Here is a 57,671-nt window from a genome sequence, read left to right on the forward strand (position 1 = left end):
AGGTGCGCGGCCGGCGGATCATGGGAGACTCCCCCTCATGAGCGGCAAGGCGGACCCCCGGCCGGCGGGGGAAGGGACCACCTCGAGGACGCGGCTGGACCGGGGGCGCGGCGCGCTCGGACCCGCGTTGGAGCTCGTGCACACCGGACGTGCCCCCACCCGGGCCGTCCTCACCGCCGAACTCGGCGTGACCCGGGCCACGGCCGGAGCGGTCGCCGCCGAACTGGAGGCACTCGGCCTGATCCGGGTCGACGCCCGGCCCGGCGCGGCGGCCGGTTCGCAGGGCCGTCCCTCGCACCGGCTCGCGGTCGCCGAGGAGGGTCCCGTCGCCCTCGCCGCCCAGGTCCACGCGGACGGGTTCCGCGCCGCCCTGGTGGGCCTCGGCGGCCGGCTCGTCGCCACCGCGCCCGGCTGCGAGGTCGTCGACGCCGATCCGGCGAAGGTGCTCGGTTCCGTCGTCGAGGCGGGCGCCGACCTGCTGCGGCAGACCGGGCGGCGCTGCGTCGGGGCGGGACTCGCCGTGCCGTCCGCCGTCGCGGAGCCGGAGGGCCTGGCCCTGAACCCGCTCCACCTGGCCTGGCCGGCCGGCGCCCCGGTTCGGCGGATCTTCGCCGAGCAGGTGCGCGCCGCCGGCATCGACGGACCCGCCTTCGCGGCGAACGACGTCAACCTCGCCGCCCTCGCCGAACACCGGCACGGCGCCGGACGCGGCGCCCGCGACCTGCTCTGCGTCGCCACCGGCCACCGGGGCGTCGGTGGCGCGCTGGTCCTCGACGGCCGCCTGCACAGCGGCAGTTCGGGTCTCGCCCTGGAGGTCGGCCACCTCACCGTCCATCCCGAGGGCCGCCCCTGCCACTGCGGCAGCCGCGGCTGCCTGGACGTGGAGACCGACCCGCTCGCCTTCCTCACCGCGGCCGGACGCGAGCCCGGCCCAGAGGTGTCCCTGCTCCAGCAGTCCAACGACCTGATCCGCGGCCGGTACGAGGACCCGGCCGTCCGCACCGCCACCGAGGCCCTCATCGACCGCCTCGGCCAGGGCCTGGCCGGCCTGGTGAACATCCTCAACCCGGACCGGATCATCCTCGGCGGACTGCACCGCACCCTCCTGGACGCCGACCCGGAGCGGCTGCGTGCCGTCGTCGCCGACCGCAGCCTGTGGGGGCAGAGCGGCAGCGTGCCGATCCTGCCCTGCACCCTGGACCACAACAGCCTGGTCGGCGCGGCCGAGTTGGCGTGGCAGCCGGTGCTGGACGACCCGCTGGGGGCGCTGGCCTAGGCACCGGCCGGGGCCCGGGTCCGGCGGGGCAGGGGCCGCCTCAGGGGGTGGGCCGGTCGCCGCCGCCCGGGATGTGGCCGAGGTCGACCACGCAGAACCGGTTGCCGTCCGGATCGGCGAGGACGACGAAGTCGGGGTCGGACGGGTAGCGGTCCCAGTCGACGGCCTCGGCGCCGAGCCCGATCAGCCGACGCACCTCGGCCTGCTGCTCCTGCGCCGAGTCCGTGAACAGGTCCAGGTGCAGACGGGGACACGGTTCGACCGGGGAGTCGCTGCGCATCACGGCAAGGGCCCGGCCGCCGTCGGCGTGCTCGAGCGTCCGCCAGGTCTCGCTCGCCCGCTCCTCACTGGCGACCAGGCCGAGGGCTGACGTCCAGAACGCCACCGCGCGCGGCACGTCCGTGACACCGATGACAGGGAACCCGAGTCTCAACATGGGCCGAGCCTACGGCTCTTCCCGACGGCGCCGCCCTCCGGGTCACCGGCCGAGACGGGTCAGCGCGGTCAGCACGGGAGCCGCTCCGTCCTCGCCGGCGAGACGGTCGGCGATGCGGCCCGTACGGGCCCGGTACGACGGGTCGCCGACGGCGCGGCGCAGCGCGTCGGCGAGGACGGGCGCGGTCAGCCGCCGGTGCGAGAGGCAGGTGGGCGCGCTGCCCAACGCGACGAGCCGGGAGGCCCAGAAGTACTGGTCGAGCTGACCGGGCAGCGGTACGGCCGGCACGCCCGCCCTGAGCCCGGCCGCGGTGGTGCCGGCGCCCGCGTGGTGGACCACGGCGGCGGTGCGGGGCAGGAGCCAGTCGTGCGGCACCTCGGAGACGGTGAGGATGTCCTCGCCCTCGACGTGCAGCCCGCTCCAGCCCGACTGCACGATGCCGCGCAGCCCCGCCATCCGCAGAGCCTCGGCGACCAGGGCGCTCAGCCCCTTCGCGTCGGTGCCCGCGAGGCTGCCGAAACCGATGAGGACCGGCGCGGGGCCCGCGTCCAGGAAGTCGGCGATCCGGCTGTCGGGACGCCAGCCGCTCGGACTCGGTGGCCACCAGTAGCCGCAGACGCGCAGTTCCGCGGGCCAGTCCCGTGGTCGCGGCACCACCACGGGACTGAAACCGTGGTAGATGACGTCGCTGCGCGGGGCACGGCCGGTCACGCCCCGGCGGCGCGGCGGCAGGTCCAGTTGCCGGCGCAGCCCGGCCACGGCCGGCGCGAACGCATGGCTGGTGAGCGAGCGCAGGGCGTGCGAGGCCAGCAGGTTGCCCCGCGCCCCGAGCGAGCGGCAGCCGCCCAGCGCGAGCGGCGCGAACGCCCCGGTGGGTGCCGTCGGCTGCAGGTAGGCGCCCAGGCAGGGCACTCGCATGGCCTCCGCGACGGGCCGGCACAGGGGGTCGGCGAGGGCCGAGGCGAGCAGGACGTCCGTACCCTGCCGCACCGCTTCCAGCACACCGTCCGTCAGGCGGGGCAGAAACGACTGGAAGTACCGCAGTGCGCGGCCCAGCTTCACCGGTGCGGTCGCGGCGCGTGCCAGCCGGCTGCCGGCGGGGGACTGCAGCTCGTGCCGGGGATCGGCCGCGAGCGGGTGGTGGTGGAGCCCGTGCGCCGTCACGGCTCCGGCGAACCGCAGATGGGTGGCCAGGGTCACCTCGTGACCGGCCTCCCTCAGCCGCAGCCCCAGCCCGAGGAACGGAGCGACGTCTCCCCAGGTGCCCACCGTGACGATCAGAACGCGCATGCAACGGAGTATGTCCACGCGAGGTGCTTCCTCGGTGGCGCCGCGTCGACACGAACGCCCGGGTCCTCCCCACTGACGGCCCCGCCCCGGCGCGGACAGGTCCACCCGTCCCGGCCGCGTACCGGAAGAGGGGGATGTCGACCGGCCCCCACCGGCCGGGACGAGGACGCGGGGAGCAGGCGCGGCCCGCCGTCCTGCTCCCCGCGCGGTACGCGCACTGCCGCCGGCCGTACGACGACCCGGACCCCCCGACGGGGCGACGCTCGGAAGCGACACAGGACATCGCCACCGAGGAGCTGGACGACATGCAGACCCTGGCACACTTCGCCGACGGCGGGCCCGGCCCGTGGATCCTTCTCTTCCCGCTGATCTGGGCACTGGTCATCGGCGGCGGCATCACCCTGCTGCGCCGCACGGTGTGGCGCGGACGCCGCGGCCCCTGGCGCCCGCCGGCCGTCGAGGACGACTCGCCCATCGCCGTACTCGGCCACCGCTTCGCCTCCGGCGAGATCGACGAGGACGAGTACTGGCGCCGGCTGTCCGTGCTCGACGAGCAGTTCGGCCGGACCGGCAAGAGGGGTGCGGCATGACCACGACGACCGTCACCCGGGCCGCCGCCCGGGTCGTCGACGCCGTGAAGGTGTACGGCGGTGGCGACACCGCCGTACGCGCCCTGGACGGGGTCAGCGTCGACTTCGAGGCCGGCCGCTTCACCGCCATCATGGGGCCGTCGGGCTCGGGCAAGTCGACGCTGATGCACTGCGCCGCCGGCCTCGACACCCTCACCTCGGGCGCCGCCCACATCGGCGACACCGACCTCAGCACCCTCGACGACCGCCGGCTGACCCTGCTGCGCCGCGACCGCGTCGGCTTCGTCTTCCAGGCGTTCAACCTGGTCCCGACGCTCACCGTCGCCGAGAACATCACCCTGCCCCTCGACCTCGCCGGGCGGCGCGGCGACGCCGAGTGGGTCGACGCGCTGATCGACGTCGTCGGACTGCGCGACCGCCTCCACCACCGGCCCGCCGAACTCTCCGGCGGCCAGCAGCAGCGCGTCGCCGTGGCCCGCGCCTTCGCCGGACGGCCGGACGTGGTCTTTGCCGACGAGCCCACCGGCAACCTCGACTCCCGCTCCGGCGGCGAGGTGCTGGGCCTCCTCGGCCGCACCGTGCGGCAGACGGGCCGCACCGTCGTCATGGTCACCCACGATCCCGTCGCCGCCGCGCACGCGGACCAGGTCGTCTTCCTCGCCGACGGACGGCTCGTGGACCGCATGGAGTCCCCGACCGCCGACACGGTCCTGGACCGGATGAAAGCCTTCGAGGTGCCGTCATGAACACCTCCGTCCGCCTGAGCGTCTCCTCCCTCAGGGCCCACAAACGGCGCTTCGCCGGAACGTTCCTCGCCGTCTTCCTCGGGGTCGCCTTCCTCACCGGCACCCTGGTCATGGGGGACACGCTCCGCGCCAGCTTCGACACCCTGTTCGGCAACGCCACCAGCGGCACGGACGCCGTCGTGCGCAGCGCCGACGCCATCACCACCCCCGGCGAGAGCCAGGGCGTACGGCAGCCGGTCGGCACCGACCTGGTGCGGAGGGTCGAGAAGGTGCCCGGCGTCGCCGCCGCCGCGCCCAGCATCCAGGGCGCCGGCCAGCTCGTCGGCGCGAACGGCGACCCGGTCGGCGGCCAGGGCCCGCCCACCCTCGCCGGCAACTGGATCACCGACCCCGAGCTCAACCCGTACCGTCTGGCCGAGGGCCGTGCACCGCGGGCGTCCGGCGAGGTCGTCGTCAACCGGGGCGCCGCCGAGAAGGGCGGCCTGGAGATCGGCGACACGACCGTCCTGCGCACCCCCGACCCCGTCCCGGTCACCGTCGTCGGCCTGGCGACCTTCGGCGGCGAGGACGGCATGGCCCAGGTGACCTTCACCGGAATGACCCGCGCCGACGCGGAGAAGTACCTCACGGCGCGGCCGGGCGAGGCCGCGAGCATCCAGGTGCGGGCCGGTCCCGGGGTCGGGCAGCAGGAGCTGGTCGACCGGCTGGCTCCCGTCCTGCCGAAGGGCGTCGAGGCCATCACCGGGCAGGAGGCCGCCCAGGAGAACACCGACATGATCTCCAGCCAGTTCCTGACCGTCTTCACGACCTTCCTGCTCGTCTTCTCCGGGATCGCCCTGCTGGTCGCGACCTTCTCCATCCACAACACCTTCGCCATCGTCGTCGCCCAGCGCACCCGTGAGAACGCGCTGTTGCGCGCCCTCGGAGCCTCCCGGCGCCAGGTCACCACCGCCACCCTCGCCGAGGCGGCCGTCGTCGCCGTGACCGCGTCCGCGGCCGGACTCGCCGGCGGCATCGGCATCGCGGCCGGACTGCAGGCACTGTTCCCGGCGATCGGCTTCCCGTTCCCCGACGGCGCCCTCGTGATCAGCGTCCTGTCGATGCTGCTCCCGCTCGCCGTCGGCGTCGTCGTCTGCCTCGGCTCGGCCCTCCTGCCGGCCGCCCGGGCCGGCCGCACCGCGCCCCTGGCCGCGCTGCGCGAGACCGCCGTCGACACCTCGGGCGCCTCCCGGACACGAGCGGTCACCGGAGCGGTGCTGATCGCGCTCGCCCTCGCGGTGACGCTGAGCGGCGTCCTGCTCTCCCCGTCCGTCTGGCTCGCAGGAGCCGGCGCCGTCCTGGCCCTCGCCGCGTTCGTGGTCCTCGGCCCGGTCGCCTCCTCCACCGCCGTCCGCGTCCTCGGCGCCCCGCTCGACCGGATGCGCGGTGTCACCGGCGCCCTCGCCCGGCGCAACGCCCTGCGCAGCCCCAAGCGCACGGCGGCCACCGCGGGGGCGCTGATGATCGGCGTGGCCGTCGTGTCGCTGTTCACGGTGTTCGGCGCCTCGCTCAAGGCGACCATGGACCAGACCGTGTCACGGTCCTTCGCGGGCGACGTCGCCGTCAGCGCACCGTCGTTCGGCGCGGGCGGCAGCGGCCTCAGCCCGAAGCTGGCCGGTGAGGTGCAGCGGCTGCCCGAGGTGGACACCGCCGTCGGGCTCGGCCGGGGAGTGGCGGAAGTCGACGGCGAGGGACGGGCGTTGACCGTCACCGACCCCGTCGCACTGGAGCGCACCTTCGACCTCGGCACGGTCCGCGGCTCGCTCGCCACCCTCGGCTCCGACGGCATCGCCGTCACCGAGAGCGAGGCGGACGAGCAGGGCCTGGCCACCGGTGACACGGCACGGCTCACCTTCACCGACGGCCGGAGCGAGAACTTCACCGTCCGCGCGGTCTACGGGCAGTCCGAACTCGCCGGTGACTACGTCATCACCCGCGCCGCCTGGGCGCCGCACCGCACCCAGGACTCCGACACCCTGGTCGCCGTCTCCTTCGCGGACGGCGTGAGCACGGACGCGGGCAGGGCGGCGGTCGATAAGGTCGCCGACCGCTACGGCAACCCGGAGGTGCAGACCCGGGAGGAGTACGCGCAGTCCTCCGCCGGTGGCATCGACATGATGCTCACCCTCGTCTACGCGCTGCTCGCCCTCGCGGTCCTCATCGCGCTGCTCGGCATCGCGAACACACTGACGCTGGCGGTCCACGAGCGCACCCGCGAGCTCGGCCTGCTCCGCGCCGTCGGGCAGACCCGCGCCCAGCTGCGGGCCATGGTCCGCTGGGAGTCGGTCCTGGTCGCCGCCTTCGGCACGGTCGGCGGCCTCGTCCTCGGCGCCTTCCTCGGCTGGGTGCTCGTGGAGGCCTCCGACGGTGCCTCGGACAGCGCGTTCGCCTTCGCCGTGCCGCCCGTGCAGCTCGCCGTGGTGGCCCTGGTCGGTCTCGCGGCCGGTGCCCTGGCCGGACTGCGCCCGGCCCGTCGTGCGGCCCGCCTGGACGTGCTGCGGGCCATCGCCACGGAGTAGCTCCGCACCGCGGCGCGCGCCGGGCGGGTGATGTCCCGCCCGGCGCCGCGCCGAGACCGCCGCCGCCCGCACGTACGAGCCGGGTTGCGCCCGCACCACGGGACCGCACCGGCCGCACGGAACCTGACCCATGATCAGGAGCCGTTGCGAGCAAAGGCGTTGGCCGACGTCTGGCCGTGCGGGCCCGTGTACCGGACGCCTGCCGGGACGGCGCCGCACGGCCCCCGGCAGCGAAGGGTCACCGCCCGGTCAGCCGACAACGGCCGACCGGGCGGGAGCGGGTTGCGGTCCGCCCAGTTCGACGGCGTGCTCGGCCTCGGCGAACGCGGCGACGGGCACCTCGTCCATGAGGCGGCGCGGCGGACGCGCGGCGACGGGGGCCACGGCGGCCGTGGGGAGCGAGAACCAGACGACCTTGCCGGACTCGCCGTCCGGCCGGGCGCCCCAGCTCTCGCTCATCGCGGCCACCATCGCGAGCCCTCGCCCGCAGGTGGCGAGGGGCTCGGCGTCGTCCACCACCGGCAGTCGCGGATCGTGGTCGCGCACCGAGACCGTGAGCCGGTCCAGGAGCAGTTCTATCTCCACGGTGCACGTCTTGTCGGGCGCGGCATGCAGGTGGACGTTGGTCAGCAGCTCCGTCACGCCGAGCGCCGCCCGGTCGATCAGGGAGTCCATATGCCAGTAGCGCAATTGCGCAGATACGATTCTGCGGACCTGGCCGATCCGCGACGGCAGGGCTTGGAGCTCCACCGTGCAGTGTCTGCTTGGGTGACTGATCACGGCTGCGACTCCCCGACAAAGAGGTCCGGAAGAACACGGAGTTCGGATCCAGCAGGGCGCACGCGGCACATCGCCGCCTGCTGTCATGGCCGGCGGGCTGGTTCGCAGCGTTATCGCCGGTAAACCCAGAGTGACGTGAGACCAGAGTGACGCAAGGGGTGAGGCACCGCAAGTCACGCACATCTCAGCCGTTGCGCCCCGCCGCCCTGCGCACGGCCTCGATGAAACGGCCCGCGGCGGGCGGGCCCGGCTCACCGGGAGCGGGGTCGCGGTCGCCGAGGGTCAGCAGGTACCGCTTGCCGTCCAGGTCGGCGAGCGCCCGGCCCTCCGGGGCGAACCAGGGCCGGGAGGCGCGCACGGCCTGCACCGGCGCGCTGTCTATCTCGCTGCCGTAGCTGGTGAGCAACTCCAGCCTGCCGCCGCTGATCCGGACCTGCCCGGCCCGGGTGAGCGAACGCAGCCGCTTGCCGATCCGCACCCCCGTGGCCGTGAACTCCGGCTCCGCCATGCCGTCGCCCCCTCGCGCGCGTCGGTCTGCCGGACCATGGCACCGTGAGGGGCCCGGTACCGGCTCGTGTCGTCCTCCAGTGTGCGCCCGTGACGGGACCCCGGTCCCGCCGGGTGCAGTCTGCCCGCACCCGGGCGCCGAGCACCAGTGCGCGCCGTTCCTTTCCGGGGTCGCCCGGAGCACTCGCGCGAATGCGCCCCCACCCGGGAGCACCCCTTGCCCCAGCCTGTCTTTGGGGCCCTCAAAGGTGTGTTTATGCAGGTGAGAAGCGTGTGGAAGGTGCTTATGATCGGTGTGCACCGGCCGCGCGAGGCGCCGTCGGAGCGCAGCGTAAGGAGCCCCGTCGTGAGCACCCCCCAGCAGTCCCGGACCGGCGCCACCCTCGACGTCGACCACAGCGACGCCGACTACCGCGCCTGGCTGAAAGAAGCCGTGCGCAAGGTCCAGGCCGACGCCAACCGGTCGGCCGACACCCACCTCCTCCTGTTCCCGCTGCCGGAGCGGTGGGGCATCGACCTCTACCTGAAGGACGAGTCGACCCACCCCACCGGCAGCCTCAAGCACCGGCTCGCCCGCTCGCTCTTCCTCTACGGCCTGTGCAACGGCTGGATCAGGCCGGGCCGGCCCGTGATCGAGGCGTCCAGCGGCTCGACGGCCGTCTCCGAGGCGTACTTCGCCTCGCTGATCGGCGTGCCCTTCATCGCGGTCATGCCGCGCACGACCAGTGCCGAGAAGATCCGCCTGATCGAGTTCCAGGGCGGGCAGTGCCACTTCGTGGACGACTCCCGCAGGATGTACGAGGAGTCCGCCCGCCTCGCGGCCGAGACCGGCGGCCACTACATGGACCAGTTCACCTACGCGGAACGGGCCACCGACTGGCGCGGCAACAACAACATCGCCGAGTCGATCTTCCGTCAGCTGCGGCGCGAGCGGTTCCCCGAGCCGGCGTGGATCGTCGCGACGGCCGGCACCGGAGGCACCTCGGCGACCCTCGCCCGCTATGTGCACTACATGCAGTACGACACCCGCGTCTGCGTCGCCGATCCGGAGAACTCCTGCTTCTTCGACGGCTGGACCACCGGCGACCCGGACGTCACCTGCGACTGCGGCTCCCGCATCGAGGGCATCGGCCGGCCCCGCATGGAACCGAGCTTCGTGCCCGGGGCGATCGACCGCATGATGAAGGTGCCCGACGCCGCGAGCGTCGCCGCCGTACGGGCCCTGGAGCGGGCCATCGGCCGCAAGGCCGGCGGGTCGACGGGCACCGGGCTGTGGAGCGCGCTGAAGATCGTCGCCGAGATGGTGGCCGAGGGACGCCACGGCAGCGTGGTGACGCTGCTGTGCGACCCGGGCGACCGGTACCTCGACAAGTACTACTCGGACGCGTGGCTCGCCGAACAGGGCCTGGACATCAGTCCGTACGCCGCGGCGATCGAGTCCCTGCTGCACACCGGCACCTGGCCGGAGTGACCGGTCACCGGCCCTGCCGCCCGGCCAGGCGCCGGTCCAGCGAGGCGACCGCATCCCGGAAGGCCCGCCCGAGCGCCGGGCGGCCCAGGTGCAGGGCGAAGCGGAAGGGCGCCGTGCCGTCGGCGGCGAACGTCCACCGCACGCGCGTCCCGGTGCCGGCCGGAGCCAGCCGCCACTCCTCGGCCATCGCCCGGGCCCCCGGCGCGTTGGTGACGTCCACGCGATAGGCGTACACCTCGGGGCGCTCCGCCGCGAGCACCGCCTCCACGAAGCGTGTACCGCCCTTGAGCCGGACCTCGCGCCCCGCTCCGTCGCCGATGGGCCGGGCGGACGTCACCGCGGAGAACCACGCGGTCCAGCCCGGCACGTCCTCGGCGAGCGCGCGGAAGACCGGCTCGGGGGCGGCGGAGATCTCCGCCGAGAAGACCAGCCGTACGGGGGCCGACTCGACGAAGTCGAGCCCCACCGGACGCAGACGGCGAGCCATGGACGACGACCCCCTGGTGACGAGCCGCGGAAGCGGACGATCGGCGACGTGGCGTCACCCTAGCGGCGGCCGCGGCCGTTGTCAGCGCCGCCTCGGACCGCACCGGGGGTCCGCCGGGCACGCTCACCGGCGCCGGGCAGGGGCACCCACGCGCCGCTCCATGGTGCTCACCGATCCGGAAGCGCTCAGTCGCCGCTGTCCGGCTCGCCCGCCACGACCAGCCGCAGATGCTCCGCGATCTCCGCACGCGCGTCCGCCGGCAGACCGCCGTCGGTCACCAGCGTGTCGACCTGTTCCAGCGTCGCGAACGAACTCAGGCCCACCACACCCCACTTGGTGTGATCGGCGACCACCACGACCCGCCGCGCCGACTGCACCAGCCGCCGGTTGGTCTCCGCCTCCGCGAGATTCGGCGTCGACAGTCCGGCCTCGGCCGATATCCCGTGCACACCGAGGAACAGCAGATCGAAGTGGAGCGCCGCGATGGCCTGGTCGGCGACGGGCCCCACCAGCGAGTCGGAGGGCGTGCGCACCCCGCCGGTCAGCACCACCGTGGCCGTGGCCTGCCGCGAGCCCGAGGTGCGCTGCGCCACGTGGAACACGTCGGCCACCCGCACCGAGTTCGTCACCACGGTGAGATCCGGCACGTCCACCAGCCGGTGCGCCAGCGCGTAGGTCGTCGTACCGCCCGACAGTGCGATCGCGGCGCCCGGCGCGACCAGCTCGGCCGCGGCCCGCGCGATGTCCTCCTTGGCGGTCGGCTCCAGACCCGACTTGGCCTCGAACCCCGGCTCGTGCGTGCTCGCCTCGACCACCGGCACCGCGCCGCCGTGCACCTTCTCCAGCACTCCCTGCCGGGCCAGCGCGTCGAGGTCGCGGCGGACCGTCATGTCCGACACGCCGAGCTTCCGGGTCAGTTCATTGACCCGGACGCCGCCGCGGCGGCGCACCTCGTCCAGGATCAGGGCGCGCCGCTGCTCCGCGAGGAGGTTCGAATTCTCACTCACGTACGCCTCGGTCCTTTCGCCGCAAAACCGTCCGACACGCCCCGTCACCCGTTCCCACGAGGACTTCTCCCCGTTCCAGTGGCGGGCGTCCCATCCTCGCACGCCCCACGACTGGCCGCGCCACCGGCTGCGGAAGCGCACGCGCCACTCCCGCCCCGCCGGTCACACGGTTCGGGGAGATTCGGTGCCGGGGGGTGTGCGACGCCCGCGAAGTGGAGATCCTTGTGCCCGCACGGACACGGCCGACGGCGCGTCACGGGGGTGTGCGGACAGTGGAACAGGCGCAGGAACGGGCCGGAAACGGTGACGGGAGCGACCCCGCCGCCCCCGGCCCTCAGCCCCGGGAGACCGGCACCGCCCTGGAACTCCTGGTGCACGGCGTGGGCGGTACGACACCCGCGCAGATGCTGGACGACCCGCGCACCGTACGGATCACCGGCGACCACGTCGCGGCCGTCTTCCGCCGCACCGAGGACGCCGACGCAGAGTCCCGGCCCGAGGACTACCGGGGCCGGCCGGTGCCCGAGGCCTACGTCTGGTGCAACCTCACCTCGGGCAACGGCACCCGTGCCCTGTGGCTGCTGCTCCTGCCGTTCATGGTGGTCAACCTCGCCCACTGGATGCGGCCCGCCGCCCACGGCCGCATCCGGACGGTCCGGCTCTACGGCTTACTGGTGCGGCTCGCGGGACTGACCCTGACGGTGCTGCTCGTCGCCGCGGCCTGCGAGGTCGCCATCGACCTCGTCGCCTGGCAGTGCGCGGGCACGAGCGCCTGCGCCCGGAGGCACTCCTGGCTGGGCTTCCTGTCGCCGGCGGGGCCGGACGCCGGCTGGTGGAGCCCGCCCGGCCGCAGACTCGCCCTCGCCGCCGCCGTGCCCGTCGCGCTCACCGGCCTCCTGTGGTACCTGTCCCTGCGCACCTGGCGTGCGTACGAGTCCCGGCAGCCGATGGACCGCACCGACGGCCCCGAGGACGCCCCGGGCCGCACCGCCCTGAACCGCCCCGGCTTCTGGTACGGGCGGCGCCTGGTGGCCCGGCTGCGGGCCGCGCACACCGCCGCCGGCCTGCTGACGGTCGCCGCGGCCGTCGGCGTCCCGGCGGCCCGCTTCGACCGGGCGCCCGGCGGTCCGGCGCTGCTCGACGTGCTCGGCCGGCTGCTGGAGGGCGCACTGGTCGCCTGTGCGGTCGCGGCGGTGGGCGTGACCTGCCGCCGGGGCCGCAGCGAGAACCGCCTGGACCGGGAACTCGACCGGCACGTCGTACGCCGTCTGCCGCTCGCCGCACTCGTCCTGCTCGCCCTCGCCCTGGTGTACGGCGGCTGGGCCCGCCCGGGGTGGACGTCGGCCGGCCGGCTGCCCGGCGACATGACCTTCGGCGCCATCGCCCTGGTGCAGGGACTGCTGGTGATCGTGCTCGGCGTGGTCGCCCACGTGCTGCACCGCGCCCTCCCCGACCCGCGTGCCGCGATCCGCGGCCTCGGCGGTCCCGCCGTCGCCATGCTGGCCTGCGCGCTGGGGGGCGTGATGTCCGGCGGGGTCGCGCAGCGGGTGTCGGACTGGCTGGACGGCACCGGGACGTCCATCGACGGGCCGCCCGTCCTGCTGACCTGGCAGGCGTCGGTCATCCCACCGCTGCTCCTGATCGTGCTGCTGCTGTGCGCCGCCCTCGCCCGGCGCACCTGGCACCTCGCCCGGGCGGAGCGGGACGCCGTGGAGGGCGACCACCCCCGAGAGGCAGGGGACCCGGTCCGCACCCGGCGCATCGCGACCGCCCGCGCCATGGCCGGCCTCACCGACCGGGGCCCCTCGTCGTCGCCGTCACCTCCGTGGCCACCCTGCTGCTGGGGGCGGCAGCCCTGGCGGGAGCCCTGACGACCGACCAGGCACCGGCCGACGCCGCGCGCGGGACGCACGCCGTCGTGCACGGAGCCGCGCAGACCGCCGAGGCGCTCGGCTCCTGGCTCATCGGCCTCGGCTTCCTCCTCTTCGTCACCTGGGGCAGGCGCGCCTACAAGGACGCCTCCGCCCGGCGCACCATCGGCATCCTGTGGGACGTCGGCACCTTCTGGCCGCGCGCCGCCCACCCCTTCGCACCGCCCTGCTACGCCGAGCGCGCGGTGCCCGACCTGACCTGGCGCATGGCGACCTGGACCCGCGCCACCGGCGGGCGGCTGGTCATCTCCGGGCACTCGCAGGGCAGCGTCCTCGCCGCCGCCGCGGCCTGGCAACTGGCGCCCTCGGCCCGCAAGCGGGTCGCCCTGCTGACCTACGGCTCCCCGCTGGAGCGCCTCTACGGCCGCTGGTTCCCCGCCCACTTCGGACCCGACGCGCTCGGCTCCCTGCACCGGGACGTCGACTGCTGGCGCAACCTCTACCGGCGCACCGACCCCATCGGCGGTCCGATGCGGCTGCCCGGCGACTGCGGCCCGGCCGTGGACCGCGAGCCCCTCGAGGATCCGCTCTCCTACGGCCGCACCGACCTGCACCCGCTGCCCGAGCCGATCCTGGGCCACTCCGACTACCAGGCCGACCCGGTCTTCGCCGAGGAACGGCGACGACTGCTGGCCCGGCTGAGCCCGGAGGTGCCGGCCCCGCGCCGCACCGGCCGGGCGGCCCCCGCCCCGGGAGCGGACGGCGGGCCCGGCGGCTGCTAGGGCCTGTCGTTCGGATCAGCCGCAGACGCGGGGCCTGGCACGCGCATCTGCCGCGTTGTCGTCGGTTGCCGACGCTCCGCGTCGACGCCCTCCTCCGCCTTGCAGCTGCACGCACCAGGCCCCGCTCACCGGCGCTGACAAGAACCGCCGCTGTCCTGCGACCTGATCCAAACGACAGGCCCTAGGCCGCGCGCCCCGGCAGCTCCTACCGGGGCAGGTCCGGCAGGTCCTCCTCGTAGAGCAGGCTCAGGTCGTCCGTGGTCGGGTCCGCCAGCTGGGCGACGCGGCCCGCGTGCCGCTCCACCATCGCCTCGAAGGTCTGGCGCGCGGTACGGCCGTTGCCGAAGGCCGGACCCTTGGGGATCGCCGCGAAGTACCGCGTCAGCGCCTCGGGCGCACCCGGCGCCAGCCGGTACTCGTGCTCCTCGGCCTGCTGCTCCACGATCCTCAGGAGCTCCTCGGGCCCGTAGTCGCCGAAGGTGATGGTCCGCGAGAAACGGGACGCCACACCCGGGTTGACCGACAGGAACCGCTCCATCTCCGCCGTGTAGCCGGCGACGATCACCACGACCGCGTCCCGCTGGTCCTCCATCAGCTTCACCAGCGTGTCGATGGCCTCCTTGCCGAAGTCCCGGCCCGCGTCCTCGGGGGACAGCGCGTACGCCTCGTCGATGAACAGCACACCGCCGCGCGCCCGCTGGAAGGCCTCCTGGGTGCGGATCGCGGTGGAGCCGATGTGCTCACCGACCAGGTCGACGCGGGACACCTCGACGAGGTGCCCCTTCTCCAGCACGCCGAGGGAGGCGAGGATCTCTCCGTACAGCCGGGCGACCGTCGTCTTGCCGGTGCCGGGGGAGCCGGTGAAGACCAGGTGCCGTTTGACGGACGCGGCCTTCAGCCCCGCCTGCTGCCGGCGCCGGCCCACCTCGATCATGTCGGTCAGGGCCCGGACCTCCCGCTTGACGCTCTCCAGGCCGACCAGTGCGTCCAGTTCGCCGAGCACGGCCTTCGACGTCCGCGCCGGCTCCTCGGCTCCGGCGCCCGCGATCAGCGGCTCCTGTTCGGTGCTGCGCTGACCGGGGATCGAGCCCAGCAGACCACCGGGGGAGTGGCTCACCGTCTCCACCGCCGTCTCCCGCGCGGGAGGGGGTGTCGGACCGCCCCCGCTCTCGTCACTGGCGCAGTCCTCGACGAGCGGCCCCGAGTCGGACGACGAGTCCGGGCCGCCGTCCGCGAACTCGAACCCGCCGCGCGCGCACCGCTCCGTACGGCACTTCCGCAGTGTCGTACGGCAGCCGTCGATCACGTGGAAGCCGTAGCCGGCGCTGCCCGTCACCCGGCAGCCGAGGAAGCTGCCGCGGCCGCCCGCCGACACGTAGACCCCGGCCTCGGAGGGGGAGTCGACCGTGCAGCGCTCGATGGTGGGGTCGGCGCCCTTGGTGACGATCACGCCGGTGCGGTTGCCGCTCAGCGTGCAGTTGTTGAGGGTGCCGCCGCTGCCGTGGTCGCGGAACCACGCGCCGGTCGCCGCGTCCCGGATGCGGCAGTCGTCGAGCTGCGCGACGGCCCCGTCGCTCACCGACACCGCGGTGTTCCGCACCTGGGACAGATCGCTGTCCACGACGTCCGCGCGCGAGCCGCGGTCCAGCACGAACAGCGCGTCCGGCACGTCGTGCACCCGGCAGGAGTCGAGCACAGCGGTGGCGCCGTCGCTGACCCAGACCGCCGGGTAGTCGCCCGTGCTGTCGAAGATCTCGCACTGGTTGGCGTCCACGCGCGTGCCCGGGTCCCACACCGACAGGCCGTTGCGCCCGAACTGCCGCACGCTGGTGCGGGTCAGGGTGAGCACGGAGCGGGAGCGCAGGTCGACCGCGTTCTCCGGGATGTCGTGGATGCGGCAGTCGGCGAGCGTGAGCACGGCGTCGGTGTCGAGCGTGACACCGTCGGAGGTGGTGCGGTGCACGTCGCAGTCGGTCAGGTGCGCGGTGGCCCGGCCGGAGACCTGGACGCCGCTGCCCCGCACCTCGTAGATCTCGCACCCCACCGCCTCCAGCGCGGAGTGCTCACCGGTCGCCGTCAGCCCCGAACCGGCCGCGTGGTGGACCCGGCAGCGCTCCAGCCGGGGGTGCGCGCCGGAGCGCACCGCGACACCCGCCTGCCCGGCCGAGACGACCTCGCACTCCTCGAACACCCCGCCGCCGCCGTCGAGGACGGCGATACCGACGCCCGCCGGATTGTCGACCGTGCAGCGCCGCACCGTGGGCCGGGCGCTGCCGCGCACCTCGATGCCCGACGCGGACCGCGTGACCACCCGGACGTCCAGCAGTTCCGGAGTGCCCTCCTCGACGAGCACCGCGGGTGCCGCGGCGTCCTGGCCCTCGATGTGCAGGTCCTGGACGACGGCCGAGGCACGCACCGTCAGCGGCACCCCGTCGACGGGCGCGATCCGTACCGATCCCTGGGCCCCGTCGGGCCCGCGCAGGGTCACCGCCCGCTGGACGACGAGGTTCTCCCGGTAGGTCCCGGGGGCGACGGTGAGGACGTCACCGTCGGCCGCGGCCTCGAGGGCGGCGGCGAGCGATGCGTACTCACCCGTGCGGCGCCGCCACCGCGAGGTGCCGGTGTGCGTCACCTGGACCGTGCCCTGTGCCATGGCGTTGCTGTGCCCCCACCTCGTCGTACTGATGGCTCGTTCGCCGACGGGGACGCCCCGGCCGGGACGGGACCGCGGCCGTGCCCGCAGGCCCGCACGCGCTCCCGACACCGGTACGCACCTCTGGCTTCCTCGCGCGCGGGTCGTCGCCGATTGGTTCGGCCGGTCCACCGTAGCGTGCGCGCAGACGGTGGGTTGACCAGAGGCGGAAGCCCGTCAGCTGCCGGTGCCGGTCCGGCCCCAGTCCGGTCCCGCCCGGTCCCACTCCCGCTCCCAACGCTCGTAGCGGCGGCGGACCATGCGCCATACGATGATCCGCCGGCCGGCCTCGACCAGGACCGCGGTGGCCAGGGCGGCGCCGACCCCGGCGAGCGCGGCGTGCGTCGTCGCGGTGGCGGGGTCCAGCGGGCGGGCCACCATCCGGCCCTGACCGTCGGTCCATATCCGGAAATGGTCGCCTGGGTGCGGGTCCCGCAGGCCCGCCAGGACGGGACCGCGGTGCTCGGAGCCGTCCGCCGCCTGCCAGCGCGCGAGGACACGACTGCGCAGGTCTCCGGCCGAGACGCCCTCCGGATCGACGTCGAACGGGGAGCGCTTCAGTTCGCGGACGACGGAGGCCGTCACCTGGTGCCGGGACTCGTGCTGCGTCCGCACCGACCGCTGCAGGACGTCCTGCGCCGCACCGCCCACGAGCATGCCGATCAGGGGCGCGACGATGCAGATCAGCAACAGACCCGTCAGGGCCACCCAGGCCTCGACCAGGTCGGTCGTGCGGCGCAGCGGATTGTGCCGCCAGCGCCAGAGTCCCCTGATCGCCCGCACCGTCCGGCCCCCTTCCCGCTCCCTGCCGCCCCCGGTCGATCCGCCGTACCCCGAGCCGGTCCGGAGGAACCACGGCACCCCGTGCCGGCTTCCTCGGCCGCCTCCTCTCACACGCCTCTCATGAAAGCCAACGCGCGGGCGGGGAGCCGGGTTCCCGGCCGAGAGGACGCCGCTGTGTCGCTCCCGTCACTCGACGATCCGCACCGGGTCGCCGACCCGGACCGTGCCGTCACCGAGGGGCACGAGATTCTGCCCGAAGAGCAGCTTGCGCCCGATGCGGCGGTGCCGCCCGAGGCTGAACAGGGGCTCTCTGCCGCGCACGGCGGTGTCCTGGTCGGTGGTCGTCACCACGCAGCGTCCGGACGGTTTGGCGACGCGGAAGCCGACCTCGCCGACGGTGATGCGCGACCAGCCGTCCTCGGCCCACGCGCCGGTGCCGGTGACGACCAGGTTCGGCCGGAAGCGGTTCATGGGCAGCGGGCCCTCCGCCGCGTGCTCCCCGTCCGCGATCAGGGAGTTGAGGGCGTCGAGGGACGCCGTCGTGGTGAGCAGCAGCGGAAAGCCGTAGGCGAAGGAGACGGTCTCGCCCGGCAGCGCGTACTCGGGGTCGACGGGCCGGCGCGTGGCGGGGTCGTCCAGGTACACCAGCCGCACGTCCGCCCCGAGCCGGGCACTGCACCAGGCGTGCACGGCGTCGTCCTGCGCCGGGACCGCCTCGACCTTGCTCCCGAAGATCTGCACCGGAACGGTGCCCACCGCGCGCGGAACCGGCACCGTGAGCGTGCCGCTGCCGGGCGCGGACAAGCGGACACCGCCGCCGGGCAGAAGCTCGGCGGCGGCCAGGGCCAGGCGCGGCTGCTCGCGCTGGGTGACGACCTTTCCCCCGTCGTCGACCAGCATCCAGCGGCGGTCTCCGGCCAGCCCCCAGGGCTCCACGACGGCTTCCCGGGGCGCGAGGCCCCGGAACGCCTTCACCGGATGGACGTGAATCGACTGCAGTCGCGCGTTCCCCATGGGGTCATGGTGCCAGGCGGCACCGACCACCGGGGAGACGGCTCAGTAGCCGCGGTACTGCTGGTTGTTGTACGGGTCCTGATAGGGCGCCGGGGCGGGCCGCGGCGCCGCGGGGCGCATCGCCTCGTACCCCGCGGGGCCGGGCGCGGCCGGACGGGGCTGCTGCGGGTGCTGGGGCCCGGGGTATCCGCGCGGAGCGCTCGCCTGCTGCGGGATGTACGCGGCGGGCGCCTGCTGCAGCGGAGCCGGCTGCTGCATCTGCTGCGGGTAGCCGTAGGAGGGCTGGGACGGGGCCGCCGGGAGGGCGGGCAGGGCCGACGGGAGCGCCGGCAGGTGGTTGCCCGGCGCGTCGTACGCGGCGGGGACCCGGATCGGGGCGATCTGCGGGGTACCCCGCTCGGCGACGAGCGAGTCGTAGATCGGGGTGTCCGGGAAGGAGGCGGAGTAGTAGCCGCCGCCATAAGTGGAGCGGGGGGAGGTCATGGCACATAAGTTAAGCCCACGATGTGCTGGTTGGGGAGACCGATAAGAGGGTTGTTTTCCGGGCCCGCGGTGACCTGAGTTCCCCAATCAGAGCGAACTTGACGAAATAGGGCAGCGCGGAGGCGTGGTCTTGGTGTAAAGGCCAAGTTCCAGGCGGGTTACCGGCGGTTGGCCGACGGTCTCCGCGCACTCCCCCTGAGCGGTCCGCGGCGGGGGGAATAGGTTGGGCGCGAAAAGTTTGGCGAACCGCCGGGACGCGGCCCGGCGCGGTGACACGTGATGGGGGCGGACATGTCAATGTCGAAGGGCTCGAACACCCCGGTGCCGGCCACGGCGCTGCGGGTCGAACTGGGCTGGCGATCCGGCCCCGGCGTGCCCGACGCGGACGCCTCGGCGCTCCTGCTGGTGGCGGGCAAGGTCCGTTCCGACGCGGACTTCGTCTTCTACAACCAGCCGGCGCACTCCTCCGGCACGGTCCTGCACGAGGGCAAGCGGGACACCGGCGGCCGGGTGACCGACAGCCTGCTGGTCGACCTCGCGCGCGTGGAACCCGCGATCGAGACGGTGATCGTCGCCGCCTCCTCGGACGGCGGGTCGTTCGGCCAGGTCCCCGACCTGTACATCGAGGTGCGGGACGCGGCGCAGAACACCGTCGTCGCCCGCTTCGACAATCCGGGCGCCACGGTCGAAACGGCGTTCGTGCTCGGCGAGTTCTACCGCCGCCAGGGCGCCTGGAAGTTCCGAGCCGTCGGCCAGGGGTACGACAGCGGCCTCGAGGGCCTGGCCACCGACTACGGCATCACCGTGGACGAGCCCCAGCAGGCCGCCCCGCCCCTCGTGCCACCGCCCGCCGCGGCATCCCCGGCCCCGGCCGCCGTCCCGCCCCCGCCCGTGACGCGGCCCGCGGGCACCCCGCCGCCCCCGGCGGCGGCACCCTCACCGGAGCCGGTCCGCCTGACCAAGGTCACGCTCACCAAGGCCGCGCCCTCCGTCTCCCTCACCAAACAGGGCGGCACCTCGGGCGCCATGCGCGTCAACCTCAACTGGGAGGTGCGCAAGCAGTTCTCCGGCTGGGCCCGCAAGCTGGGCCGCCCCGTCGCCATGCACGACGACCTCGACCTCGACCTGTGCTGCCTGTACGAGCTCAGCGACGGCAGCAAGGGCGTCGTCCAGGCCCTCGGCAACGCCTTCGGCTCCCTGCACCAGCCGCCCTTCATCCACCTCGACGGCGACGACCGCACCGGCGCCGTGTCGACCGGCGAGAACCTGACCGTCAACCTCGACCACCAGAGAAACTTCAAGCGCATCCTCGTCTTCGTCACCATCTACGAGGGAGCGCGCTCCTTCGCCGACCTGCACGCCACCGTCACCCTGCAGCCGCAGTACGGCGCACCGATCGACTTCTCGCTCGACGAGTGCACGGTCCCCTCGACGGTGTGTGCCCTCGCCCTGATCACCAACACCGGCAACGACCTCGTCGTCCAGCGTGAGGCCCGCTACCTGGTGCCCGAGCGCGGTGTCAGCCCGCAGCGGACGGTCGACTACGCCTACGGGTGGGGCATGAACTGGACCCCGGGCCGCAAGTGAACCGTCCGGCGCGGGCGCTCAGCCCTCGTCGGGCAGGGCGCCCGGGCGGGCGTAGGTGCGGCCCTTCCAGGCCGCACCGCGCCCCCGGTAGTGCTGCACCGCGGAGTCGACCGTCATCAGGAGGTACAGCAACGCCGTGAAGGGCAGCAGCGGAGCGAGCCACAGCGGCTGCCCGTAGTACCGCAGCATCGGTAGGTACGTCCCCGCCATCACCAGCCACGCGGCGGCCGCGCACACCGCCGCCGCCGTGCCGCCGGCCACCGCGCCGGCGACCACCGCGGCCGGCGGCACCAGGTACACCAGCGCCAGGCCGACGACCGTACCGGCGAGCAGCAGCGGACTGTGCCTCAGCTGCGCGTAGGCGCTGCGCGAGACCATCCGCCACAGGTCGTGCAGCCGCGGATAGGGACGCACACTCTCCACGCCGTCGGCCAGCCCGAGCCACACCCGGCCACCGCTGCCCTTGACCGCCCGGGCGAGGGCCACGTCGTCGATGACCGCGTGCCGGATGGCGTCCGGGATCCGCGCCCGCTCGGCGGCGTCGGCGCGCAGCAGCACGCAGCCGCCCGCGGCGGCCGCCGTCCGCGTCGCCCTCCCGCCGGCCCGCTCCCCGCCGATCCGCCGGAACGGGTACAGCTGCGCGAAGAAGTAGACGAAGGCCGGCACCACCAGCCGCTCCCACGCGCTCTCCACCCGCAGCCGGGCCATCTGCGAGACGACGTCGAAACCGCCGGTACGAGCCGCGGCCACCAGCTGCCGCAGGCTGTCCGGCGCGTGGGCGATGTCGGCGTCCGTCAGCAGCAGGTACTCGGGGTCCCGTGCGCGTGCCAAGTGGATGCCGTGCCGCACCGCCCACAGCTTGCCCGTCCAGCCCGCCGGCGGCTCCCCGGGTGACGCCACGGTGAGCGCCGGGCCCTCCTGGCGCCTGGCCAGGTCGCGTGCCAGATCACCGGTGCCGTCCGTGCTGCCGTCGTCGATCAGGAAGATCTCCGCCCGCCCCGGATAGTCCTGGGCCAGCAGCGACGGCAGGCTCGCCGGGAGGACGGCCGCCTCGTCGCGCGCCGGCACGACGACGCACACCGGCGGCCACACGTCCGGCTCCGCGCGGGCGGGCAGCCTGACGTCCGTACGCCAGAAGAAGCCCTGGGCGAGCAGCAGCCACAGCCAGGCGGCGAGGGACAGGGCGGATACCACGGTCACGACGGAAGTCCACACATCGGCGCTCACGTGCGCAGTCTGCCCCACGACGCGGCGCGCGGAGGCCCATCGTCTATCGTGGCCTGGTGAAGATCGCGCTCATGGACTCCGGAATCGGTCTGCTGGCGGCCACCGCAGCGGTACGGCGCCTGCGGCCGGACGCCGATCTCATCCTCTCCCTGGATCCCGACGGCATGCCCTGGGGCCCGCGGACTCCCGAAGATCTCACCGGCCGGGCCCTGGCCGTCGCCGAGGCCGCCGCCGCACACCGGCCGGAGGCCCTGATCGTCGGCTGCAACACGGCCACCGTGCATGCGCTGCCCACGCTGCGGGCCCGCTTCGAACCCGGCCTTCCGGTCATCGGCACCGTCCCGGCGATCAAGCCCGCCGCGGCCGGCGGCGGCCCCGTGGCGATCTGGGCGACGCCCGCCACCACGGGCAGCCCCTACCAGCGCGGACTCATCGCGGAGTTCGCCGCCGGCACGCCCGTCACCGAGGTGCCGTGCCACGGTCTCGCCGAGGCCGTCGAGCACGCGGACGAGGCGGCGATCACCGCCGCCGTGGCCGCCGCCGCCGCGCTGACGCCCGAGGACGTGACCACCGTCGTCCTGGGCTGCACCCACTACGAACTGGTCGCCGAACGCATCCGCGCCGCCGTGCAGCGCCCCGGCTCCCCGCGTCTCGTCCTGCACGGCTCCGCCGGCGCGGTCGCCGCACAGGCGCTGCGCCGGATCGGCGCCCGGCCCGACCCCGGGGCCCCGGCCTCGGGCACCCTCACCGTGCTGCTGAGCGGACGGGAGGGAGTCCTGCCCGCGACCGCGGCGGTCTACGAGGAGGGCCGGCTGCTGCGCACGGTCACACCCGCCGGCTGACCCGGGGCGCACGCCCGCTCGGCCCAGTCACCCTGCGCGACGAGGTACCCGCGCAGCGAAACATGAGTAACCTCATATCCATGAGGCATCGCCCCGGCGAGAGCACCCCCGCACCGGACGTCTGGACCGGACGTGCCACCAACCGCGTCCAGTGGTTCCTGGCACTCATCGGCGTGGCCTGCGTGGCACTCGGTATCGCGCTGGCCGTCGAATCAGCCTGGCAATCCGGCATCGCCCCGCTGACCATGGCCGTCGTCGGCTGCATCGCGGCCGGACTGCTCGTGCTCTTCGGCACGCTGGCGTTCGTGCACGTCGCGCTGAGAGTCGACGAGGAGTGCCTCGAAGTGCGCTGCGGCCACATCGGCGTGCCGCGCCGGCGCATCCCCCTGTCGCACGTCGTCGGAGCCGAGTTCACCCCGCACGTCACCCCGCGGCACTGGGGCGGCTGGGGTTACCGCTGGCGGCCGGAGAAGGGCACCGCCGTCGTCGTGCGGCGCGGCGAGGGCCTGATCCTGCGACTGTGGGACGGCCACACCTTCACCGTCACGGTGGACGACGCGGAAGCGGCCGTCCAGGTCATCAAGGACCGCCTCCGCCCGAAGACGCCGGGCCCGGCAGCGCACTGACGCGTCCGCCGGCCGGTACACCCGTACCGCAGCGAGGACGACGCAGGTACATCCGTACCGCAGCGGGAGCTGCGCACGTCCGCCGCAGAGCCGCCCCCGGGATCACCGGAGCGCCCGGCGGCCCTGCCGCCCCGTCCCCGGCACCGCCGCCGGTGACTCGTCGGCGAGGGGGCGGGCCGTGGCCAGTCCGGCGAGCAGTCCCGCGCCCACCGACACGGCCGTGAAGCTCAGCGCGTTGCCGACCGCGGCGACGGCGGCCAGCCCGGTCAGCGCCACCGCCGCGGTCAGCACGACCGGCGTCGGCCGCGGCGAGCGCCACAACGCGTACAGCATCCAGCCGAAGGCCGCGCCCAGCAGGACGACGCCGACGACGCCCTGTTCGGCCGCCTGCTGCCAGAGGGCCGAATGGGGCCTGCCGTCGGACACCGCCGACTGCCCGGCCGTCGGACTCAGCTCACCGAAACGCCCCGGTCCCACGCCGAGGACGGCGTCCCGGCGCAGCAGGTCCAGCGCGTCGCCCCAGAGCAGGACCCGGGCGGAGGTCAGCCGTTCTTCCACGGGAGCGGCGAGACCGCCCGGGACGCCGCTCGCCGCGACCGCCCAGGTCAGACCGGTCACCACGCCCGTCACCAGACCCAGCCCGGCGAGCGCGGCACCGCGGCGGCGGACGCGTCCGGCGGCGAGCGAGCACAGCAGCACCACCACACAGGCCACGCAACCGGCGGTCGAGCCCAGGACGTACGCGGTCGCGGCGATCCCCGCGGCCGGCAGGCGCAGCACCAGCCGGACGGCCGGCACCGGACTGGCCCAGGCACCGCAGGACGCGGCACCCGCCGACAGGACCAGCAGGGCCGCGGTGGCACCGGCGTGTCCGAGCGGCACGGTGATCCGCGGTCCCGTGACCAGATGCGGAACGGCCACCGTCAGCGCGGCACCGGCGATCCCCGCGGCACACGGGGCGGCGACCGGGAGGAGCGCGCCGCAGATCCGCCCCACGGCATAGCCGGCCGCCACCGCCAGTACCGCGAGCAGCACCCCCTCCGGACGCCCGTCGTGCGCGGCGGCCGTGATCAGCGACCAGGAGGCACAGGCCCCCAGGATCACCACCCCGGCCGCGTCCGACCCGCTCCGTCTCCCGCCGTCCGCCGCCGCAGCCGCGGACTCACGCCCCCTCGCACCCACCGTGCCCCCCGCCCGTGCCGCCCCCGACCTCGACGGGCCCCGCGCCCGGGCGACAGGACCGGACGACCGGGGCTCCGGCACACCGTAACGGCTGGTCGGCGGATTGACGCCGGTCCGGCGGCCGGTTGTGCCGAACCGACGCGGCACCGGCTGCCGGCGGGCCACCGGCCCCCCTCGAACCATGCTGCCGGCGGCGACGTCACGCGCCGTACACTCCGGGGGGTGACCGTCACCGCAACCACCGTCGGCGAGCCGGACCGGCTGAAGCCCCAGGCCGCGCCCGCCTCGCGCCTCGCCGCGCGGCTCACGCGCCTGTTCCCGGCCGCCGCAGCCGCGCTCTCCGGCCTGCTGCTCTACGTGAGCTTCCCGCCGCGCACCCTGTGGTGGCTGGCCCTGCCCGCCTTCGCAGGCTTCGGCGCGGTGCTGCGCGGCCGGAGCTGGAAGGCGGGCCTCGGCCTCGGCTACCTGTTCGGTCTCGGCTTCCTGCTGCCCCTGCTGGTGTGGACCGGCGTGGAGGTCGGCCCCGGCCCCTGGCTCGCCCTGGTGGTCATCGAGGCAATCTTCGTCGCGCTGGTCGGCGCGGGCATCGCCGCGGTGTCGCGGCTCCCGGCCTGGCCCGTGTGGGCGGCGGCCGTGTGGATCGCCGGAGAGGCCGCCCGCGCGCGCGTGCCGTTCCACGGCTTCCCCTGGGGCAAGATCGCGTTCGGACAGGCGGACGGCGTGTTCCTGCCGCTCGCCGCGGTCGGCGGCACACCGGTGCTCGGCTTCGCGGTCGTCCTGTGCGGCTTCGGCCTCTGCGAGACCGTCCGGCTGGCCACGGGGGCACGCCGCACCCGCACGGTACGGCGGGGCGCGGCGGCAGCGGCCCTGCTCGCCGTGGCCGTCCCCGTGGTGGGCGCCGTGGCCGCCCGGCCGCTGGTCACCGACGAGGCGGAGGACGGCACCGCGACCGTCGCCGTCATCCAGGGCAACGTGCCGCGTGCCGGCCTCGACTTCAACGCCCAGCGCCGCGCCGTGCTCGACCACCACGCGCGCGAGACGGAACGCCTGGCCGCCGAGGTCGAGGCGGGCAGGGCCGACCGCCCCGACTTCGTGCTCTGGCCGGAGAACTCCTCCGACATCGACCCCTTCGCCAACGCCGACGCGCGCTACGTCATCGACCGGGCCGCCAAGGCGATCGGCGTGCCCATCTCGGTCGGCGGTGTCGTCGAACGCGACGGCAAGCTGCTCAACGAGCAGATCCTGTGGGACCCGGACAAGGGCCCCGTCGACACCTACGACAAGCGGCAGATCCAGCCCTTCGGCGAGTACCTGCCGCTGCGCTCGATGATCGGGGCGATCAACGACGAGTGGACCTCCATGGTCAGCCGGGACTTCAGCCGCGGAACCGAGCCCGGCGTGTTCACCATGGCCGGCACCGAGGTCGGCCTCGTCACCTGCTACGAGGCCGCCTTCGACTGGGCCGTGCGCTCGGAGGTCACCGACGGCGCCCAGATGATCTCCGTGCCCAGCAACAACGCCACGTTCGACCGCAGCGAGATGACCTACCAGCAGCTCGCCATGTCCCGCATCCGCGCCGTCGAGCACAGCCGGACCGTCACCGTGCCGGTCACCAGCGGCGTCAGCGCCATCATCATGCCGGACGGCCGGATCACCCAGAAGACCGGCATGTTCGTCGCGGACTCCCTCGTCCAGGAGGTGCCGCTGCGTTCGTCCGAGACGCCGGCCACCCGGTGGGGCGTGTGGCCGGAGATCGTCCTGGTGCTCGTCGCGGCCGGCGGGCTCGGCTGGGCCGTGGGCGCCGGTGTGCGCGGGCGGCGCGCCCGTGGTGTGTGACCGTCCGCCCGTCACACGCCCCGCGCCACCGGCAAGAGCGGCCCGCCCGGCCCGTTAGGGTCGGGCGCATGGCTACTCCCGACTTCATCCGCGACCTGCGCGCCTCCGCCGGACACCAGCTGCTGTGGCTCCCCGGAGTCACCGCCGTCGTCTTCGACGAGGAGGGGCGAGTGCTGCTGGGCCGCCGGGCCGACAACCGGCGCTGGTCGCTGATCGGGGGCATTCCGGAACCCGGGGAGCAGCCCGCCGCCTGCGCCGTGCGCGAGGTGGAGGAGGAGACCGCAGTCCAGTGCGTCGTCGAGCGACTGGTCCTCGTCCAGGCACTCGACCCGGTCACGTACGAGAACGGCGACGTGTGCCAGTTCATGGACGTCACGTTCCGCTGCCGGGCGGTCGGCGGCGAGGCACGGGTCAACGACGACGAGTCCCTGGACGTGGGCTGGTTCGCGGTGGACGCCCTGCCGGATCTCGGGGAGTTCGGCCGGTCCCGGATCAAGCAGGCACTGTCCGACGCACCCACATGGTTCGACCCCACTGGTTCCGTCTGAACTATGGGGCGTGCCCACATGGGGCGCGGGGTGGGCCCTGCCTAGGGTCGGGACATGACCTCGCCCAGTGTCCTCCCGGCCCCCCACGCCTCCCCGCTCGACCTCGGCGGCCGCACCGCCCTCGTCACCGGCGCCGCCGGCGGCATCGGCCGCGCCTGCGCGCTGCGGCTCGCCGCCGCCGGGGCCAAGGTCAGAGCGGTCGACCGGGACGCCACCGGGCTCGACGCGCTCGCCGAGCTCGCCGTGGACCTCACGGGCACCGTCGAACCGCACGTCCTGGACCTGACCGACCTGGACGCCGCCGAACACGCGGCCGCCGGCACCGACGTCCTCGTGAACAACGCCGGGCTGCAGATGGTGCGGCCCCTGGAGGAGTTCCCGCCCGACGTCTTCCACACGGTGCTCACCGTCATGCTGGAGGCCCCCTTCCGCCTGATCCGCGGCGCCCTGCCCCACATGTACGGGCAGGGCTGGGGCCGCATCGTCAACATCTCCTCCGTGCACGGACTGCGCGCCTCCGCCTACAAGGCGGCCTACGTGTCCGCCAAGCACGGGCTGGAAGGCCTCTCCAAGACCGCGGCCCTGGAGGGGGCCGCCCACGGCGTCACCTCCAACTGCGTGAACCCCTCCTACGTCCGCACCCCGCTCGTGGAGAAGCAGATCGCCGACCAGGCCCGGGCGCACGGCATCCCCGAGGAGCAGGTGCTGTCCGACGTACTGCTGCGGGACAGCGCGGTGCGGCGGCTGATCGAACCGGAGGAGGTCGCCGAGGCCGTGGCGTACCTGTGCGGCCCGCAGGCGTCCTTCATGACCGGCACCTCCCTCGTCCTGGACGGTGGCTGGACGGCGCACTGACCGGGCGCCGAGCAGGGCGCCACCCCGGCGGCCCGGGTTTTCCACAGGGCTGCCGGGACGACCGTGCGATGGGGAATCCTGTGACCATGTCCCGCGATCACGCGCAGTCCGCCGAGCGTCCCGTCCACGATGCCGCGGCGCCGGTGCAAGCAGCGGCGTCCGACGGGGCGGAGACGCCCTTCCTGGAGCTGCTGGCCCGGGGAGCCGGCGCCGACGCCTACGAGCAGCCGGTGCTCCTCGCCCGCGCGGAGGGCGGACCGGCCGAGCGGATCGCCGCCCTGGAGCGGGCCAAGCTCCTCGCGCTCCGCGTGCGCTCCGAGCTGGAGGGCCGGCGCCGGCGGGAGGCCGAACTGTCGGCACTGTTCGAGACGGCCCACGACCTCGCGGGGCTGCGCGACCTGGACGCCCTACTGCGCGCGATCGTGCAGCGGGCCCGCTCGCTGCTCGGCACGGACGTGGCCTACCTCAGCCTCAACGACCCCGCCCGCGGCGACACCTACATGCGCGTCACCGAGGGTTCGGTCGCGGCCCGCTTCCAGCAGCTGAGGCTCGGCATGGGGGAGGGGCTCGGCGGCCTCGTCGCCCAGACCGCGCGGCCCTACGTCACCGACGACTACTTCAAGGACGCCCGTTTCCAGCACACCCGCACCATCGACACGGGAGTGAGGGACGAGGGACTCGTCGCGATCCTGGGCGTCCCTCTGATGCTCGGCCACCACGTCATCGGCGTGCTGTTCGCCGCGGACCGGCGCGCCCGGGTCTTCGAACGGGAACAGATCGCCCTGCTCGGTTCCTTCGCGGCCCTCGCGGCGGCGGCCATCGACACCGCGAACCTGCTCGCGGAGACCCGCTCGGCCCTCGCCGAGCTGGAGCGGGCCAACGAGATCATCAAGGACCGCAGCGGCGTCATCGAACGCGCCTCCGACGTCCACGACCGGCTCGCCGAACTGGTCCTGCGCGGCGGCGGCGTCCACGACGTGGCCGCCGCGGTCTCCCAGGTCCTGGCCGGCACCGTCGAGTTCACGGAGGCCGCATCCGCACCCGGCCGGGCCCTGGAGACGTCCCGCGCGGAAGGACACGCGGTGCGGCACGACGACGACTGGATCGCCGCCGTCGCAGCCGGCGGCGAACTGCTCGGCGCCCTGGTCCTGCGCGGCCACCCGGGACTCGACCCCGTGGACCAGCTCACCCTGGAGCGGGCCGCGATGGTCACCTCCCTGCTGCTGCTCGCCCGGCGCTCCGCCGCCGAGGCCGAACAGCGGGTGCGCGGCGAACTGCTGGACGACCTGCTCGACGCCCGCGACCGCGACCCGCGCCTCCTGCGCGAACGCGCACGCCGGCTGCACGCCGACCTCGACGCCACGCACGTCGTCCTCGCCGCACGCCTCGACGCCACCGCGCCCGACGCCGACCAGGAGGCGGACGCCCGCCGGCGCCTGTGGGCCGCGGCCTCCCACCTCGCCGCGACCCGGCACGGCCTGGCTGCCGCCCGCGACGGCGGCACCGTTCTGCTGCTGCCCCTCGACGCCCGGGACGGCGCCACGGAGCTGGCCCGCCGCACCGCACGGGACCTGGGCACCGCCGTCCACGAGGCCGTCACCGTCGGCGCCTCCGCACCCGTCGAGGACCTGACCGGCCGTCCCGAGACCGTGGCCGCCGCCTACACCGAGGCCAGGCGCTGCCTGGACGCCCTGCGGTTGCTGAGCCGCTCCGGGGACGGAGCCGCCGCCGACGACTTCGGGTTCCTCGGGCTGCTCCTGGCCGGCGACCGGGACATCGGCGGCTTCGTCGACCGCACCATCGGCCAGGTCGTGGCCTACGACGAGCGGCGCGGCACCGAGCTGCTGCGTACCCTCGACGCGTACTTCGCCTGCGGCATGAGCCCCGCGCGCACCAAGGACGAACTCCACGTCCACGTGAACACGGTCGCCCAGCGCCTGGAACGCGTCGCCCGCCTCCTCGGTGACGACTGGCAGAGCCCCGCCCGCACACTGGAGATACAACTGGCCCTCAGACTGCACCGGTTGTCGGCCCCGGAACGGCGCTGACCCCCGCACGCGGGGAGCGTACGGGGGCCGGCGGCACGGCGGTCAGGCGGTACGCGCACCGGTGGGGCGGGAGTCGGCCGGCTCCTCGGCCCCCTCCCCGGCGGACGCGACGTCGGCGAGGTCCCGGTGGCGGGTCTCCTTGGCCACGCCGACGGCGACCAGGGTGAGCAGGGCCGCGGCGATGACGTAGAGGGAGATCGGCGTCGAGCTGTCGTACTCGGACAGCAGCGCGGTGGCGATCAGCGGCGCGGGGGCACCGGCCGCGACCGACGCGAACTGGGCGCCGATGGAGGCACCGGAGTAGCGCATCCGGGTCGCGAACATCTCGGAGAAGAAGGCCGCCTGCGGCGCGTACATCGCGCCGTGCAGCACCAGGCCCACGGTCACCGCGAGGAGGAGGCTGCCGAAGTGCCCGGAGTCGATGAGCATGAAGAACGGGAACATCCACAGCCCGACACCGGCCGCCCCCAGCAGGTACACGGGGCGGCGGCCGATCCGGTCCGACAGCGCACCCCAGGCCGGGATGACCGCGAAGTGCACGGCCGAGGCGATCAGCACCGCGTTGAGCGCCGTCTGCTTGGACACGTCGGCCGCGGTGGTGGCGTAGACGAGGATGAAGGCCGTGATGACGTAGTAGCTGATGTTCTCCGCCATCCGCGCGCCCATCGCGATCAGCACGTCGCGCCAGTGGTGCCGCAGCACGGAGACCAGCGGCAGCGGGTCGGCGTCCGCCTTGCGCGCCTCCGCCTGCGCCAACGCCTGCTTGAAGACGGGGGATTCGTCGACGGACAGGCGGATCCACAGACCGACCATGACCAGCACGCCGGACAGCAGGAACGGTACCCGCCAGCCCCAGCCGGTGAACGCGGCGTCCGACAGCACCGCCGTCAGCAGCGACAGCACACCGGTCGCCAGCAACTGCCCGGCCGGTGCACCGGTCTGCGGCCACGACGCCCAGAACCCGCGGCGCCGGGCGTCCCCGTGCTCGGACACCAGCAGCACGGCGCCGCCCCACTCACCGCCGAGCGCGAAGCCCTGCACGAGCCGGAGCACGGTCAGCAGCACGGGAGCGGCCGTGCCGACGGTCGCGTGCGTCGGCAGCAGTCCGATCGCGAAGGTGGCCCCGCCCATCATCAGCAGGCTCAGCACCAGCAGCTTCTTGCGGCCGAGCCGGTCACCGTAGTGCCCGAACACCAGCGCGCCGAGCGGACGGGCGGCGAATCCGACGGCGTAGGTCAGGAACGACAGCAGGGTGCCGACCAGCGGGTCGGAGTCCGGGAAGAACAGCTTGTTGAAGACGAGGGCGGCGGCGGAGCCGTAGAGGAAGAAGTCGTACCACTCGATGGTGGTGCCGATGAGGGACGCGGCGACGATGCGCTTGAGATTGCCGGGTGTCGGGGGAGCGGATGCTGCGGAGGCCATGTGCGCCACTTCCTCGTGTGCGGTGGGGACGGGTACGTGTCGGCACACCGTAGAAACACGCAGGTCAAGCGCACATGTGGTGGGGCACCATAGTTCGGGTCCTGGGTATCCGCGTGGCCACCATGCCGGCTCCCGGAACGGCGGGGACGGGCCCCGGCCGGGGCAGCGCGGAGGTGGAGCGTGAGAACCGGAAAAGCGCAGATCAACGGGGCGTCCCGGTTCCTCCCACAGCGTAAACCTTGAGTGGCGGACTCCGGTCGGGAAGGGTGGGTCCTCGAAGGCGTCCTCACCGGAACGCGTTCGCAGGACGAACAGAACGGACGGAGTACATGGCTGACTCGCACGAGCTGAGGCAACGCTGGATCAGGCGGTTCCACCCTTCGCAGGACAGCGACGTCACGGTGGTCTGCTTCCCGCACGCGGGGGGATCGGCCAGCTACTTCCTGCCGGTGTCGGCTCGCCTCGCGCCCCGTGCCGAGGTGCTCGCCCTCCAGTACCCCGGACGCCAGGACCGGCGTAACGAGCCCGCCCTGACCAGTGTCGACGCCCTCGTGGACGGAATCACCGACGCGCTGCGCGACTACGCCGACCGGCCGCTGGTGTTCTTCGGGCACAGCATGGGCGGCACGCTCGCCTTCGAGACCGCGCGGCGTCTGGAGGCGGAGTCCCCGGGGCGGTTGCTGGGGCTGGTCGTCTCCGGGCGCCGGTCACCCACCAGCGTGCGCGAGGACAAGGTGCACCTGATGGACGACGCGGGGCTGCTCGCGCAGATACGCAAGCTCGAGGGGACCGCGTCGGCGCTGCTGGACGACGAGGACGTGGTGCAGATGATCATGCCGGCCCTCCGCGCCGACTACACGGCGGTGGAGCGCTACGCGTACCGTCCGGGACCCGAGCTGAACTGCCCGCTGTACGTGTACACCGGTGACGCCGACCCGCAGGTGCGCGAGGACGAGGCCAAGGGGTGGGCCGAGCACACACGTGCCGACTTCCGGATCCGGACCTTCACCGGCGGCCACTTCTACCTCGCCGAGCGGAGCGAACAGGTGATCGCCGCCCTGCGTGAGGATCTGACCCGCTTCCGGCAGGGACCCCGCAGCCACCCCGAGGGCTGATCCCTTCCGGTCACGGACAGAACGTGCACGCGCCGTCCTCGACGGCGCGTGCACGTGAGGCCGGAGGCCGGACGGGACGTCAGCTCCGGTCGGCGTAGCGGGCGGTGAGTTCCCGCTTCAGTACCTTTCCGCTGGGTCCCAGGGGGAAGTCCGTCACGAACTCGACCAGCCGAGGGTACTTGTGCGCGGCGACCCGTTCCCTGCTCCAGGACACGATGTCCGCGGCGAGCACCGGACCGGGGTCCTGACCCGGCCGTGCCCGCACCACGGCGCACACCTCCTCGCCGTACTTGTCGTCGGGGACCCCGATGACGGCGACCTGGGCGATGGCCGGGTGGCGCATCAGCACGTCCTCCACCTCGCGGGGATAGACGTTGTAGCCGCCGCGCAGCACCATGTCCTTCTTGCGATCGACGAGGGTCAGGTAGCCGTCGGCGTCCTTGGTCCCCAGGTCACCCGTGCGGAACCAGCCGTCGACCAGCACGGCCGCGGTGGCCTCCGGCCGGTTGAGGTAGCCGGCCATCACGTTGTGGCCGCGCACGACGATCTCGCCCACCTCGCCGGGCGGCAGCAACTCGACGCGGTCCTCGACGCCGGCGGCGGCGATCTCCGCCTCGACGCCCCATATGGTGCGGCCCACCGTGCCGGGCCTGCGCGGCCACGCCTTCTGGTTGTACGCCACGACCGGTGACGTCTCGGTGAGGCCGTACCCCTCGTAGATGGGGCAGCCGTACACCTCCTGGAAGTCCTCCAGGACCTTGACCGGCAACGCCGAACCGCCGGAGAAGGCACGGTCGAGGGCGGGGCGGCGGGCGTCCTCGGCGGCGGCGTCGAGGAGGGCCAGGTACATGGTCGGCACCCCCATGAACACCGTGCAGCCCTCGGTGACCATCAGGTCGAGCGCGGCGGGACCGTCGAAGCGGCTCATCAGGACCAGGGTGCCGCCCGCCAGGAAGCAGGCGCTCATGCCGCAGGTCTGGCCGAAGGTGTGGAACAGCGGCAGACAGCCCAGCAGCACGTCGTCCGGGGTCAGGTCGAACGGCGAGCGCATCGTGGTGCTGACGTTCATCACCAGGTTGAGATGGGTGATCATCGCGCCCTTGGGCCTACCGGTGGTGCCCGACGTGTACAGGACCAGGGCCAGGTCCTCGGGCGCCCGCGGCACCGGGCGGTCCAGGGGCTCGGCCCGCTCCGCGAGGACGTCCAGGCGCGCCGGACCGTCGGCGCCGTCGGGGCCGTCCTCCGCCATGACGGTGAGGAACGCGACCCCGGTCACCTCCGCCGCCTTGGCGCCCTCGGTCAGCATCGGGCCCGCGCACACCAGGGCCTTCGCCTCGGAGTCGCGCAGTACGTGGACGATCTCGTCGGCGCGCAGCAGGCCGTGCACCGGCACCACCACGGCACCGAGCGCCAGCACGCCGTAGTACACCATGGGGAAGTGCGGCGTGTTCGGCAGCAGCAGGGCGATCCGGTCGCCCGGCCGTACCCCGTGCTCCCGCAGCACCGCGGCGTACCGCCGCGTGGCCTGCCACAGTTCGGCGTAGGTGATCCGCTCGGAGCCGAAGACGAGCGCGGGGTGGCCGGGGCGCCGCTCGGCGGACTCGGCGAGGACGGAAGCGGCCGAGAGCGTCATGCCGCACCGGTGTGCCGGGCCGCCAGCGCCTGCTTGTCCGGCTTGCCCGCGCCGGTCAGGGGCAGGGTGTCGTGGAAGGTGACCACGGCGGGAACGTGCTTCGGGGACAGTTCGGCGGCGACGTGGCCGACCAGGGCGGCGGAGTCGGCGGTGCCGCCCTGCCGCAGCACGACGGCGGCGTGGATGTGCTCCACGCGGTCGTCGTCGACCACGCAGTACACCGCGGCCTGGACGACCTGCGGATGGGACAGCAGCGCGTTCTCGACGTCCGTGGGCTGGACCTTGATGCCGTTGGTCTTCATCACCTCGCCCAGCCGGCCGTGCAGGCGCAGAATGCCGCCCTGGTCGACGGAGCCGAGGTCGCCGGTGTGCACCCAGCCGTCGCGGACGGCCGCCGCGGTGAGCTCCGGCTCGCCCCAGTACCCGAGCATGTTGAACGGGGTGCGCACGCACACCTCGCCGATCTCGCCGGGCGGGAGGTCGCGGTGGTCGTCCGGGTCGAGGATACGGACCTCGGCGGTCAGCTTCCCGACGGTCCGGCGCAGTTCGGGGTCGAAGTGGTCCGGCGGGAGCAGCACGCTGATGCCGCTGGTCTCCGTGGTCCCGTAGAACTGGAGGAGCACCGGACCGAACACCTCGACCGCCTCCGCCAGTCGTTCCGGGGAGGCGGCGCAACCGCCGTAGGTGATGATCCTGATGCTCGACCGGTCCGTGGTGGCCGTGCCGGGGTGGTCGACCAGCATGTACAGCTGCGGCGGGGTGAGCGTCAGCGCCGAGACGCGGTGCTGCTCCACCGCGCGCAGCACCGCACCCGGCTCGAATCCGTCGTGCAGGACGACCGTTCCGCCGGAGGCGAGGGCGAGGTCGACGCCGGAGCCGTTGGAGTGGCTCACCGGCAGGGTCGACAGGTACACGACGGGCTCGGGAGACTGAAGGCCCGCCATGAGATACAGGCTGCGCACGCGGTACGGCAGGGTGACGCCCTTGGGCCTGCCGCTGGTGCCGCTGGTGAAGAGCACCACCGCCGGCTGTTCGGGGTCGGCCTCGACGGCTTCCAGGTCGAAGGCGTCCGGGTCGCCCGAGGACAGGTCCAGGACATCGGGCCCGAGGGCGCCGAGCGCGGCGAGCCGTGGCGGCGCGGAGAGCCGGCCGGCCAGCTCACGGGCCGCGTCGAGGTTCTCCTTGTCCACCGCGAGGTACGTCGCCCCACTCCTGCCGAGGATCTCCAGGCGGGCCGCGGCGGCGAGCTGGTCGGAGGGGTCCACGGCGTTCGTGGAGTGCAGGTGCACCACGGTGGCCCCGGCCAGGTTGGCCGCGTAGCGCAGGACGATGGTCGCCGGGGTATTGGTGACAGTGAGCACCGCCACGACCGGAGCCGCACCGCTCGCATTCGGGCCCGGGTCCTCGGAGAAGTTCCTGCGCAGCAGTTCCGCCGCCCCGAGAACCGCCCGGGTGAATTGGCCCGCGGTCATCTCCTCGCCTTCCCGCCACAGGGCGATCCGGTCGGGATCCGACGCCAGCGCCTCAAGTACGCGGCGGGCGTAATTCTCGTTCGAGGACACCGAAACTCCACTCCGTCAACCCGTCTTGGTCGGTGCAGCTTTGCATGCTCGCGGGGGTATGGCAACGGGTCCTGAGTTACCGTCAGCTTTGCCGACTTGTCCGGTTGTTGGGGGATGTGTTTCGCCTCGTCGCTGTCATGGGTGGGTTGGACGCCGACCTTGGACTGATGATATACAAGGGCTACTCTCGCGCACCTCCTCGAATGTAGGACGGTCAGCCGCAATTACCCCGCACGATTCCGCCGATGATGCGTCCCGTGCCGGGGGCGAGAAAACGCCGTAGGCGCGAGGAATCAGCCAGCTCCACGCGCAGTCGCCTGTAGTTGCACGTGGCCTCGGACGGCCCCGAAAACGAAGCGAGTAGACGTGACCCAATACCTGGACCTCTTTTCACGCCTGATCGAGGGCGCTGACGGGGGAAAGAGAGAGTTCCTGGAGATCGGACGGCTCGCCGGGAGGTTCCCCGCGGCCAGTGTCCGCAGCAGCGGCGATGCCGACAGCATCAACGTCTGGTGCAGCAACGACTACCTCGGCATGGGCCAGCACCCCGCGGTGCTTCAGGCCATGAAGGAGGCGGTCGACACGTACGGCGCCGGCGCGGGAGGTTCGCGCAACATCGGCGGCACCAACCACTACCACGTGCTGCTGGAGGAGGAGCTCGCCGCGCTCCACGGCAAGGACGACGCCCTGCTGTTCACCTCCGGCTACACCGCCAACGACGGCGCGCTGTCCGTCATCGCCGGCCGCATAGAGGGCTGCGTCGTGTTCTCCGACGCGCTCAACCACGCCTCCGTCATCGACGGACTGCGCCACAGCCGCGCCCAGAAGCAGATCTTCCGCCACAACGACACCGCTCACCTGGAAGAGCTGATCGCGGCGGCCGACCCGGACGTGCCCAAGCTGATCGTCGCCGAGTCCGTGTACTCGATGAACGGCGACATCGCCCCGCTGGCGGAAATCGCCGACATCGCCAAGCGCTACGGGGCGATGACGTACATCGACGAGGTGCACGCCGTGGGCATGTACGGCCCGCAGGGGGCCGGCATCGCCGCGCGGGAGGGCATCGCCGACGACTTCACCGTCGTCATGGGCACGCTGGCCAAGGGCTTCGGCACCACCGGAGGCTACATCGCCGGCCCCGCCGAAGTGATCGAGGCGGTCCGCATGTTCTCCCGCTCCTTCATCTTCACCACCGCGCTGCCGCCCGCCGTGGCCGCCGGCGCCCTGGCCGCCGTGCGTCACCTGCGGTCCTCCGACGCCGAGCGGGAACTGCTGTGGTCGAACGCACAGTTGATGCACCGCCTGCTGGACGAACGCCGCATCCCCTTCATCTCGGACCAGACGCACATCGTGTCCGTGCTGGTGCGGGACGAGGCCCTGTGCAAGCAGATGTCCGCGCTCCTGCTGGACCGGCACGGGATCTACGTACAGGCCATCAACGCGCCCAGCGTGCGGGTCGGCGAGGAGATCCTGCGGGTCGCCCCCGGGGCCGTGCACACGGCCGACGAGGTCCGCGGCTTCGTCGACGCCCTGGACCAGGTGTGGGCGGACCTGGGCGCGGACCGTCTGCCGGCCGCCCCTGACCGCGGCTGACACGCACACCCAACCCCCCGTCGACGACTCGCACATGACCGGCTGTCAGGAAAGTCACGTCGAGCTGTCGTTGCTTGACACGAGATCGCCGACGGGGGTTGGATGAGATTATCGAACGGCTTAACGACTCGCGGGTAGATGTAACTTGCAAGGCCGCGGAGGCTCCCACACGCGAGCTGTGCCGCAATGAGCCGCTTCAGCGGTATTGCCTTCCCTGACCGGGAAGGATGGGAACGGGGGTTCTTGGTGACGCTTGCGTATGTCCTCGATGGTGGCATGAATGACCGGCCAGGGGCAGGCACCGAACTGTACGAGCTCTTTCCGAGCGTGCAGCGGACCTATGCGCAGATAGCGGACTGGACCGGCCTCGATGTTCAGCGAATTTTTCATGAACAGAGAGAACCGGGACAGGAGCATCGCCAAGGAGTCGGCGCCGTCAGACAAGCGGCTGCCATTCTCGCAATTGCCGACGTACTCGCCGAAGAATACGCAATAACACCCACTTCGGTATGCGGGCTCAGTTTCGGTGCACTCGTCGCCGCAAGCCTCGCCGGAGCGGTGGAACGTCGCGAACTGTTCACCCTGCTGATGCGTTTCCGGGAAGTGCCGCCGCCTCCGGCATCGGATTCCCGACGGCAAGCCGTCGCCATGCTCCGTGTCCCGGTGGAAACCGAACCCGCCGCCTTCGTGGCGGACGTTCCCGACGTCCACCTCTCCGCCGATCTCGGCCGCGTGGGCACCGGCAACGAACGCATGGTGCTGCTGGGCGGCTACCGGGCCGCACTCGAGAACTTCGGCACGACCCTGCCGCCCGGCGCCCTGCACGTCTCCGACGACCACGGCGCCGCCTTCCACTCACCCCTGCAACGGCACGTCACGGAGTTCATCGAACCCACGCTGGAGTCGATGACCTTCCGCGACCCACGCGTCCCCGTCCACTCGTGCATGGAGCGCAAGGCGCTCACCACGGGCGAGGAGATCCGCGACCTGTTCCGCCGCAACCCCACCGACCCGGTGAGCGTGCCGCACATGATCGGCGGCCTCGAGGACGCCGGCACCGAGCTCGGCCTGGTCCTCGGCCCCGCTGCCTTCGGCACCTTCCAGAACGCCGGCTTCCCCGTGGTCCACGTGGAGTCGCCGGACCACGTCTTCGAGGCGATGACCGCGGTCTACGACTTCGGCATCGAGCTGCCCCCCGTGGACGACGCGACCGTGGGGAGCACCCGATGACGGACATGACGGCACTCGTCGACGAGTGGCTGGACCAGGACATCGACGCCTGGACCCGCCGTGTCGTCCGCCGCCACTTCGACCCCGACACGGGCAGCCCGTACTGGCTCAAGCGCGCCGCCGAACTCGCCGTCGACCCCGCGGACATCACCCGGTACGACGACCTCGCCGCCTTCGGGCCGATGCCGCTCGGTGAACTGCGCACGCTCGACCCGGCCGACCTCGTGCCGCAGGCCGTCCCCCGCCCCCTGCGCGGACGTGTCTGGGACTCCGGCGGCACCACGGGCAGCCCCTGCCGCGTCTTCTACACCGAGCCGATGCTCGTGCAGCGCGCCGCCTGGCGCCGCTGGGTCATCGAACGCGAGGGGTTCGCCCCCGGCCGCGCCTGGCTCCAGGCCACCCCCACCGGTCCCCACCTCATCGGCCAGGGAGCCGTGGACCTGGCCGAGCTCTACGACGGCCGCGTGTACGGCATCGACTTCGACCCCCGCTGGGTCAAGCGGCTGCTGCGCGGCGGCAGGCTCAAGGAAGCCCAGGAGTACACCACCCACGTCGTCGAGCAGATGGCCGCCGTGCTGGAGAGCCAGCCCGTGGACTACCTCGTCACCACCCCGGCCCTGCTCCAGGCCTTCATCAAGGCCCGGCCCGAGCTGGTGGCCCGGCTGAGCGGCGTACGGCTCAGCGGCACCCACGCCACTCCGGCGATGCGCCGCTCCTTCCACGACGCGCTCGGCGGCGGACTCGTCGTCGTCACCTACGCCAACACCTTCGGCAATACCGTCGCCCTCCCCGTGGAGAACGAGGGCACGCTGATGCCCTACCTGCCGAACTACCCGCAGGTGACGATGGCGGTCGTCGACAAGGACGACTGGTCGAAGGTCGTCCCCTACGGCGAACAGGGCCAGGTCCGCCTGACCGTCCTCCACGACGACCTCTTCCTGCCGAACATCCTGGAGCGCGACCTCGCCGTCCGGTACGACACGGGCGACGCCTGGCCGTGCGACGGTGTCGCCAACGTCAAGCCCCTCCAGGTCGTGCGCTCGGCACCCGAGGGAATCTACTGACCCACGGCGGGGCCGCGCGGCCCCGCCGCGCCCGCCCGGCCACGCACCGGGCGGACCCGGGCGGACACCGGCCAACGCCAGTAGCGCCCGCCCGGACCCCGCCGCCGCACGCCCCGGCCCGCCCGGCCGGTCACCGGGACTTCGCCCACCGGGACACAGCGTCCGTCACCCGCGCCCCGGCCCCCACGTCCCGCGCACAAGCCAACCGGACGCCGATCCACGCCCGCCGGACGATGCCGGACGGCGCACGGCGCCCCCGACCGCAATCCGACCACCGTCAGCCGCCGGAGCCGGGAGCGACACCCCGTCGCGCCCGGCACCCCACGTCCTGGTCCAGGGAGACAAGCTCATGAAGCGTTCCGAGGCCGCCGTCGCACACCCGGCGGACGCTCCGATCGCCGTCGTCGGAATCTCCTGCCGCCTCCCCGGAGCACCCGGCCCCACCGCCTTCCGGGACCTGCTGCGCAACGGCGCCGACGCCATCACGGACGTGCCCCGGGAGCGCTGGAACGCGGACGAGCTGTACGACGAGGACACCGACCGGCCGGGCACCGTCGACACCCGACGCGGTGGCTTCCTGGAACAGAACCACGTCGACCACTTCGACGCGGCCTTCTTCGGCATATCGCCCCGCGAAGCCGCCGCGATGGACCCGCAGCAACGCCTCGTCCTCGAACTGACCTGGGAAGCCCTGGAAGACGCGGGCATCGTCCCCGACCGGCTCCGCAGCACCGACACCGGCGTCTACCTGGGCGTCATCGCCGACGACTACGCCACACTGCAACGCCGGCGCGGCGTCACGGCCATCGACCGGCACAGCTTCACCGGACTGCACCGCAGCCTCATCGCCAACCGCGTCTCCTACCATCTCGGACTGCGGGGCCCCAGCCTGACCCTCGACGCCGGCCAGGCGTCCTCCCTCGTCGCCGTCCACCTGGCCTGCGAAAGCCTGCGCCGCGGCGAGAGCACCGTCGCCGTCGCCGGCGGCGTCAACCTCATCCTCGCCCCAGAGAGCAGCGTCAGCGTCGCCAAGTTCGGTGGCCTGTCCCCCGACGGCGTCACCTACACCTTCGACGCCCGCGCCAACGGCTACGTACGTGGCGAGGGCGGCGGCGCCGTCGTCCTCAAGCCCCTCTCCGCCGCCCTCGCCGACGGCGACCCCGTGTACTGCGTCATCCGCGGCAGCGCGGTCAACAACGACGGCGGCGGCACTCACCTCACCACCCCCCACCAGCCCGCCCAGGAAGACGTACTGCGCCGCGCCTACCAGCAGGCCGGCGTGGACCCCGCGCGCGTCCAGTACGTCGAACTGCACGGCACCGGCACGAAGACCGGCGACCCGATCGAGGCGGCGGCCCTCGGTACCGTCCTGGGCAGCGCACGCCGCAGCACCGGCACACCGCTGCGGGTCGGCTCCGCCAAGACCAACGTCGGCCACCTGGAGGGCGCCGCGGGCATCGTCGGCTTCATCAAGACGGCCCTCGGCCTGAAGCACGGCGAATTCTTCCCGAGCCTCAACTACCGCACCCCGAACCCCGACATTCCGCTGGACGCGCTCAACCTGCACGTCCAGACCGAGGCACAGCCCTGGACGGTCGACCCGGACACGGACGGACCCCGCACCGCGGGCGTCAGCGCCATCGGGGTGGGCGGAACGAACTGCCACGTGGTGCTGGAGGAGGCTCCCGTCGTCGAAGAGGCGCCGGCTGAGGAGTCGTTGCAGGGTGTCTCGCCGGTGGTGGTGCCGTGGGTGGTGTCCGGGAAGTCGGAGATGGCGTTGCGGGCGCAGGCCGGGCGACTGGTGTCGTTCGTGGCGGAGCGTCCCGATGCGTCGCGGGTGGATGTCGGGTTGTCGTTGGTGGCGACGCGGTCGGTGTTCGAGCACCGGGCGGTGGTCCTGGATGGCCTGGACGGTCTGGAGGCGCTGGCCGAGGGGCGTGATGCCTCGGGTGTGGTGCGGGGGAGTGCGGCGGGAGCGGACGGCCGTGCGGTGTTCGTGTTCCCGGGGCAGGGGTCGCAGTGGGCCGGGATGGCCGCTGAGCTGCTGGAGTCGTCCCCGGTGTTCGCGGAGCGGATGGCCGAGTGCGCGGCGGCGCTGGAGCCGTTCGTGGACTGGTCGCTGATCGACATTCTGCGGGATGTGGAGTCTGACGCCTGGTTGGAGCAGGTCGATGTGGTGCAGCCCGTGTTGTGGGCTGTGATGGTGTCGCTGGCCGAGGTGTGGCGGTCGGTGGGTGTGGAGCCGGCCGCGGTGATCGGTCATTCGCAGGGTGAGATCGCTGCCGCGTGTGTGGCGGGCGCGTTGTCGCTCGAGGATGCGGCGAAGGTGGTGGCGCTGCGCAGCAAGGCGATCCGGGCGTTGTCGGGCCGTGGTGGCATGGTGTCGGTCTCGCTGGGTGTTGACGAGGTCAGTGAGCGTCTGTCGGCGTGGGGCGGTCGTCTGTCGGTTGCGGCGGTCAATGGTCCGGCGGTCGTGGTCGTCTCGGGTGACGCGGACGCGTTGGACGAGCTGCTGGCTGCCTGTGAGGCGGAGGGTGTGCGGGCCCGGCGTATCGCGGTGGACTATGCCTCGCACTGCGCGCATGTGGAGCAGATCGAGGACGTTCTCCTCGGGGATCTGGCGGGGATCGTCCCGCAGGCGTCGAGTGTGCCGTTCTATTCGACGGTGACGGCTGGTGTCCTGGACACCGCGTCCCTGGATGCGGGGTACTGGTATCGCAACCTGCGTCAGACGGTCCGTTTCGCGGACACCCTGCGTGTGCTCCTCGATGACGGTTTCCGTCTCTTCGTGGAGTCCAGCGCCCATCCGGTGCTGACGATGGGTGTCGAGCAGACCGCCGAGGCGCACACCAACACTCCTGTCACTGCGGTGGGTTCGCTGCGCCGTGGTGAGGGCGGTCTGGAGCGGTTCCTGACGTCTGCCGCTGAGGCGTTCGTTTCCGGAGCAGCTGTGGACTGGGCCGGGGTGTTCACCGGGAGCGGTGCCCGGCGGATCGACCTGCCCACCTACGCTTTCCAGCGTCGTCGGTACTGGCTGGACGCGGCTGCTGACCATGGGCCCGAGCAGACGACGGCGCCATTGGTCGAGCGGGTGGTCGAGCAGACGAGCGAGCCGGTGGAGGACAGCGCTTCCTCGCTCAGGCGGCGCCTGGCGGGGCTCGACGAGGGCGAGCAGACGGACCAGCTCCTGGAACTGGTCCGTACCCAGGTCGCCACGACACTGGGCTACGAAGGGCCCGACGAGGTAGACCCTGGTCGGACGTTCAAGGAACTGGGTTTCGACTCGCTGGGAGCCGTCGAGTACCGGAACCGTCTGAATGCCTCGACCGGCTTGCGGCTGCAGACCACGGCGCTGTTCGACTACCCCACCCCGACGGTCCTCGCGCGTCACCTGAGGAGCCTCCTCCTCGACACGCAGCGACAGAGCAGCGTCCCGGCGGGGAGCACCGCGGTCCTCGACGAGCCGATCGCGATCGTGGGCATGGGCTGCCGGCTCCCTGGAGGCGTGCAATCGCCCGAGGATCTGTGGCAGTTGATCGTGTCCGACGGCGATGCGATCGGCGAGTTCCCCCGGGACCGAGGTTGGGACCTGTCCGCCCTCTACTCACCGGACCGAGGTCGACCGGGCAGCACCTATGCGCGTGAGGGCGGTTTCCTCTACGACGCGGGTGATTTCGACCCCGAGTTCTTCGGGGTTTCGCCGCGTGAGGCGCTGGCGATGGATCCGCAGCAGCGCTTGCTGCTGGAGACGTCCTGGGAGGCGTTCGAGCGGGCCGGCATCAGTCCTGGCGGTCAGAAGAGCGGAACCGGCGTCTTCGTCGGTGCGATGGCCCAGGACTACGGCCCTCGCATGCACGACGCCACGGACGGACTTCAGGGATACCTCCTCACCGGAAGCAGTGTCAGCGCTGCCTCGGGGCGGATCTCTTACACGTTCGGGTTCGAGGGTCCTGCGGTGACGGTGGACACGGCGTGTTCGTCGTCCCTGGTGGCGCTGCATCTGGCGGTGCAGTCGCTGCGGCAGGGCGAGTGCTCGCTGGCCTTGGCCGGTGGTGTGACGGTGATGGCCAGTCCTGGCATCTTCGTGGAGTTCAGCCGCCAGCAGGGCGTCTCCCCGGACGGCCGGTGCAGGGCGTTCGCATCGGGGGCCGACGGTACCGGTTGGGCCGAGGGCGCCGGGATGCTGCTGCTGGAGCGGCTCTCGGATGCCCGTCGTCACGGGCATCGGGTGCTGGCGGTGGTGCGTGGTTCGGCTGTCAATCAGGACGGTGCGAGCAATGGTCTGACGGCGCCGAACGGTCCGTCGCAGCAGCGGGTCATCACGGCTGCGCTGGCCAATGCCGGGCTGTCCGCACAGCAGGTGGATGCGGTCGAGGCGCACGGGACGGGGACGAAGCTGGGTGACCCGATCGAGGCGCAGGCGCTGCTGGCGACCTATGGCCAGGACCGTCCCGAGGACCGGCCGCTGCATTTGGGCTCGATCAAGTCGAACATCGGTCACACGCAGGCCGCGGCGGGTGTCGCGGGGATCATGAAGATGGTGCTGGCGATGCGGCACGGCATGCTGCCCCGCACCCTGCATGTGGATGAGCCGTCCTCGCATGTGGACTGGGCCTCGGGTGCGGTCGAGCTGCTCACTGAGGCTGCGCCGTGGCCCGAGTCGGGCCGTCCGCGTCGGGCGGGTGTGTCGTCGTTCGGTATCAGCGGCACGAACGCGCATGTGATTCTGGAGCAGGCTCCGGCGGTTGAGGAGGAGCCGGCTGCGGAACCGGTGACGGGTGTCTCGCCTGTGGTGGTTCCGTGGGTGGTGTCGGGTAGGTCCGAGGCTGCGTTGCGGGGTCAGGTGGAGCGGCTGGCTGCGTTTGTGGGTGACGGCTCGGACGTTGGTTCCGTGGATGTGGCGTGGTCGTTGGTGTCGTCGCGGTCGGTGTTCGAGCATCGGGCTGTGGTGCTGTCGGGTGACCGTGCCGGGTTGGCGGCTGTGGCTTCGGGTGAGCCGGTTGCTGGTGTGGTGCGGGGTCAGGTGGTTGCGGGCCGGCTGGCGGTGCTGTTCTCGGGTCAGGGCAGTCAGCGGGTCGGGATGGGCCGGGAGCTGTATGAGGCTTTCCCGGTGTTCGCCGAGGCGTTCGACGAGGTGTGTGCCGGCTTCGACGGGCTGTTGGAGCGGCCGTTGCGTGAGGTGGTCTTCACTGACGGTGAGGCGTTGGATGCGACGGTGTTCACGCAGGCGGCGTTGTTCGCCGTCGAGGTGGCGTTGTTCCGGCTGGTCGGCTCGTGGGGTGTGCGTCCTGATGTGGTGGGCGGGCATTCGATCGGTGAGCTGGCTGTCGCGCATGTGGCGGGTGTGTGGTCGCTGGCGGATGCGTGTGTGCTGGTGGCTGCGCGTGGCCGGCTGATGCAGGCACTGCCTGCGGGTGGCGCGATGCTCGCCGTGGAGGCGGATGAGGCAACGGTCCGGGCTGCGCTGGTGGGCCGGGAGGGTGTGGATGTCGCCGCGGTGAACGGGCCGCAGTCTGTGGTGGTTTCCGGCGACGGCGCCCAGGTCGTGGAGCTGGAAGAGGCGTGGCGGGCTGAGGGGCGGCGGGTGCGTCGTCTGCGGGTGTCGCATGCGTTCCATTCGCCGTTGATGGAGCCGATGCTGGACGAGTTCCGGCAGATCGCCCAGTCCCTGGCCTATGGCGAGCCGCGTATTTCCGTGCTGTCCAATGTGACGGGCGGGATCGCGACTGCGGACCTGATCTGTGACCCGGAGTACTGGGTGCGTCATGTGCGTGAGGCGGTCCGTTTCGCCGACGGGGTGCAGCACCTGTCGGGCATGGGTGTGACCTCGTGCCTGGAGCTCGGCCCGGACGGTGTGCTGTCGGGGATGGGCGCGGACACCGTCCCGGACGTGGTGTTCGCTCCGGTTCTGCGCAAGGACCGTGGTGAGGCCGGTGCGCTGGTGGAGGCGCTGGCCCAGGTGTTCGTCCGAGGCCACGACGTGGACTGGGCTGCCTTCCTTGCCCCGGCCCGTCCCGCCCTGGTGGAGCTGCCCACCTACGCCTTCCAACGGGAGCGTTACTGGGTCCAGCCCGTCAGGCCCCAGTTGAGCGACTCGCTTGATCCCGCGTCCCGGCGCTATCGGGTTGCGTGGTCGCCGGTGGCGGTGGGTTCTGGTGTGTTGTCGGGGGCGTGGCTGGTGGTGGTGCCGGCTGGGCTTGCTGGTGATGCGTGGGTGGGTGAGTGTGTTTCGGGTCTTGCGCGGTCTGGTGCGCGGCCTGTGGTGCTGGAGTTGGCTGGTGATGAGTCGGCTCGTGAGGTGGTGGCCGGTCGTCTGCGGTCGGTGTTGGCGGGTGAGCCGGCTGGGTTTGCTGGTGTGGTGTCGTTGCTGGGGTTGGCGTCGGGCCGGGACGGGGTGTTCGGTTCGGTTCCGGTGTCGGTGGCGTTGACGCTGGGTCTGGTGCAGGCGCTGGGTGATGTGGGTGTCGAGGCCCGGTTGTGGTGTGTGACCCGGGGTGCCGTGGCGGTGTCGGGGTCGGAGCGTGTGAGGGATCTGGATCAGTCGCAGTTGTGGGGCCTGGGTCGTGTCGCGGCCACTGAGGGCACGGAACGCTGGGGCGGTCTGGTCGATCTTCCTGAGGTGGTGGATGCCCGGTTGGTGGGGCGTCTGGCGGGGGTGTTTGCTTCGGGTGAGGGTGAGGTGGCTGTTCGTGCTGCGGGGGTGTTCGGGCGGCATGTGATCCGTGCTGGTTCCGGGTCTGGTGTTGCTGGTGGTTCTTGGCGGGTGTCGGGGACGGTGCTGGTGACGGGTGGCACGGGTGGCCTGGGTCGTCATGTGGCGCGGTGGCTGGTGGGTGCTGGTGCGGAGCATGTGGTGCTGGCGTCGCGCCGGGGTGCGGGTGCTGCTGGTGTGGAGGAGTTGCGGGGGGAGTTCGCTGCTGCTGGTGTGGGGTTGTCGGTGGTGGCGTGTGATGTGGGGGAGCGGTCGGCGGTCGAGGCGTTGTTGGCGGGTGTGCCGGCGGAGTTGCCGTTGTCGGCGGTGGTGCATGCGGCGGGTGTGCTGGATGACGGTGTGCTGGATGGTTTGTCGGTGGGCCGGTTCGAGTCGGTGTTGCGGGCGAAGGCTGAGGGTGCGCGGCATCTGGATGAGTTGACGCGGGATCTGGGGTTGTCGGCGTTCGTGTTGTTCTCGTCGTTCTCGGCGACGGTGGGTGGTGCGGGGCAGGCGAATTATGCGGCGGCCAATGCGTATTTGGATGCGTTGGCGGAGGCTCGGCGTGCTGAGGGTCTGCCGGCGACGTCGATCGCGTGGGGCCCCTGGGCCGACGACGGCATGGCGCGTGCCGTAGCGGACCGTTGGGAACGACATGGCCTGCCCGCGATGGCCCCCGACTCGGCGATTGCCGAGTTCGCGGCGGTCGTCAACGACCCGATGGCGGCCTCGCTGATCGTCGCAGACGTTGACTGGGACACCTTCGCCCAGGTCAGGGCGACCGCGCACACGTCGCGGATGCTCAAGGAACTGACGCGGGGGACCGTCGCCCACACCTCGGCGGACCACTCCGCTCAAGGCGACGGGACGTTGCGGCAGCGGCTCGCTGGAATGGGAGCCGCGGAACAGGAGCGCGCGGTTGTCGAGTTCGTGCGCTCGCACGTCGCCGCCGTGCTCGGGCACCGCCGAGCGGATACGGTCGACGTCGACCGAGCCTTCAAGGAACTGGGATTCGACTCCCTGGCAGCCGTCACCCTGCGCAACCGCCTCAATGCGGCCGCAGATCTGAAGCTGTCGACCACCCTTCTGTTCGACCACCCCACGGTGCGGGCGTTGGCAGGGATGTTGCGCAAGGAAGCGCTGGGGCTGAGCGACGACGAGGGACCGGTTCCCGTCACGGCGGTGATGACCGACGACGAGCCCGTCGCCATCGTCGCGATGAGCTGCCGTTTCCCGGGCGGGGTGCATACTCCGGAGGGCCTGTGGGATCTGCTGCTCGACGGACGCGACGTACTGACCGATTTCCCCGACGGACGAGGCTGGGAGCTCGACGGCCTCTTCGACTCGGACCCGGACGAGACGGGCAAGAGCTATGTCAGCAGGGGCACCTTCCTTGACGACGCCGGCGCCTTCGACCCTAAGTTCTTCGGGATATCGCCTCGCGAGGCGACGACGATGGACCCCCAGCAGCGCCTGCTGCTGACAACGTCCTGGGAAGCCTTCGAACGGGCCGGGATCGACGCCACACTCCTGCACGGCAGCCAGACCGGCGTCTTCATCGGCAGCAACGGACAGGACTACGCCCGCAATCTGCGCGACGCATCCCCGGAAAACGTCGAAGGTCACCTGGTGACCGGCAGTGCCGCCAGCGTCGTCTCCGGACGCATCTCCTACACGTTCGGTCTCGAGGGCCCTGCGGTGACGGTGGACACGGCGTGTTCGTCGTCGCTGGTGGCGCTGCACCTGGCGGCCCAGTCGCTGCGGCAGGGCGAATGCACGCTGGCACTGGCGGGCGGCGTCACCGTGATGTCCACTCCTGAACTCTTCGTCGAGTTCAGTCGCCAGCGGGGTCTTGCTCCCGACGGTCGGTGCAAGGCGTTCGCGGCGGGTGCGGACGGCACCGGCTGGGGCGAGGGCGTGGGCATGCTCCTGTTGGAGCGGCTCTCGGACGCCCGCCGCAACGGGCACCAGGTGCTGGCTGTGGTGCGTGGTTCGGCTGTCAACCAGGACGGTGCGAGCAATGGCCTGACGGCGCCGAACGGTCCGTCGCAGCAGCGGGTGATCCGCGCCGCACTGGCGAACGCCCGCGTGCCGGCCGCCGAGGTCGACGCGGTGGAGGCGCACGGTACAGGGACCAAGCTGGGCGATCCGATCGAGGCGCAGGCGCTGCTGGCGACCTACGGCCAGGACCGGCCGGACGACCGGCCGCTGTGGCTGGGCTCGATCAAGTCGAACATCGGGCACACCCAGGCCGCGGCCGGTGTCGCCGGTGTGATGAAGATGGTGCTGGCGATGCGCCACGGGCTGCTGCCGCAGACCCTGCACGTAGACGAGCCCTCGCCGCACGTGGACTGGACGGCAGGAGCCGTCGGACTGCTCACCGCGACCACGCCGTGGCCCGAGACCGAGCGGCCGCGTCGGGCGGGTGTGTCGGCGTTCGGTGTCAGTGGGACCAACGCACACGTGATCCTGGAACAGGGACCGGACTCCACCACGGACGAGGAGCCGCTCGCGGACGTCGAGCCGCCGGTGGTGGTGCCGTGGGTGGTGTCGGCGAAGTCGGACGCGGCGCTGCGGGCGCAAGCGGAGCGACTGGCCGAGCATGCGCGTGGTCAGGCGGAGTTCTCGCCGGTGGACGTCGGATTGTCGTTGGTGACGACGCGGTCGGTGTTCGAGCACCGGGCCGTGGTCCTGGACGGACTGGCCGGTCTTGAAGCACTGGCCGCCGGCCGGGAGACCCCGGGTGTGGTGCGGGGCAGCGCTACCGGAGCGGACGGCCGTGCGGTGTTCGTGTTCCCGGGACAGGGCTCGCAGTGGGCCGGTATGGCGGCCGAGCTGCTGCAGTCGTCTCCGGTCTTCGCGGAGCGGATGGCCGAGTGCGCGATGGCCCTCGACCCGTACGTCGAGTGGTCGTTGATCGACATTCTGCGGGATGCGGACGCGGACGCCTGGCTGGAGCAGGTCGACGTCGTGCAGCCGGTGTTGTGGGCTGTGATGGTCTCCCTGGCCGAGGTGTGGCGCTCGCACGGTGTGGAGCCGGCCGCGGTGATCGGTCACTCGCAGGGCGAGATCGCTGCCGCGTGTGTGGCTGGGGCCTTGTCGGTGCAGGATGCGGCGAAGGTGGTGGCGCTGCGCAGCAAGGCGATCCGGGCGTTGTCCGGCCGTGGTGGCATGGTGTCGGTCTCGCTGAGCGCTGATGAGGTGGAGAAGCGGCTCGCTGAATGGGGCGGTCGTCTGTCGGTCGCGGCGGTCAACGGTCCCGCGGTCGTGGTCGTCTCCGGTGACGCCGATGCGTTGGACGAGCTGTTGGCTGCCTGTGAGGCGGGGGGTGTGCGGGCCCGGCGTATCGCCGTGGACTACGCCTCGCACTGCGCGCATGTGGAGCAGATCGAGGACGTTCTCCTCCGGGATCTTGCGGGGATCGTCCCGCAGGCGTCGAGTGTGCCGTTCTATTCCACAGTGACGGGCGGTGTCCTGGACACCGCGTCCCTGGATGCGGGGTACTGGTATCGCAACCTGCGGCAGACGGTCCGTTTCGCGGACACGGTTCGCGCGCTCCTCGACGACGGTTTCCGTCTGTTCGTGGAGTCCAGCGCCCACCCGGTGCTGACGATGGGCGTCGAGCAGACCGCCGAGACGCACACCAACAGCCCTGTCACTGCGGTGGGTTCGCTGCGCCGTAACGAGGGCGGCATGGAGCGGTTCCTGACCTCCGCCGCCGAGGCCTTCGTCGGCGGTGCGACGGTCGACTGGGCGACCCTGTTCAGGGGAACCGGTGCCCGAAAGGTCGAGCTTCCCACCTATGCCTTCCAGGAGCAGCACTTCTGGATCGAACCGGCCGCCGACCGTCAGGGCGACGTCGCGTCGGCCGGCCTCACGTCCGCCGATCACCCCCTGCTGGGCGCGGCCGTGACGCTGCCCGCATCGGACGGGGTGCTCCTGACCGGCCGCTGGTCGCTGCGTACGCACCCCTGGCTTGCCGGCCATTCGGTGCTGGGCACGCCGCTGCTGCCGGCGTCCGTCTTCGTGGAGCTGGCGCTGCGTGCCGGGGACGCCGTCGGCTGTGACCGGGTGGAGGAGCTGACACTGGAGGCGCCGTTGGCGCTGCCGGAACGGGGTGCCGTCCAGGTACAGGTGATCGTCGGTGGACCGGACGGGCACAGCGCGCGTTCCGTGGAGGTGTACGCCCGTCCCGAGGACTCCGGAGAGGGGCCCTGGACCCGGCATGCCTCCGCTGTTCTCCACGCCCTGGCCGAGGGCCGGGCGACGGACGGCGAGCTGAGCGTGTGGCCGCCCACCGACGCCGAGAGGGTCGACCTGACCGGATTCCACGACCGGTTGGCGGCCACGGGAGTGTCCTACGGCTCGGTGTTCCGCGGACTCGAGGCGGCCTGGCGGCGTGGCGACGAGGTGTTCGCCGAGGTGACGCTGCCGACGGCGGAACGAGCGGACGTGGCCCGCTACGGGCTGCATCCCGTGCTGCTGGACACGGCGCTGCAAGCGGGCCTGGGTTCAGCCGCCCTGGACGGTGACGCTGCCGGGGACACACGGCTGCCGTTCGTCTGGCGCGGCGTGTCACTGTTCGCCACCGGCGCCTCGACGCTACGAGTGCGGCTCACACCGGCCGGGGCCGACGGGTGGTCCGTGCTGGTCGCCGACGCGGTGGGCGCACCGGTGGCCACCGTGGACGCCCTGGTGACGCGGCCCGTGTCGCCGGAGCAGCTGTCGGCCGTGACCGAGCTCGCCCTCCGCAGTGCGGCCGACGGGCCGGGCCGGAACAGCACGGGCCGGCGCGCGTCGGCCCAGGCCACCGCGGACGCGGACGAGTCGGCCCTGCGCCGAAGCCTGCTGCGCGCGGGTGAGACCGAACGGCGCCGGATCTTGCTGCGCCTGGTGCAGGACCAGGCCGCCGGTGTTCTGGGGCACGCCACACCGGACGGGATCGAGCCCGAGCTCTCCTTCAAGGAGCACGGCTTCGACTCCCTCACCGCGGTCCAACTGCGCAACCGGCTCAATACCGCCACCGGACGCCGACTGCCGGCCACCCTCATCTTCGACCACCCGACGCCCGTAGCCCTCGTGGACCACCTGTACGGCGAACTCCTCGGCCGTCAGGACGACGCCCCCGCGGCCACGACGCCCGTCGTCCGCAGCGCGTCGGACCAGGAGCCCATCGCGATCGTCGCCATGAGCTGCCGCCTGCCGGGCGGGGTCCGGTCACCCGAAGAACTGTGGGACCTGCTGACCGAGGGCCGCGACGCGATCTCCGCGTTCCCCGATGACCGTGGCTGGGACGTGGACGGGCTGTACGATCCCGACCCCGAAGCCCCCGGGAAGACGTACACGCGCCACGGCGGCTTCGTAGCCGACGCGTCGGGATTCGATCCGGCGTTCTTCGGGATCTCACCGCGTGAAGCGACCGCGATGGACCCGCAGCAGCGGCTGCTCCTGGAGACCGGCTGGGAGGCGTTCGAACGGGCGGGCATCGACCCGGCGTCCTTGAAGGGCAGTGAGACCGGCGTCTTCGTGGGTGCGGGCACCCACGGGTACGGAACCGGCGACCACGTCTCCTCGAACGGCGTCGAGGGCTACCTGGTCACCGGCAACGCCCTCAGCGTCACCTCCGGACGACTGGCCTACGCCTTCGGGTTCGAAGGCCCTGCGGTGGCCGTCGACACCGCCTGTTCGTCCTCGCTGGTGGCCCTGCACATGGCCGTGCAGTCCCTGCGTCGAGGAGAATGCCCCTTGGCCCTGGCCGGCGGCTCCGCGATCATGTCCACGCCGTGGACCTTCGTCGGCTTCAGCCGGCAGCGGGGTCTGGCTGCCGACGGCCGCTGCAAGCCGTTCTCCGCCGCCGCCGACGGTTTCGGGCCGGCGGAGGGCGTGGGTGTGCTCCTGCTGGAGCGGCTCTCGGACGCCCGGCGCAACGGGCATCAGGTACTGGCCGTCATTCGCGGTTCGGCCATCAACCAGGACGGTGCGAGCAACGGTCTGACGGCGCCGAACGGTCCGTCGCAGCAGCGGGTGATCCGCGCCGCGCTGGCGGACGCCCGGGTGCCGGCCGCCGAGGTCGACGTCGTGGAGGCGCACGGTACGGGGACGAAGCTGGGTGACCCGATCGAGGCGCAGGCGCTGCTGGCGACCTACGGCCAGGACCGGCCGGACGATCGGCCGCTGTGGCTGGGCTCGATCAAGTCGAACATCGGGCACACCCAGGCCGCGGCCGGTGTCGCCGGCGTCATCAAGATGGTGCTGGCCATGCAGCACGGAAAGCTGCCGCGCACACTCCACCTGGACGAGCCCACTCCGCACGTCGACTGGTCCTCCGGTGCCGTCCAGCTGCTCACCGAGGACGTCTCGTGGCCGGAGACGGGGCGGCCGCGGCGAGCCGGTGTCTCTTCCTTCGGCATGAGCGGAACGAACGCCCACACCGTGCTCGAAGAGGCACCCGCGTCACCGGCCCCGACGGAGCAACCGGCCTCGGACGCCGAGCCGCCGGCGGTGGTGCCGTGGGTGGTGTCCGGCCGTTCGGAGAGTGCGCTGGAGTCGCAGGCGGAACGGCTGGCCGCGTTCGTGCGCGACCGGGCGGAGTTGTCGCCGGCGGATGTCGGAGTGTCGTTGGCGACGACCCGGTCGGTGTTCGAGCACCGTGCCGTGGTCCTGGCGGGCGATCGGGATCAACTCCTCCACGGACTGCACGCGTTGGCTGACGACCGCGTGCTGCCAGGCGTGGTGCGGGGTGTCGCGGGCTCCCGCGGACAGGCGGTGTTCGTCTTCCCGGGGCAGGGTTCGCAGTGGGCGGGTATGGCCGCTGAACTGCTCTCCATGTCACCGGTGTTCGCGGAGCGGATGGCCGAGTGCGCGGCGGCGCTGGAGCCGTTCGTGGACTGGTCGCTGATCGACATCGTTCGTGACGCGGGCGTGGACGCCGCCTGGATGGAGCAGGTCGACGTCGTGCAGCCCGTGTTGTGGGCTGTGATGGTCTCCCTGGCCGAGGTGTGGCGCTCGCACGGTGTGGAGCCGGCCGCGGTGATCGGTCACTCGCAGGGCGAGATCGCCGCCGCGTGTGTGGCGGGCGCGCTGTCGCTCGAGGACGCGGCGAAGGTGGTGGCGCTGCGCAGCAAGGCCATCCGGGCCTTGTCGGGGCGGGGCGGCATGGTGTCGGTCTCGCTGAGCGCTGATGAGGTGGAGAAGCGGCTCGCTGACTGGGACGGGCGTCTGTCGGTTGCGGCGGTCAACGGTCCGGCGGTCGTGGTCGTCTCCGGTGACGCGGACGCGTTGGACGAGCTGCTGGCCGCCTGTGAGGCGGAGGGTGTGCGGGCCCGGCGTATCGCCGTGGACTATGCCTCGCACTGTGCGCATGTGGAGCAGATCGAGGACGTCCTTCTTCGGGACCTCGCCGGCATCGCGCCGCAAGCCTCGAGTGTGCCGTTCTATTCCACAGTGACGGGTGGTGTCCTGGACACCAGTGGCCTGGACGCGGGTTACTGGTACCGCAACCTGCGGCAGACTGTCCGTTTCGCGGACACGGTTCGCGCGCTCCTCGACGACGGTTTCCGTCTCTTCGTCGAGTCCAGTGCCCACCCGGTGCTGACGATGGGCGTCGAGCAGACCGCCGAGACGCACACCAACAGTCCTGTCACTGCCGTGGGTTCACTGCGCCGTAACGAGGGCGGTCTGGAGCGGTTCCTGACCTCCGCCGCCGAGGCGTTCGTCGGTGGTGCGGCGGTCGACTGGGCTGGGGTGTTCACCGGAACGGGTGCCCGGCGGATCGATCTGCCGACGTATGCGTTCCAGCGGCAGCGTTTCTGGCTGGAGTCGGAGGCGGTGTCGGCCGGTGTGGGTGATGTGGGTTCGGTGGGGTTGGAGTCTGCTGGTCATCCGTTGTTGGGTGCGGCGGTGTCGTTGCCTGCGTCGGGTGGGGTGTTGTTGACGGGTCGGTTGTCGTTGCGTTCGCAGGGGTGGCTGGCTGATCATGCGGTGGCCGGGGTGGCGTTGTTGCCGGGTACGGCGTTCGTGGAGCTGGCGTTGCGTGCTGGTGACGCGGTCGGTTGTGACCGGGTGGAGGAGCTGACGCTGGAGGCGCCGTTGGTGCTTCCGCAGGACGGCGCCGTCTCCGTGCAGGTGATGCTGGAAGGACCGGGGGACGGTGAACGACGTGAGTTCGGCGTCTACTCCCGCCCTGACGGCACGCCCGACGCGGCGTGGACGCGGCACGCCTCGGGTGTCGTCACCACCGGTGCCGAAGCCGACCGGTCCGCCGACGCGGAGCTGCGGGTATGGCCGCCGGCGGGTGCCGAGGCGGTCGATCTCACCGGGTTCTACGAGCGACTGGCGGGCACGGGACTGGCGTACGGGCCGGCGTTCCGCGGACTGACCGCTGTCTGGCGGCGCGGCGACGAGGTCTTCGCCGAGGTGGCACTGCCCGAGGAGGCAGCTGCCGAGGCGAGCCGGTACGGGCTGCACCCCGCGCTGCTGGACTCGGCGCTGCACGCATGGCTGACGGACGCGGAACGGGACTCCGGGACCATCCGGTTGCCGTTCGTGTGGCGTGGGGTGTCGTTGTACGCGACGGGTGCCACGGCGTTGCGGGTACGGCTCGCGCCGGCCGGAGCCGACGGTATGGCGGTACTGGTCACCGATACGGGGGGCGCGGCGGTCGCTTCCGCGGACGCGCTGGTGACTCGCGAGATCACCGGCGAGCAGGTCGCGGCGGCGGCACCGGGTGGAACGAACGACAGCCTCTACCGGGTGGACTGGACCGCCGTTCCCGGTGCGGCCGATGCGGGTCCGGCGGCCGCGGCCGGCCGGTGTGCCGTCGTCGGGCCGGACGGCCACGACGTACGGGGAGCGCTCAGGACGGCGGGCCGGACTCCCGAGGAGTACGCCGACCTGACGGCGCTGGCCCAGCAGTGGGTGTCCGCCCCGGCCACCTCCGACCTGGTCTTCGTGAGCCTCGCGTCGGACACCGACGCCGATGTCGTGACCGCCACTCGGGACGTCACGCACCGGACGCTGGAACTGGTGCGGACCTGGCTCGCGCTGGACGGGTTCGACGGGGCGCGGCTGGTGCTGGTGACCCGGGGAGCACTGGCCGTGGACGCCGGCGAGACACCGGCCGACCTGCCGGCGGCAGCGGCCTGGGGGCTGGTGCGGTCCGCCCAGGCCGAACACCCGGACCGCTTCGTGCTGCTGGACGTCGACGACGCCGAGCAGACCTTCGCCGCCCTGCACGAGGCTGTGCTCAGCGGGGAACCCCAGCTGGCCGTGCGCGAAGGACGGGCGCGGGTGCCGCGGCTGGCCGGCGGGGCCGCCGACGGGGTGCTGACGCCGGAGGACGGCGTACGGGCCTGGCGGCTGACGGCCTCCGAGGACGGGACGCTGGAGGGCCTGCGGCTGAGGCCGGCACCGGACGCGACCCGGGAACTCGGCGAGCACGAGGTACGCATCGCCGTCCGGGCCGCCGGACTGAACTTCCGGGACGTCCTCCTCGCCCTGGGGATGTATCCCGACCCGGCCCTCATGGGCGGCGAGGGAGCGGGGGTGGTCGTGGCCACCGGGCCCGGAGTCTCGTCCTTCGCCGTGGGCGACCGGGTGCTCGGCATCTGGTCCGGCGGCTTCGGCCCGCTGGTCGTGGCGGACCAGCGGATGCTGGCCCGGGTGCCCGACGGCTGGTCGTTCACCGAGGCCGCGTCGGTCCCCGTGGTCTACGTGACCGCGCTGTACGCCCTGCGGGAACTCGCCGGCGTACGCTCCGGCGAGTCGTTGCTGGTGCACTCCGCCGCCGGCGGGGTCGGCATGGCGGCGGTACAGCTCGCACGGGCCTGGGACGTCGAGGTGTTCGCCACCGCCGGCCCGGCCAAGTGGGAGACGGTGCGGGCGCTCGGCGTGGACGACGCGCACCTGGCGTCCTCGCGCACGCTGGAGTTCGCGCGGCGCTTCGGCGGCACGGCGGGCACGGGCGGGGTGGACGTCGTCCTCAACTCCCTGGCCGGCGAGTTCGTCGACGCCTCACTCGGACTGCTGCGCGACGGCGGCCGTTTCATCGAGATGGGCAAGACGGACGTACGCGACGCCGACGCCGTCGCGGCCGCCCGCCCGGGGATCACCTACCGGGCGTTCGACCTGGGAGAGGCCGGCCCCGAGCGGATCGGGACGATGCTGGCGGAGGTCATGGACCTCTTCGCCCGGGGGCGCCTGCGGCTGCTGCCCACCCGTGTGTGGGACGTCCGCCGGGCGCCGGAGGCCTTCCGGTTCATGAGCCAGGCGCGCCACGTCGGCAAGCTGGTGCTCAGCGTGCCCGCCGCCGCGCCGGATCCCGCCGGCACCGTGCTGATCACCGGCGCCGGCGGCACCCTCGGCCGCCTCGTCGCCCGGCATCTGGTGGAACAGCACGGCATCCGCAGCCTGCTGCTGGTCAGCCGCCGTGGAGCCGCCGCCGACGGCATGCCGGAGCTCCGGCAGGAACTGGCCGCACTGGGCGCCTCGGTACGGATCGCCGCCTGCGACGTCGCCGACCGCGACGCACTGTCGGCGCTGCTCTCCGACCTGCCGGACGGGCACGGTCTGACGGGCGTGGTGCACGCGGCGGGCATCCTGGACGACGGGACCGTGGCTTCCCTGACCCCCGAGCGCGTCGACGCCGTCCTGCGGGTCAAGGCGGAGGCGGCCTGGCACCTGCACGAATTGACGCGCCGGTTCGACCTGACCCTCTTCGCGCTGTTCTCCTCGACCGCGGGAGTCTTCGGCTCCGCGGGCCAGGCGAACTACGCGGCCTCCAACACCTGGCTGGACGCCCTCGCACAGCACCGTCGGGCCAAGGGCCTGCCGGCGCTGTCCCTGGCCTGGGGCCTGTGGGCCGAACGCACCGGCATGACCGGCCACCTGAACCAGGCGGATCTGTCCCGCATGACCCGCGGCGGCCTGGTGCCCTTCTCCTCGCAGGAGGGCCTGGCACTCCTCGACGCGGCGGACGGCCTGGCGGAGGCCGTGGTCGTGCCCGCACGCCTGGACACCAGGGCGCTGACCGACCGGGCCGCGCAGGGTGCCGCCCCGCTGCCGGCCGTGCTGCGCGGACTGGTGCGCCGCCCGGCTCCGGCCCGGCGCGCAGTCGCCGGGCAACAGGCCCGCTCCGACGAGCCGTCGCTGGCGCAGCGCCTGGCCGGGCTCGCCCCGGCGGAACGGCGGCGGACGCTGCTCCGCCTGGTCCAGGAGCACGGGGCCACCGTGCTCGGCCACGGCTCGGCCGTGTCCGTCGTGGCCGACCGGGGATTCCTCGAACTCGGCTTCGACTCCCTCACGGCCGTGGAACTGCGCAACCGGCTCAACGCGGCCACCGGCCTTCGCCTGCCGGCGACGCTGATCTTCGACTACCCGACCCCCGAGGCCCTCGCCGGACACCTGGACGAGGAGATCGCACCCGTCGCGGCCCCCGCCGCGGACAGCTCCGTCCTGGCCGCCGAACTCGACCGGCTGGAGGCCGCCCTGCTCGGGGCCGCCGGCCCGGACGCCGCGACACGAGAGCTGGTCGGCGACCGCCTCAGGCACCTGCTGTCCACCGTGTCCGCCTGGGGCGACGGCACGGAAGGCGCCGCGGAACCCGCGCAGCCCCCGGCTCCCGGCGAAGGGTCGCCCGTCGCCGCGGACGTCGTCGCCGAACACCTGGAAAGTGCCGAGGCCGACGAACTGTTCGCCTTCATCGACCAGGAGTTCGGATCGTCGGAGGAGTTCGGATCCGCATGATCACCAGCGTGAACACCTCCGCCGCCGCAGCCGGCACCGTCGCCGCGTCCGCCGCCTCCGCAGCAGCCGCCGTCGTGCCCCTCGCGTCCGTCGCA

Annotated in this window: 34 protein-coding genes and 1 pseudogene (2 of these 35 only partly in view); 20 read left to right on the plus strand and 15 right to left on the minus strand. The window is 72.7% G+C overall.

Annotated features, from left to right (window positions below):
* Together ACGF3H_RS24700 and ACGF3H_RS24705 are read left to right on the plus strand one after the other, a co-directional pair.
* Positions 1-2 carry a 2-nt sliver of an alpha-ketoglutarate-dependent dioxygenase AlkB gene (locus ACGF3H_RS24700; RefSeq protein ID WP_362487254.1) on the plus strand. The gene continues 673 nt to the left of window position 1, outside the view, so only 2 of the gene's 675 nt are visible here; its start codon lies off the left edge, out of view; the stop codon is cut by the window's left edge — 2 of its three bases fall inside, at positions 1-2.
* Between the two features lie 35 nt (positions 3-37).
* Positions 38-1,276, plus strand: a complete 1,239-nt coding sequence (locus ACGF3H_RS24705) for an ROK family protein (protein ID WP_362487252.1) — start codon at positions 38-40, stop codon at positions 1,274-1,276.
* Positions 1,277-1,316: 40 nt separating this feature from the next.
* On the opposite strand, the gene ACGF3H_RS24710 is transcribed toward ACGF3H_RS24705, so the two are convergent.
* Both ACGF3H_RS24710 and ACGF3H_RS24715 read right to left on the minus strand, forming a co-directional pair.
* On the minus strand, positions 1,317-1,712 hold the full coding sequence (locus tag ACGF3H_RS24710; protein WP_362487250.1) for a VOC family protein: 396 nt from the start codon (positions 1,710-1,712) through the stop codon (positions 1,317-1,319).
* 42 nt (positions 1,713-1,754) lie between these two features.
* Entirely contained in the window at positions 1,755-3,002 is a 1,248-nt protein-coding gene (locus ACGF3H_RS24715) for a glycosyltransferase (RefSeq protein WP_362487248.1), read from the minus strand.
* Between the two features lie 305 nt (positions 3,003-3,307).
* Here ACGF3H_RS24715 and ACGF3H_RS24720 point away from each other — a divergent pair, with 305 nt between their 5' ends.
* From ACGF3H_RS24720 to ACGF3H_RS24730, 3 genes are read left to right on the plus strand one after another with little or no spacing between them, the layout of a single operon-like run.
* A complete protein-coding gene (locus ACGF3H_RS24720; RefSeq protein WP_362487851.1) occupies positions 3,308-3,592 on the plus strand; it encodes an SHOCT domain-containing protein in 285 nt (94 codons plus the stop codon).
* Complete coding sequence (locus tag ACGF3H_RS24725; protein WP_362487246.1) at positions 3,589-4,338, plus strand: ABC transporter ATP-binding protein; 750 nt, start codon at positions 3,589-3,591, stop codon at positions 4,336-4,338. The genes ACGF3H_RS24720 and ACGF3H_RS24725 overlap by 4 nt, the downstream gene beginning before the upstream one ends.
* A complete protein-coding gene (locus ACGF3H_RS24730; RefSeq protein ID WP_362487244.1) occupies positions 4,335-6,896 on the plus strand; it encodes an ABC transporter permease in 2,562 nt (853 codons plus the stop codon). The genes ACGF3H_RS24725 and ACGF3H_RS24730 overlap by 4 nt, the downstream gene beginning before the upstream one ends.
* A gap of 249 nt (positions 6,897-7,145) precedes the next feature.
* On the opposite strand, the gene ACGF3H_RS24735 is transcribed toward ACGF3H_RS24730, so the two are convergent.
* A complete protein-coding gene (locus ACGF3H_RS24735; protein ID WP_393585574.1) occupies positions 7,146-7,676 on the minus strand; it encodes an ATP-binding protein in 531 nt (176 codons plus the stop codon).
* Positions 7,677-7,860: 184 nt separating this feature from the next.
* Positions 7,861-8,184 carry a hypothetical protein gene (locus tag ACGF3H_RS24740; protein ID WP_362500624.1) on the minus strand — a complete coding sequence of 108 codons (324 nt, stop codon included), beginning with the start codon at positions 8,182-8,184 and terminating at the stop codon, positions 7,861-7,863.
* Positions 8,185-8,529: 345 nt separating this feature from the next.
* Here ACGF3H_RS24740 and ACGF3H_RS24745 point away from each other — a divergent pair, with 345 nt between their 5' ends.
* Positions 8,530-9,654, plus strand: a complete 1,125-nt coding sequence (locus ACGF3H_RS24745; protein ID WP_362500626.1) for a PLP-dependent cysteine synthase family protein — start codon at positions 8,530-8,532, stop codon at positions 9,652-9,654.
* A 4-nt stretch (positions 9,655-9,658) separates the two neighbouring features.
* Here ACGF3H_RS24745 and ACGF3H_RS24750 read toward each other — a convergent pair whose 3' ends face one another.
* Together ACGF3H_RS24750 and ACGF3H_RS24755 are read right to left on the minus strand one after the other, a co-directional pair.
* The gene (locus ACGF3H_RS24750; RefSeq protein WP_362500628.1) at positions 9,659-10,141 is read right to left on the minus strand and encodes an SRPBCC family protein; all 483 of its coding nucleotides are present in this window, start codon (positions 10,139-10,141) and stop codon (positions 9,659-9,661) included.
* A gap of 185 nt (positions 10,142-10,326) precedes the next feature.
* On the minus strand, positions 10,327-11,148 hold the full coding sequence (locus tag ACGF3H_RS24755) for a DeoR/GlpR family DNA-binding transcription regulator (protein ID WP_362500630.1): 822 nt from the start codon (positions 11,146-11,148) through the stop codon (positions 10,327-10,329).
* A 272-nt stretch (positions 11,149-11,420) separates the two neighbouring features.
* Here ACGF3H_RS24755 and ACGF3H_RS24760 point away from each other — a divergent pair.
* Positions 11,421-13,801: pseudogene (locus tag ACGF3H_RS24760) on the plus strand (hypothetical protein).
* A gap of 205 nt (positions 13,802-14,006) precedes the next feature.
* Here ACGF3H_RS24760 and ACGF3H_RS24765 read toward each other — a convergent pair.
* From ACGF3H_RS24765 to ACGF3H_RS24780, 4 genes are all read right to left on the minus strand, one after another.
* Complete coding sequence (locus ACGF3H_RS24765; RefSeq protein ID WP_362488498.1) at positions 14,007-16,454, minus strand: right-handed parallel beta-helix repeat-containing protein; 2,448 nt, start codon at positions 16,452-16,454, stop codon at positions 14,007-14,009.
* Positions 16,455-16,670: 216 nt separating this feature from the next.
* Entirely contained in the window at positions 16,671-17,276 is a 606-nt protein-coding gene (locus tag ACGF3H_RS24770; protein ID WP_362488496.1) for a hypothetical protein, read from the minus strand.
* Positions 17,277-17,462: 186 nt separating this feature from the next.
* On the minus strand, positions 17,463-18,290 hold the full coding sequence (locus ACGF3H_RS24775; RefSeq protein ID WP_362488494.1) for an MOSC N-terminal beta barrel domain-containing protein: 828 nt from the start codon (positions 18,288-18,290) through the stop codon (positions 17,463-17,465).
* Positions 18,291-18,332: 42 nt separating this feature from the next.
* Positions 18,333-18,773 (minus strand): DUF6643 family protein, encoded by a 441-nt coding sequence (locus tag ACGF3H_RS24780; protein WP_362488492.1) that lies wholly within the window; start codon positions 18,771-18,773, stop codon positions 18,333-18,335.
* A 297-nt stretch (positions 18,774-19,070) separates the two neighbouring features.
* Between ACGF3H_RS24780 and ACGF3H_RS24785 the strand changes: the two genes are divergently transcribed.
* Positions 19,071-20,360 carry a TerD family protein gene (locus tag ACGF3H_RS24785; protein ID WP_362488876.1) on the plus strand — a complete coding sequence of 430 codons (1,290 nt, stop codon included), beginning with the start codon at positions 19,071-19,073 and terminating at the stop codon, positions 20,358-20,360.
* 18 nt (positions 20,361-20,378) lie between these two features.
* Here ACGF3H_RS24785 and ACGF3H_RS24790 read toward each other — a convergent pair whose 3' ends face one another.
* The gene (locus tag ACGF3H_RS24790; protein ID WP_362488490.1) at positions 20,379-21,605 is read right to left on the minus strand and encodes a glycosyltransferase; all 1,227 of its coding nucleotides are present in this window, start codon (positions 21,603-21,605) and stop codon (positions 20,379-20,381) included.
* A gap of 38 nt (positions 21,606-21,643) precedes the next feature.
* On the opposite strand from ACGF3H_RS24790, the gene ACGF3H_RS24795 reads away from it, so the two are divergent.
* Positions 21,644-22,429, plus strand: a complete 786-nt coding sequence (locus ACGF3H_RS24795; RefSeq protein WP_362488488.1) for an aspartate/glutamate racemase family protein — start codon at positions 21,644-21,646, stop codon at positions 22,427-22,429.
* An 80-nt stretch (positions 22,430-22,509) separates the two neighbouring features.
* Complete coding sequence (locus ACGF3H_RS24800; protein ID WP_362488486.1) at positions 22,510-23,055, plus strand: hypothetical protein; 546 nt, start codon at positions 22,510-22,512, stop codon at positions 23,053-23,055.
* 102 nt (positions 23,056-23,157) lie between these two features.
* Here ACGF3H_RS24800 and ACGF3H_RS24805 read toward each other — a convergent pair whose 3' ends face one another.
* Positions 23,158-24,162 (minus strand): O-antigen ligase family protein, encoded by a 1,005-nt coding sequence (locus tag ACGF3H_RS24805; protein WP_362488484.1) that lies wholly within the window; start codon positions 24,160-24,162, stop codon positions 23,158-23,160.
* A gap of 297 nt (positions 24,163-24,459) precedes the next feature.
* Here ACGF3H_RS24805 and lnt point away from each other — a divergent pair, with 297 nt between their 5' ends.
* The 4 genes from lnt (at position 24,460) to ACGF3H_RS24825 (ending at position 29,524) form a co-directional block, all read left to right on the plus strand.
* A complete protein-coding gene (gene lnt, locus ACGF3H_RS24810; RefSeq protein ID WP_362488482.1) occupies positions 24,460-26,073 on the plus strand; it encodes an apolipoprotein N-acyltransferase in 1,614 nt (537 codons plus the stop codon).
* Positions 26,074-26,141: 68 nt separating this feature from the next.
* Entirely contained in the window at positions 26,142-26,621 is a 480-nt protein-coding gene (locus ACGF3H_RS24815; RefSeq protein ID WP_362488480.1) for an NUDIX domain-containing protein, read from the plus strand.
* Positions 26,622-26,675: 54 nt separating this feature from the next.
* Entirely contained in the window at positions 26,676-27,476 is an 801-nt protein-coding gene (locus tag ACGF3H_RS24820; protein WP_362488478.1) for a 3-hydroxybutyrate dehydrogenase, read from the plus strand.
* Positions 27,477-27,562: 86 nt separating this feature from the next.
* Positions 27,563-29,524, plus strand: a complete 1,962-nt coding sequence (locus ACGF3H_RS24825) for a GAF domain-containing protein (RefSeq protein ID WP_362488477.1) — start codon at positions 27,563-27,565, stop codon at positions 29,522-29,524.
* Positions 29,525-29,566: 42 nt separating this feature from the next.
* Here the strand turns inward: ACGF3H_RS24825 and ACGF3H_RS24830 are convergent, their stop codons facing one another.
* Positions 29,567-30,946, minus strand: coding sequence for an MFS transporter (locus tag ACGF3H_RS24830; RefSeq protein WP_362488475.1), 1,380 nt, complete (start codon positions 30,944-30,946; stop codon positions 29,567-29,569).
* Positions 30,947-31,275: 329 nt separating this feature from the next.
* Between ACGF3H_RS24830 and ACGF3H_RS24835 the strand changes: the two genes are divergently transcribed.
* Positions 31,276-32,061, plus strand: coding sequence for an alpha/beta fold hydrolase (locus ACGF3H_RS24835; protein WP_362488473.1), 786 nt, complete (start codon positions 31,276-31,278; stop codon positions 32,059-32,061).
* A 79-nt stretch (positions 32,062-32,140) separates the two neighbouring features.
* Here ACGF3H_RS24835 and ACGF3H_RS24840 read toward each other — a convergent pair whose 3' ends face one another.
* Together ACGF3H_RS24840 and ACGF3H_RS24845 are read right to left on the minus strand one after the other, a co-directional pair.
* Positions 32,141-33,694, minus strand: coding sequence for a long-chain fatty acid--CoA ligase (locus tag ACGF3H_RS24840; protein ID WP_362488471.1), 1,554 nt, complete (start codon positions 33,692-33,694; stop codon positions 32,141-32,143).
* A complete protein-coding gene (locus ACGF3H_RS24845) occupies positions 33,691-35,256 on the minus strand; it encodes a fatty acid--CoA ligase family protein (protein WP_362488469.1) in 1,566 nt (521 codons plus the stop codon). The genes ACGF3H_RS24840 and ACGF3H_RS24845 overlap by 4 nt, the downstream gene beginning before the upstream one ends.
* 366 nt (positions 35,257-35,622) lie before the next feature.
* Between ACGF3H_RS24845 and hemA the strand changes: the two genes are divergently transcribed.
* The 5 genes from hemA to ACGF3H_RS24870 form a co-directional block, all read left to right on the plus strand.
* Positions 35,623-36,849: a 5-aminolevulinate synthase gene (gene hemA, locus ACGF3H_RS24850; protein WP_362488467.1), complete on the plus strand. Its 1,227-nt coding sequence runs from the start codon at positions 35,623-35,625 to the stop codon at positions 36,847-36,849.
* Positions 36,850-37,512: 663 nt separating this feature from the next.
* Positions 37,513-38,079: a hypothetical protein gene (locus ACGF3H_RS24855; RefSeq protein ID WP_362488465.1), complete on the plus strand. Its 567-nt coding sequence runs from the start codon at positions 37,513-37,515 to the stop codon at positions 38,077-38,079.
* Positions 38,076-39,143 carry an arylcarboxylate reductase gene (locus ACGF3H_RS24860; RefSeq protein ID WP_362488463.1) on the plus strand — a complete coding sequence of 356 codons (1,068 nt, stop codon included), beginning with the start codon at positions 38,076-38,078 and terminating at the stop codon, positions 39,141-39,143. Before ACGF3H_RS24855 ends, ACGF3H_RS24860 begins: the two co-directional genes overlap by 4 nt.
* Before the next feature lie 349 nt (positions 39,144-39,492).
* Positions 39,493-57,576 carry an SDR family NAD(P)-dependent oxidoreductase gene (locus ACGF3H_RS24865; RefSeq protein ID WP_393816532.1) on the plus strand — a complete coding sequence of 6,028 codons (18,084 nt, stop codon included), beginning with the start codon at positions 39,493-39,495 and terminating at the stop codon, positions 57,574-57,576.
* A protein-coding gene (locus ACGF3H_RS24870; RefSeq protein WP_362488459.1) for a hypothetical protein crosses the window boundary here: on the plus strand, positions 57,573-57,671 show its 5' portion. It continues 93 nt past the right edge of the window; only the first 99 of its 192 coding nucleotides appear in the window; the start codon lies at positions 57,573-57,575; its stop codon lies beyond the right edge, outside the window. The genes ACGF3H_RS24865 and ACGF3H_RS24870 overlap by 4 nt, the downstream gene beginning before the upstream one ends.

The sequence above is a fragment of the Streptomyces sp. NPDC048185 genome (genome assembly GCF_043202495.1).
Classification (GTDB): domain Bacteria; phylum Actinomycetota; class Actinomycetes; order Streptomycetales; family Streptomycetaceae; genus Streptomyces.

Coding starts and splice junctions, on each gene's coding strand:
- ACGF3H_RS24705 (WP_362487252.1), top strand. CDS start 38: ATGAGCGGCAAGGCGGACCCCCGGCCGGCGGGGGAAGGGACCACCTCG.
- ACGF3H_RS24710 (WP_362487250.1), bottom strand. CDS start 1,712: ATGTTGAGACTCGGGTTCCCTGTCATCGGTGTCACGGACGTGCCGCGC.
- ACGF3H_RS24715 (WP_362487248.1), bottom strand. CDS start 3,002: ATGCGCGTTCTGATCGTCACGGTGGGCACCTGGGGAGACGTCGCTCCG.
- ACGF3H_RS24720 (WP_362487851.1), top strand. CDS start 3,308: ATGCAGACCCTGGCACACTTCGCCGACGGCGGGCCCGGCCCGTGGATC.
- ACGF3H_RS24725 (WP_362487246.1), top strand. CDS start 3,589: ATGACCACGACGACCGTCACCCGGGCCGCCGCCCGGGTCGTCGACGCC.
- ACGF3H_RS24730 (WP_362487244.1), top strand. CDS start 4,335: ATGAACACCTCCGTCCGCCTGAGCGTCTCCTCCCTCAGGGCCCACAAA.
- ACGF3H_RS24740 (WP_362500624.1), bottom strand. CDS start 8,184: ATGGCGGAGCCGGAGTTCACGGCCACGGGGGTGCGGATCGGCAAGCGG.
- ACGF3H_RS24750 (WP_362500628.1), bottom strand. CDS start 10,141: ATGGCTCGCCGTCTGCGTCCGGTGGGGCTCGACTTCGTCGAGTCGGCC.
- ACGF3H_RS24765 (WP_362488498.1), bottom strand. CDS start 16,454: ATGGCACAGGGCACGGTCCAGGTGACGCACACCGGCACCTCGCGGTGG.
- ACGF3H_RS24775 (WP_362488494.1), bottom strand. CDS start 18,290: ATGGGGAACGCGCGACTGCAGTCGATTCACGTCCATCCGGTGAAGGCG.
- ACGF3H_RS24780 (WP_362488492.1), bottom strand. CDS start 18,773: ATGACCTCCCCCCGCTCCACTTATGGCGGCGGCTACTACTCCGCCTCC.
- ACGF3H_RS24785 (WP_362488876.1), top strand. CDS start 19,071: ATGTCGAAGGGCTCGAACACCCCGGTGCCGGCCACGGCGCTGCGGGTC.
- ACGF3H_RS24800 (WP_362488486.1), top strand. CDS start 22,510: ATGAGGCATCGCCCCGGCGAGAGCACCCCCGCACCGGACGTCTGGACC.
- ACGF3H_RS24815 (WP_362488480.1), top strand. CDS start 26,142: ATGGCTACTCCCGACTTCATCCGCGACCTGCGCGCCTCCGCCGGACAC.
- ACGF3H_RS24820 (WP_362488478.1), top strand. CDS start 26,676: ATGACCTCGCCCAGTGTCCTCCCGGCCCCCCACGCCTCCCCGCTCGAC.
- ACGF3H_RS24825 (WP_362488477.1), top strand. CDS start 27,563: ATGTCCCGCGATCACGCGCAGTCCGCCGAGCGTCCCGTCCACGATGCC.
- ACGF3H_RS24830 (WP_362488475.1), bottom strand. CDS start 30,946: ATGGCCTCCGCAGCATCCGCTCCCCCGACACCCGGCAATCTCAAGCGC.
- ACGF3H_RS24835 (WP_362488473.1), top strand. CDS start 31,276: ATGGCTGACTCGCACGAGCTGAGGCAACGCTGGATCAGGCGGTTCCAC.
- ACGF3H_RS24840 (WP_362488471.1), bottom strand. CDS start 33,694: ATGACGCTCTCGGCCGCTTCCGTCCTCGCCGAGTCCGCCGAGCGGCGC.
- ACGF3H_RS24860 (WP_362488463.1), top strand. CDS start 38,076: ATGACGGACATGACGGCACTCGTCGACGAGTGGCTGGACCAGGACATC.
- ACGF3H_RS24865 (WP_393816532.1), top strand. CDS start 39,493: ATGAAGCGTTCCGAGGCCGCCGTCGCACACCCGGCGGACGCTCCGATC.